Genomic DNA, 55,537 nt, shown 5'->3' on the forward strand with positions numbered 1-55,537 from the left:
ACCAACGTCAGGTGGACTGGCAGTTCACCACCCACGACGCACGCATCAAACTGCGCCACCTATATCCCAAAACTTAGCCGCGACAATCTACTAGTTCGGCCTGTCGCTCGCCCGTGTCCGCTTGCGCTGCAAACCGGCGTGCGGCCTCGGCAAGCCATTCGAGATCTTCGGGGTCTTCGGGGTCCAGCGCTGTCAGGCGGGACCACACCGTACGGGCCACCACGTCGTCAGCGGCGTCCATGTTGATGGCCAGACCACCGTGTCCCGGTACTGCGCCGGACTGGGCCCGGTTGCACCGATAGAGCTGCTTGCCGTTCCTCCGGTCGGTCACCACAGACGACCCGCAGACGCCACAGAAGAGCATCCCGGCGCCACCCAACAGCGACGGCACGGAGCGCCCACCCTGGCGGACCACCTGGGGCGCACGGCCGTCGAGTACGTCTTGAAGGCGCCACCAGTCATCCGGCGGAATGATCGGCTCATGCGCAGCCAGCGGGACCCCTGAGGCGTCGCGCAGGATGACGCGCTTGGTCCCCTGGCGTTCGGCGGCGTAGCCGGCAAGGCGCGGGTCACGGAGGATGCGGAGCACAGTGGACGACACCCACGTCGTACGCTCCAGCGGCTGGCTTGCGCCTCGGGCCCGGCGGGCGGTCACACGCGCTGCCATGTCCGCTGCTTTGGTCGGTACGCCCTCAGTGTTCAGCTTGCGAGCCACGGCCGATGCGGTCATGCCGCCCAGTGCCCAGGACACCATGTCGCGCACGTACGGGGCCTCAGCGGGATCAGGGACCAGCTTGACCACCACCAGTTCCCCGCGCGGCTCACGCGTCGACTGGAAGCCGTACGGGGCCATGCCGGACACGTGGCTACCCGCTGCCCTCAGCGTCTCTTTCGTCGCCGTGATGTACGCCGACTTCATGTCGGACTCTTGCTGGGCCAGCGCAGCGATAAGGCCGAAGATCGCGACACCCATGGGAGTGGACGTGTCCAGGTAGGGCTCTTCGACGCTGACGAGCAGCACGCCGTGTTTGGCCAACTCCTCATTGATCAGCATGGCCTCAAGGGCACCCTGTCGAGTGAGGCGGGACAGCGAGAACACGACCACTGCGTCTACGTGCCCGGCGCGAACGGCGGACATCATCTCCTCGAACTCCGGCCGGACGACCTTGGGGTCCCAGCCGGATTTACCGACGTCGGCGAAGTGGCCCGCGTTGTCCCAGCCTTTGGCCGTGATCAGCGCCTCGCACTTGGTCCGCTGTGCTTCGGGGGACGACGCGGAGTCGTCCTCACGCTTCCTTGACTGCCGGATGTAGGAGACTGCGCGCACATGGTCCAGGTTAGGGGTCCAGTCCGGGCCCCGTTTGACGAGAGGTGTCATGTGCCTAGCGTAGTAAAAATCAACGTACTGACCGTCCCGGCCGAGCAGCGGGAGACGCTGGAGAAGCGCTTCGCCTCGCGTGCCCATGCCGTGGAGAACTCCGACGGATTCGAATGGTTCGAACTCCTCCGCCCCGTCGAAGGCACCGACAGCTACCTCGTGTACACGCGGTGGCGTGACGAGGAGTCCTTCCAGGCCTGGATGGAGGGCCCCATGAAGGCGGCCCACCAGGGCGGTGACGCGGGGAGCGGTGAGCGCCCCAAGCCGGCGGCGAGCGGGTCCACGCTGTGGTCCTTCGAGGTCGTGCAGCAGGCGGCGCCGACCAGCGCATGACCGTACGCCGGGCAGGCCGTCGGCGGGCCACGCGGCCCCGGTTGCGGCCCTGCGCACGATGATCTGCTTGTGGCCCCACACCAGACGCGCCCTGCGACTGGTGTGGCGGCCATCGTGTCGGGGACGGCCGCCGACCCGTCGCTCGCTCCCGCCATGTCGGCCGAGCGCCTTTCGGCGGCCGCTCCGTGTGTCAGGTGCCACCGACTCCGTCGGTGCGGGTTCGTTCGTAGTGGCGGGCGACCCGTGCGCGGTTGCCGCAGATGCTGCTGGTGCACCACTTGCGCCGCTTGTTCTCCTTCGAGCCCGACAAGGTCGAGGTCTACCTCGACGGTGAGCGGCCGCACCTCGAACCGGGCCAGCAGGTGGTGCCTCACGGTGTCGACCGCGGCCGCGGGACCGATGAGGTCCTCTCCCACTGAGGCTCCCGACGGAGGGCAGCCGCGCGGGTAAGAGCGGTCCGGCCCTTTCGCGGCACGGGACCCGAGCGTCGCCTCACGGCGAAGGGCACCCCCTCACCGTGAGGCGTGCTGTGCCGACGGGGCGGACCGGCTCATTCCTCGCGTTCGTACTCCGCCCGGGCACGTTCGGCGTCGAGATCTTCCTGTGCGGCGCGGTAGATGTCACCGGCCAGCTTGCGGGCGGCCTGGGGATCGGAAGTCGAGGAGACCGTCCGGATCCGGTCAGCCCATTTATCCATGTCTTGTGGGGTTTCAGGATTCTTGCTCACACTACTTTTGTACCTTTTTGCAGGCTTCTTCGCCTCCCGCGCCGGAGGAAATCGTGCGCATGGCCCACGAAAGCCGGGCTCCGATCGGCCGGATCACTGAGCAGCATGCTGAAGCGACCGGCTTCGCCGTGCGGCGGCGCCGCACCGGGAGGATGAGACGGCGACCCTGCTCTCAGTCAACGTGGGGCGGCCGAAGGACGTGCGCCGGCGCGACAGGACGGTTCACACGGGAGCGTGGAAGCATCCCGTCGACGGCCGCCCGGATGGTTCGCCGCCTCAATATCGACAGTGACGGCCAGGGCGGCCTTCAGGGCCACGGCGGGGAGCAGCGGGCAGTCCTCGTCTACCGGACGCAGTCCTACGCGTACTGGTGCAAGGTTTTCGAGCGCGACGATCTGGAGTTCGGCCGGTTCGGGGAGAACTTCACCGTCGACGGGCCGGCGGACGACGAGGTGTGCGTCGGCGACCGCTACCGGATCGGCGAAGCCGAGTTCTAGGTCACCCGGCCACGTGTCGGCCGCGCCCGGCCAGTACCTGACCGTGCGCATCCCAGGAGAGGGCCGGCCCGGACTGGTGCGCATCCGTTCACTGTCCTCCGCCCCCGGTGCCGCCGAATACCGGATCAGCCTCAAACGCGAAGACCGCGGCACGGTCAGCACCTACCTCCCCGCCCATCTGCACACGGGCGACGTCATCGAAGCAGCAGCCCCCCGCGGGACGTTCGTGCTGGCCGATGACCACACTCCCGTGGCACTGTTCTCGGCGGGCATCGGCGTCACGCCCGTGCTGGCGATGCTGTACCAACTGGCCCTCGGCCACAGCTCCCGAGCCGTGTGGTGGGTGCACACCGCGCGTGATCCCGAACAGCAGCCCTTCGCGGAAGAGGCCCGGCAGCTCCTCGCCCGCCTGCCGCAGGCCCGCACCTTCATCTACTTCACCGCCCCGGATCTGGAGATCGCCGGGGGCCGGGCATCACGCACGGACGCATGACCAGCGACGGGATCCGGGAGCTCGGCATCCCTGCTGATGCGCACGCCTACCCATGCGGCCCTGAGGGCTTCATGTCGACGGTGCCATCCGCGCTCCAACGGCGGGGCTGAGTAGTTCGAACATCCACACCGCAGCCTTCGGGGCGCTCGCGCAGCATCCCCGCCGCTGACGTCCTGCTGGATCTGTGAGCCCCCGACGGAAGGCTCAAGGGTTTCGGGGCTTTCGGCATAGCGAATCTCGAATCCCGAATCCAACCATCAAAGATCTAACCGTCAAAGATCTAACCGTCATAGATAATTTGACAGGTTAGACCTCGCATGCCGGACTGCGGCTAACCGCTCAAAGCAACATTGGAGGTTGACATGAGCAGCGTCGTGCATCACCGCACCGCCACCCTTAACGGCATGGATGTCTTCTACCGAGAGGCCCGAGACCCGGGGTCACCGGCGCTCGTGCTGCTGCACGGCTTCCCGACGAGCTCGCACATGTTCCGGAACCTCATCCCGGCACTCGCCGACACCTACCGCGTCATCGCACCCGACATGATCGGATTCGGACAGTCGGCCATGCCGACTGTCGACGAGTTCGACTACACCTTCGACGCTCTCACCGACGTGACCGCCGGCCTGCTGGAACAGCTCGGCGTCGACCGGTTCGCGGTCTACGCCCAGGACTACGGAGCGCCCATCGCCTGGCGGCTCGCCACCCGGTCTCCGCAGCGCATCACCGCGATCATCACGCAGAACGGCAACGGCTACACCGACGGACTCGTCAAGGCGTTCTGGGACGGGCCGTTCGCCTACGCCGAGAACCCGACGCCCGAGAACGAAGCCCCCCTCCGCGCGGCCCTGACCCTCGAACTGACCCGCTGGCAATACCTGAACGGGGTCGCGGATCCGAGCCTCGTCAGCCCGGACAGCTGGACCATCGACCAGGCGCTGCTCGACCGCCCCGGCAACGACGCCATCCAACTCACGCTGTTCCGGAACTATCCGGCCAACGTCGCCCTCTACCCCCAGGTGCAGCAGTACTTCCGCGACAGCCAGGTGCCGCTGCTGGCCGTATGGGGGGCCAACGACGAAATCTTCGGCCCGGACGGAGCCCGCGCCTTCCAACGCGACCTGCCCGACGCCGAGATCCATCTCCTCGAGTCCGGGCACTTCGCTCTGGAGAGCCATCTGGACGAAATCACCGGGTACATCCGCGACTTCCTCGCCCGCGTCACCTCCTGAGACACACAGCCCGCGTGTCCTCGGCGGCGGCAACAGCCCTTCGCTGTACGGCACTTTGCGGACGTCGGCGTACGGGACGCAAAGCTGGAGGCCACCAGAGCGAAGTGGCGGCAGGGCGACGCCCTCACGGAGCAGTGATTTGAGCAACTTCGCCCCGGTGTGGGTGAGCGGCTCGGGGCGCATACGCGCGGCGCGGCGCCGGGGCCGGGCAGGGCGACGACGGTCCCGTCGACGAGTCGCATGTTGCGGTTGGGCCACTTCGGCAACCCCCTTCACAGGAGCCACACATACCGTGCGAGGATGCGGCTCCCGGTATCGAGTACCGGCGTAGAGGGGAACATCATTGAGATCAAGGAAACTGAGCCGTAAGCGGCGACGGGCGACCATAGTCACGGCAGCGGCCGCCTCGGTCGTCGCCGGCGCCGCGCTGCTGCCCAACTGGACCGCGGGCGCGTCGACTGTCGCCGACCCCGCCGTGGATCCGTCGACCAAGGCCACCTTCCAACGGCTGGCGGACGCGGTCTTCACCGACCGTACGGACGCCCTGGTGGACAGCGTCAAGACCAGCCGGAACACGACACTCTCGTCGCGGTTCTCCGGCGACGTGCGGGTGTCCTCCACGCTGTCGCGCGAGGAGAAGTCCGCACTGTCGCAACTGCGGGGCCGCAAGTCCCGTCTGGAGTCGCTCGGCGAGAAGTACAGCTCGGCCAACACGAGCGTTTCGCTGGACCGTACGCGACTGAAGGGCCGTCACGCCACGGTCAACGTCACCGAGACGACGACGCTGACCTACGAGAAGGTCAAGGGCAACGAGCCGAAGACCACCGGCTTCCAGGCGCACCACGAGCTGACGTTCAAGGCCGACCGCAAGGGCGACTGGCAGCTGACCGGCATCCGTGACACCGACGACGGCGTCGCGGTCAACCAGGTCGCCGCCACCACGTTCGTCGCCGCGCCCAAGACGGCCGCCGACGACGCCCCGCCCGCGGCGACCCGCTCGGCCATCACGTTGCCCGCGCCGGCCAAGCCGAAGAACTTCTCGGCCTCCGGCTACGACTACAAGGCCATGGCGGCGTACGCGGCCAAGTACTGGAACAACTACAACCCGGCCTACCCGAACTTCAACGGGCAGGGTGCCGGCGGCGACTGCACCAACTTCGTCAGCCAGTCCCTGAAAGCAGGCGGCTGGAAGCATGTCCCCGGCTACACGGACGACTTCCACAAGTGGTTCGGCAACTCCGACATCCAGTCGGACTCGTTCGTCGGCGTCAATGAGTTCTCGTGGTTCGCCCTGTCCTCCAAGCGGGTCACCAGCCTCGCCAACGTCTACCAGTTGGACGTGGGTGACGTCCTGCAGATGGACTTCAACAAGGACGGGTCCAAGGACCACAGCATGATCGTCACCTACCGCAGCCCGCAGGGCGTGCCGTATGTGTCGTACCACTCCACCAACACCTACAACAGGTCGGTGGCGAGCATCATCGCGTCGTATCCGAACGCGGCGTACTACGCCTACCGCACCTGAGCGGTCCTTTCCGGGGCGGGAGCCGGTCCGAGTGTCCGGCTCCCGCTCCTTTGGTTCCCGATCACTTACGGGAACAGTGCGATCCCGACGAGGATCAGCAGGATGATGCCGGCGACGAGCGCAACGGTCGCCCACGTCCCCCGCCGCTTCAGCGGCGTCGCGGGCTCTCCTCCACGGGGCCGGTCCTCCGGCAGTGAGGCGTCAGCCGGGCGCCCGCTCCTGTAGAACTCTTCGTCGGTCGGATAGACGTTGCGCGGATCAGAGAGAGCGCGCGGATCGATCTCGTGTGGACTGGTCATGAGCACTCCTTGCGCGGCGCTCGTCAGGGCCGGGGTTCCCGGCGGACGCCAGGGCCTGCGCCAGGGGGCGGTGGCTCACCACTTCCCAGGCGCGCAGCCCTTCAGGAAGACGCCGCACAGGCAATCCGCCCTGCTCACCGCGCACAATCTGATCGTATACCCGAGCGGGGCCGTCCATCAGGTCCAGCGGGGCAACGGGGCTGAGCCCGGCCGAGGCCGACAGCGAGCACGCCGTCCGGCCCGATGCTCGGCCGAGGCGCGGCGGCTGCGACGGTGATGGACGACAGTGGGATCGACCATGATCAGGTCCCCGGCGCGTTCCGGGAGATCGGTGAGGCGCGTGACGGTGCCGGTGATCGCCTCCCGCAGGTCGGCCTCCTCGCGGACCGCCTGTGGCTCCGGCCGGTCCGCTACGTCGACCGGTTCCTCGTCACCCGCGGTCCGCGACCCCCAGCGGCAGGCGCGCCGCCTCCCCAGAGAGCTTCGGTCACAGGTCGAGGACCGCCCGGAGTGCGTTGTCGATGAACACTTGCTGCTCGGGTCCGATGTTGCCGAGCAGCGTGGCTGTCTCGAAACGCGCCGCGGAAAGCTGGAGCAGGTTGACGGCGACGACCGAGGCGTCGACCGGGGTGGTCAGGCGCACGCTCATCGCCGTGTCGGGGTGCACCGCCGGGGCGTGCAGCACCAGGGCGACCACGGCGCCGTACGCATCGGCCAGTCCGTCAAGGCTGACGACGAGGACCGTGCGGTTTCCCTTGCCGGTGTCGACGTCCCAGACATCGCCCTTCTGGATCGTCACAGGGCGTCGCCCTCGCCGCCCAGATCGACGGGCTCGATCCGGGCGAGCCGACGGGCGGCGTCCAGCGTCATCTGCCGACGCACGGCTCGGAGGATGTAGTCGTTCAGGGAGGGGGCGTCGGCTGCGGCATCGCGCAGCGCCTTGTCCATGGCGTCGGGAATCCGCAGAGTGATGGCAGACATGACACCAATTGTAGTGGCATCGCCGCCGTCACGCGGCGACGAATCGGGACGGCGGCCTTTCGGGGACGATCGACTTGCGTTTCGAGGGGACTTGCGTTCCGAGGGAGAGGGATTGGCTCCCGGCCAGGTGAATGTCGCCTGCCTCTATCCGTCCTGGAGGGGTGGGGCCTGGCGACCCGAGCCCTCCTTTCGGGGTCCCAGTACGCGGCGATCGAGGGTGGGAAGGAGGCGGTGATCCAGGCGGAACCGGAGAATCCCGGATCCGCCGCGGTGGCGCGACGGGCAGGATTCGTCCCGACCACCAGACACCATTTGTCCACCGCCGCGATCACCGGTGACGGTTCACCGCGGATCACCGTTGGAGTCGCGTCTCTCTCGGGAATTCCCACTGCGGTACGGTCGGCCCCCGACACTCTCGGGGGCGGGCTCGATTGAGGAGGTGCCGCATGGACGGCGGACCGGCGACGATCGGACTGACGTCGATGAATGTCTGCTGCGGGTTTTCCTCGACGTTGCCTTCGCCGAAGGAACGTGCGGTCGAGTTCTGCCGGAGAATCGAGGAATCGGGCGTCGACGTGGTCAACTTCCAGGAGGTCTGGACGGCCACGCTGTTCAGAACCATCCGCACCCACCTCCCCTCGTATCCCTTCGTCGCCCGCGCCACCGGAGTGGCCGGTCAGCCGGCCGGGGGCCTGGCCTCCTTTTCGCGGCTGCCGTTGCGGTCGGTGTCGTACGAGTCGTTCCGTGGTTCCCGGCCCGGGGAGTCCGGCCCGCTGTTCCGCGGATCCAGAGCCCTGTGGGGGCGTCTACAGGGTGTACTGATCTTCGAGTTGGCGGATCGCCGCACTCTGGTGGGCAACGTCCACCTGACCGCGAACAGGGACGGCGACTGGTCGGTGGACAACCGCCACCACAGCTTCCAGCAGAGGCAGTTGGCCATGTTCCATCAGGCCCTTCGGAGAGCTCGCCGGGGCGATACCGAACTGGTGATCGCCGGCGGTGATCTCAACATCCCGGACAGCAGCCCCCTCTACCCATTGATCGTGGACGGAGGAGCGTGGCGGGACCCGTTCCACGCGGTCGGTCACCCCACGTTCCATGCCGAGCTGCTGCCGCCTGGCGCCTCGGCGCACCGCGTCGACTATCTACTGGTCGCGGGCGATGCCGAGCGGTACCCGGTGACCGGACCCCGCCTGCTGTTCGCGGAGCCGGTACAACTCGGCGGCGGGAAAAGAACGTTGCTCTCCGACCATATGGCGCTGACCGCGCGCATCGCCCTCCCGACCGCATCGCCGGTGTCGTAGTGCCGCCTACGGGGATCTGCGCGGTCGAACTGCGGCCCCGGATACGTGGTGTCTTACGTGCGTGCTTTCCCAGATGTGCCGGGTGCCTGCGGTACACCAAGGTCGTAGCGGCCTTCCCGGTACTTGCACCGCCTGTGCCCCGCCGGGCGTGGCAGAGCAGGAAAGGCGCGTGGGCTGTGAGGTTGGCGGTCAGCGAGCTCAGTGGCGTGGACGGCGGCGTTCGGGACGCTCTCCGGCCCGCCTCGTTCCCTGCCGCGCCGCAGGCCGGTGCGGCGGCGCACGGGCTGGCCGCGTTGGTGGTCGTCACCGCGGGGTGCGCGGCGCGCGTCCACTGCTACTGGGCCGATGACCCTCAGGTCGACCCGCGGTACCGCAACGCCGCCCTGTGGCAGGTAGCCGAGGTGGTGCTCGCGGCGTACGTGCTGCCCGTGTGACTCGCGGCGGCGTTGGCCGCCGGACCATCGGGCGCGTGGATCACGGGGGTGGTGGTCTCGGGCCGACGGAGGCGGCCAGTGGTGCTGTACGCGGTGTGGCTCGCGACGGTCTCCGTGACCGTCGTGGCGACGCTGGCACCACAACTGCACACCGCTCAGACCTGCGGCCCCGCCACGGGCTGACGGTGGATCGGACGAGCCGCCGACGGCACAGGCCGAGTCGAGAGCGGTCAGGGTGAGCGTTCGGGACGCGGTGGGAGCGCCGAGTGCCGTGGCAAGGAGCCGCGTGGACCCGCCTTCTCCGCCTGGTATCGGTCGAACGCGTCGCGGGCGTCGGGGACGAACGTCGTGTCGTACATCGCAGCGCGCAGCTCAACCGGGGTGAGCCAGGCGTGCCAGGCGACTTCCGAGGCATCCGGTACAACCTGTTCGTTGAGTACCGCCTCGTGCAGGCCGAGCCAGTACGGACTGATGACACCCCGGCACAGGTACTTGAAGAGGAACCGCGTCGGGGCGTGGACCCCGAGTTCTTCGGCGAGTTCGCGAGAGGCGGCTGCCGGGTAGGTCTCGCCCACGCCCACGGCACCACCGACCAGCCAGTTGTACTGGCCGGGGAAGCGGGAAACGTGATCGGGACGCCGGTGGACGAGGATCCGACCGCCAGGCTCGCGGCATACGGTGGTGGCAACCCGGTGCAGCCACCTCCGGCGGATGGCCTCGCCTCGATCCACCACCCCCAGTGTGTGGTCCTGCTCGTCCACTCGCTCCACCATCTCGCCCACGGCGGACACGCTTTCACAGAACCGCTGGGCTGACGACACACCCAGCTCAACGGCCGAGTTGGTGTGGTGGCACAAGCTCCGAGATCAACTCCTCAGACACCGATCGCCCCATCGATACGTTCACGGAGGAGATCGGCGTGTCCGTTGTGACGGGCGTATTCCTCGATCATGTGGATCAGCACCCAGCGCAGCGACACCGTCCCACGCCATGCGTCCTTGCCCGCGATGTCGAGGTGGGGCGCGTCCCTGGTGAAGGCGTCGGCGAACGCGACCTCGGCGCGCCATGCCTGCCACGCTTCGGTCACAAGGCCGGGATCGGAAACCGCGCCGTCGAAGTCGCCGTCGGGTTCCTCCGGCGACGAGAAGCGAGGCGGCGCGTCTTGACCGGCGAGGACCTGACGGAACCATCGGCGCTCCACGTCGGCGAGATGGCGTACGAGTCCGAGCAGCGAGAGCGTGGAGGGCTCGACGGAGCGTCGGGCCAACTCTCCTTCCAGGTCCGCGCACTTCAGCTCCAGCGTGGTCCGCTGGGCCCTGAGAAATCCGCTGAGCATGGCTCGCTCTTCGCCGGTCGAGGGAGCACCGAGCCGCGGGTCGTCGTCGTCTCCGACGAACATGGCGGCCCGCCTCCGTGGACTGGTCGTACTCATGCTGACTTCTCCTTCGGGGTTCGCCGGTGACGGCGTGACGGCGGTGTGATGTCGACGTCCGGAGCCTCGTCGCGGGATGGAGCACGCGTTACTCCGTGCGAGTGGTGCATCCTCCGGCAGCGTCGTAGCGTCAGTAATGGAGCTGGCCGCCGCAAGAAGGGGCGGACCAGGCGCCGGGCCTGCTGGTCGAAAGAGATTGCGACTGGGAGCGAACATGCCAAGACGCACAGTGAGGACAGCGGTGACGTTCTGTGCCGCTGTGTCGCTCGCAGCAATCACGGGAACAGCTTCCTCCACCCCTGCTCCGTCACCGCCGTCCACGCCCAGCGTGAAACACCAGGCGGGACAGCCCGTGATGGTCGACTGTTTCTGGCACGCGCAGGTGCGCCCCACCGATTTCATCCTCGCGTGCGGTGACGGCAACAGCCGCCTCACCTCGCTCCGTTGGTCTCAGTGGCACCCGGACTCCGCGGTGGCCGAGGGCTTCAACGTGGTGAACGACTGCAAGCCGTACTGCGCCGCGGGCAAGTTCCACTCGTACCCGGTGATCGTGCGGCTCAACGCGCCACAGCCATGGAAGAAGCACCCTGATCTGTCGCACTACACCCAACTGAGCCTCGTCTACACCCATGGGAAGCCGGACGGATTCGGGCAATGGGTCGACCTTCCCCTGTGGAACTGACTTCCGAGATCGAGGCGTTCCGGCGAAGCGCGCTCGCTCCAACGCCCGGAGCGCCCCCATTTCGTCGCCGACCGCCGCAGCCTCCTCCGCACGCCTGCCGAGGACCCAGGCAGCAGCAGTAGCGTTGCCGTGGCCTCGCACGTCGCTGGCCGCTTGGGAAAGGAACTCCAACTTCGCCTTCGGCGTTGAGGCGCCGTAGCTGCTGTAGGTCAGGACCAGGGCTCGGAGCGGAGGGTGCCCGGCGGTCGTCGCGCACTGCGACGTGACCTTGTAGTAGGCGTCGGCTTTGTCGTGCTCACCCAGGTCCCAGGCCACCGAACCAGCCAGGGCGGCGGTTTCTCGGGTCTTCGAATTTTGGCGGTGCGGAGGTGTCCGCGGGCTCGGCGGGTGGTGACGCAGCGTGTGCGTAGGCGTTGATTGGTGGGGTTGCGGAAGCCTTGCATTTTGAGTTCCCGGTCACTCCGGGTGACAGGGGCTGGTCGGGGGTCTATAGGTGGGGCGGGGATGTTTCGGCCCGTTCCGTGAGCCTTTGGGGCGGCCGGGCCCTGCGGGCCGGGGTTTCGGCGGCTTGGTGATCGCGGGGAGTTTCGCGCGGAAGCGGCGAAACCCCAGCCGGACTCGGTAGGGGCTCAAGGTGGTGCCAAGGGGCGGGCATGCCTGCCAGGGGCGGCGGAGATCGTCGACGAGGTGCCGGGCGAGATGCAGTTGTGTGTAGGCGGCCAGGACGAGGGCTATCCACCGGTCGACGGCTTCGGCCGCGTCCAGGCGGGCGGCGCCCAGGCCGAGGTGGCCCTTGACGAACCGGTGGAAGTTCTCCTGGTCGAAGCGGCGCATGTACGCCATCCACAGCAGAACGGGATCAGCGGGCTGGGGGCCGAGGTGCCACAGCCACAAGTCCCTCTCCGTGCCGCCGCCGTGCGGCAGCCGCTCGACCTGCACGTGCAGGACGGTGCCACGCACGATGGGCAAGGGCGTGTCCTCGGGCCAGTCGCTCCACCAGCTGGAGCGGCGGGTCAGCTGCTGGTGCAGGTTGCGCCAGGCGCGGATGGTCACCTTCCCGTACCAGTCACTGTCCAGGCTGACTTCACTGTCGGGAGCCGGGCGGGTGTCGGGGCGGGCGCAGGAGAACTCCGCGCCGTGCCGCTGGGGGCGCCCGTTGGTGCCGGGCAGCCGTGGTGGCGGGTCGAAGTGGAAGCGCCGGTTGCTGCGCAGTCGCACCAGGAGCTGGACGGACAGGCAGTCCAGCTCGGTGGCCAGTTCCGCGCCCCGGTAGCCGGTGTCCAGCAGGATCAAGCAGGGCTCCCGCGAGACCGAGACTTCCTCGGGCGGGTAGCAGCAGCACAGTCATCGCCAGGGGGCGAGGACCGAGAGCGCCCAGCCGATCGCGGTGCGCCGGTGGGGCAGGGGCACCCGGCCCCGGTGCGTGGGGCGGGCGAGGTGGGGCAGCCGCGCGGTCAGCGGGTGTTTGGGCGGCCGGTGCGGCGGGATGACGTGCACCTCGACCGGTCCGGCCTCCTACCGGGGTGTTCGAAGTGGTGTTCGTGCTCGCCCTGCTGACGGTGAGCACGCCGCTGTTGGGGACCTACATGGCCCGGGTGTACGGCGGCGGGAAGGCACCCTTCGTTACCACCGATTACGGGCCAGAGCCCAATTCATGACACTCCCTGCGTGCAGCGTTGCGGCTATCCCCGTTGGGGAGAACGGGAGTTGTGCCGTCGGATCAGGTAACGACGGAGTTCGTCGGCGCCCCAGACGATGAAGGGGTAGGGGAGCAGGAACAGCAGATCACTCGCGGGGAGGGCGGCGGTTCCCAGCAGTTTCTGGAATGGCGGAGTGTAGACGAAGACGGCTGCGAGCAGGAGTTCGCCGGCGATGGCGGCGAGGAGGTAGCGGTTGGACAGGCCGCCTACGGAGCGGAGCGAGGCGTGGGTTGTGCGGACGGCGAAGGCGGTGCCGATCTGTCCGGCGATCATGCCGAGGAAGGATATGGTCGTGGCCTGCTGGTAGGCGTGGTGCAGGGGCTGCCCTGGCCCGGTCGGGTCACCGAGGGACCAGCCGGCTTTGGTGAGGACGTAGAAGAAGCCTGTCATCTGGAGTGCCGCGACGAGGGCGCCGAGGAAGAGCCAGGCGCGGATCAGCATCGGGGCCTGGATGACGCCCTCGGCTCGTGGCCGGGGCGGGCGGTCCATGAGCCCGGGTTCGGCGGGTTCGCGGCTGAGGGCGAGGGCGGGGAGCGTCTCGCTGCCGATGTCGAAGGCGAGGAGCTGCAGGATCGTCAGAGGGAGTGGGATGCGGCCGCCGCCGAGTGCGAAGAAGAGGAACGGCGTCACCTCGGGGGTTGCGTGGGCGAAGATGTAGATGATGAATTTGCGGACGTTGTCGTAGATCCGGCGGCCGTCGCGTACCGCGGTGGCGATCGAGGCAAAGTTGTCGTCGGTGAGCACCATGGTGGAGGCTTCGCGGGCGACGTCGGTGCCGGAGCGGCCCATGGCGACGCCGATGTCGGCGCGGCGTAGCGCGGGGGCGTCGTTGACCCCGTCGCCGGTCATGGCGACGACGTGTCCCTCCTCGCGCAGTGCGTCGGCGATGCGGAGCTTGGCCTCCGGGGAGGCGCGGGCGAAGACGATGTCGTGTGTCCGGCTGACGAGGGTGCGTAGTTCGCTCTCGCCGAGGTTCTCCAGTTGCCGGCCGCTGACTACGGTGGGGTTGCTGCCGGTGATGCCGACACGTTGGGCGATCGCGGTGGCGGTGAGCGGGTGGTCGCCTGTGATCATGATGATGCGGATGCCGGCGGTGTGGCAGTTGCGTACGGCTTCGGCGACTTCGGGGCGCGGCGGGTCGAGCATGGCGATCAGTCCGGCGAAGCACAGTTCGGTCTCGGCGTCGCCTCGTCGGTGCGGCGGTCTGCGGTCGGGGGACAGTTCCCGTTCGGCCAGGGCAAGTACGCGCAGGCCGTCGGCGGCGAAAGCATCCACCTGGGCGGTGATGCGCTGTCGGTCGGGTTCGGTGAGCGGCAACTGCTGCCCCTGGGGGCCGAGGAAGGTGGTGCAGTGTGGCAGGAGTGCTTCGGGTGCTCCCTTGGTGCGGATGGCGAGACGGCCGTGGTGCCGGTCGATGGTCGACATCAGCTTGAGTTCGGGGTCGAAGTGGAACTGCCAGCAGCGGTCGGCCTCCCGCTCGGTGGCTGCGAGCCTGGCACCCAGCTCGCGGGCGGCGAGCAGGACGGCAATCTCGGTGGGATCGCCGCTGGGTTCCTCGCCGGGTTCGACGCGGGCGTTGTTACAGGTGGCGGCGATCCGCCCGACAGTGGCCCGCGCCGGGTCGGCCGGGGTGCCGTGCTGGAGCGCCGAGGTGTCGTCCAGTTCGAGGAGTCCTGAGGCGGTCCACACGTGGGTGGGGCGCATGCGGTTCTCGGTGATGGTGCCCGTCTTGTCGGTGCAGATGACGTCCGTCGAGCCGAGGGTTTCCACGGCGCTGAGCCGTTTGACGAGGGCGCCGCGTGTGGCGAGCGCGCGGACGGCCACGGCGAGGGCGAGGGTGATGACGGGCAGGAGCCCCTCGGGGACCATGCCGGCCAGCAGGCCGGCGGCGAAGACCACGGAGTTGACCAGCGACAGCCCGATGCCGAGCGTGGCCAGGGGGATGAAGGCGAGTGCCAGGGCCACAGAGACGATCGCGATCAGCCAGGCGACCCGCCGCACCTGGCGCTCAAGGGGGCTGGGCTCCTGCTTGACTCGCTCGGAGAGCGCCGCGATGCGGCCGAGCTCGGTGTTCATACCGGTGGCGAAGACCACACCGTGGGCCTCGCCGCCCGTGCAGCTGGTGCCGCTGAAGACAAGATCGTGCGCCGTGAGCACGGGGACGTCCACGTCCAGGATCGAGGCCGAGCGCAGCGTGGTCACCGATTCCCCGGTCAGCGCCGACATGTCGACCTCGATGGCCCCTTTCAGGAGGCGGATGTCGGCGGCGATCCGGTCGCCCGCCTCGATGACGATGATGTCGCCCGGGACCAGTTCGGTGGCATCGATCTCTCGCGGGACACCGTCGCGGTGGGCCTTCGCCCGTTGGGGGATGTAGGCGGCCAGTGCCTCGACCGCGTGTTCGGCGTGCACCTCCTGGACGAACGCGAACGCGGCGTTGAGGAAGATGATGAGGACGACCGCGGCGGCCACGACGTACGAGCCCACGGCGACGAGCAGCGCTGCGGCGAGCCACAGCAGCAGGGCGAGCGGGTGCGTGAACTGGCGCGCCAGTTCACCAGGCCAGCGGCGGCCGCCGCGTCTGCGCAGCTCGTTGCGGCCGTACTGCAGCAGTCGCCGCCCGGCCTCGACCGAGGTCAAACCGGATCGCGAACTGTGCAGATCGCGCAGGAGCAGCTCCGCCGCCTCCTCAGGGTCGAGCCCCGCCGGCCGCACCCACGCCTCGTGTCGACTCTTCACTCAGCAGACGTTAGGGCCGGTTCGGAGTCCGCCGGCGGAACGACACCTCGACTGGAGCCCGTGCCTGCCCGCGCTCCCCAGGGCGGACAGGCAGGCCACTGCGCGTTCCGACCGCACTTTCGACAGGTGAGTGGTCCGTCCCGGCTCCGTTTCCCGCGGACAGCTGCGCGCACGACGGGGAACCGCCGGCGGCCCCGGTACAAGGACGGCTCGCTTACGCCTCATCTCGTAGGGCGGTGCGGCGCCGTACGGTGGCCGACATGGACGGCGCGGACAAGGACGTCGAGCATGGTGAGGACTTCGTCGCCGCACCCTTCAGGAAGCCACGTCGGCTGTGGTGGCTCGCCTCCGTCGCCCTGGTGGTGATCGCGGCGGTCGTCGCGGTGTACCGGCGGCACGACCTGGCTGCGGCCTCGCACCTGATCGCCGCGGTCCGGATGCCCCGGCTGGTCCTGGTCGCCGGGTTCGAGGCAGCGTCTCTCGGCGCTCTGATCGCACTGCAGCAGTGGCTGCTGCGCATGGGCGAGGCGCGCTTGCGGCTCAGGGTCGTCGGCACCATCGTGCTGGCGGCCAACGCCGTCGCCGGCGCACTGCCGGGCGGGGCGGCGTTCGCGGCCGCATGGATGTTCACGCAGTTCCGGCGCAGGGGTGTGGGACAGGTACTTGCGGGAGCGGTGCTCGCCGTCTCGGGAGTGCTGTCGGCGGCCGCGCTCTTTGCGCTGCTGGTGGCCGGTGCGCTGGCGAGCGGCTCCGCGGGGCTCGGCGCGCTGCGACCCGTGGTGCTCGGGCTCGCGGCGGTCCTCGGCGTGACGGCGGGCGCTGTGGCCGGCCTCTCCCGTTTCGCACCGGTACGCCGCCGCGTCTGGCGGTTCTGGCGGCGGCTCGGGGTACGTTCCCAGCAGCTGCGGGACATTCAGGACGGCCTGCTTGCCCTCGTCCGGCACGTCCATGCTGTTCGACCGGGGCTGCGCCCGTGGTGGCGGCCCTTCACGTTCGCGCTGCTCAACTGGGGCTGCGACGCGGCCTGCCTCCTCGCCTGCGCGTGGGGGCTGGGCATCGGCGTTCCCTGGCGCGGGATCCTCGTGGCATACACGCTCACCCAGATGACGGGCAGCCTGCGGCTGACGCCGGGCGGTCTCGGTGTTGTGGAGGCCAGCCTCACAGCACTACTCGTGCTGGACGGGCTGCGCACCGACCAGGCAATCGCGCTCACGCTGCTCTACCGGATCGCGAGCTACTGGGCGATGCAACCCATCGGCTGGGCGTGCTGGCTCGGCCTGACCTTCGGCTCACGACGCGCGGACCACCGCGCCGGATCTGACCGGCGTGCCGGATGAGAGCGTCACTGGGTCGTCTCCACGGAGCGCCACGAGAACCTCTTCCGCCCTGGTTGCCCAGGCACCCGACCGGCCCTCCCGTCGCATGGCGTCGGTGGCTCACCGGGGCACGGACCCGGTGAGCCACCGGCGAAGCGCTGCTGATCACACGGTCTTGGTCACTCCGTTCGGCACCGGGCCGGGGACGATTTTGGTGATCCCGACGGGCGGCGCGGCGGATGCGGCCGCTGCCGCCTCCCGACCGAGGAAGGAGCCGAGTTCACCGATGGTGCTCATCAGCGGGGCGGGGAACACTACGGTGGTGTTCTTGTCCACGCCGATCTCCACCAGGCTCTGCAGGTTGCGCAGTTGCAGAGCCAGCGGATGGGCCATCATCGTGTCCGAGGCGTCGCCGAGCGCCGCTGCCGCGAGCGATTCACCCTCGGCGTTGATGATCTTGGCGCGCTTCTCCCGCTCCGCCTCGGCCTGGCGGGCCATCGCGCGCTTCATGCTGTCGGGCAGCTGGATATCTTTGAGCTCGACCAGGGTGACCTCGATGCCCCACGCGGCAGTCGTGACATCGAGTATCTCCCGGATGTCCAGGTTGATGCGGTCCGTCTCAGACAGCGTCTCATCGAGCGTGTGCTGGCCAACGACCTTGCGCAGGGTGGTCTGTGCGATCTGATTGATCGCGGCCTGCACGTTCTCGACCGCGATGACCGACTTCACCGCGTCGACCACCCGGAAGTAGGCGACAGCCGACACATCGACGCTGACGTTGTCCCGGGTGATGATCCCCTGGGACTGGATCGGCATCGTGACGACCCGCAGCGACACCCGACGCAGGACATCAACGACCGGGATGATGACCCGCAGACCAGGGGGCCGCGTTCCGACCAGCCGGCCGAACCGAAACAGCACACCTTGCTCATACTGCGTCACGACCTTCACGGCCATGGCCAACGCCACCACGATCAACAGCGCCACGATGACCAGAAGGAAGATCAGAACTCCCATTGCTTGCTCCTCAGAATGAGGACCACGTCGTACCTGCCCGAGGCCCCGGGAATGCGACGGCACAGCAAGGGGTCCGACTGTCTGGTCTCTACTCGTGGCCAAGGCCCGCATCAACCAGAACGGGAATACCGGACATTCCGGAGAACACTCAGCCCCGCTCGCCGTCAATCCAGCATCCCTTGACGCGAACGCGCGGGGCAGGGGCCAAACGGCCCCAAGCTGAACTCAGGCGGGCTGTTCTCCTCGGCGACCGCACCGAACGGCGCCCCGCCGAGCGAGTCAGGAGCGCCCTGGCAGCCGTGCTCACCCCGCTCCTGGCCGGCCCCGGCGCCTTCCTGTGACTGCGGGCCGCTTCGCAGCCGTCTTTGATCGCCTCCCTCGCCGCCACCAGGCCCCTGGCAGGCATGTCCATGCTTACGGCGGCATCACGGCGCTGACCGCTGCACAGCCGAGGCAGCACCATCCGACCTCGGCCCGCCCCGCCCCGCCCCGCCCCGCCCAGAAGCTGAGCCGCTCCGGGACGAGTGCGCCCATGAAGCGGGCGCCAGGGTCCGGGTCCTGCCGGATCGCGTGGTGGGAGGCGTCGGTCCCGCATGCGGAGAGCCGACTGATGGGGACGCGGGTGTGGCTTTCGCGCCGCCGCGAGGTGCGCGTCTGTGTCCCTCGTCCCCGGCGCGTGGGGACGAGGGTTGCCGGGCGGTGATCCGGGTTCGGGCCGGTAGCCGAGTCGCGGCGGTTCGGGGCCGAGACCATGCCCGCGCGCCGTCGCCGTGGCCTCGGCCACAAACTGCTCGCCCAGGCCCTGGCCCTGCTGGCCGAGCAAGGTGCCACCGAGGTCGCGCCCGTCGTCATCGATGACGCCCCGCACCGCACCCCTGGCAGTCAGGCCGCCTCCCGGCTCTTCGAGTCCTTCGGCTTCACCCTCGTCGACCAGCTGTGGACCTACCAGCACCGACACCCCCGGGGCACGCGGTCGTCCGCGTGAGCCTCGGGGGCGCGATGCAGCCCTGAAAGGGACGTGCCCGTTCAGATGTGGACTCGTTCGGCGGCCGCAAGGACAGTGGAGCGTGCCTGATGGCGGCGCTCGTACTCCAGCACCCGCCGGGTGAGACTCTCTTCGGCATCACCGAGCCGCTGACGGATCTCGCCGGCATTCATGCTGTCGTAGCCGGTCCAGGGCTCGGGGCCCAGCAGGTCCGCGATCCTGCTCAGGACCGCGGAGCGCGCCGCATGGGAACGCTCATAGGCGCCCACCGTGGCCAGATCCCTCTGGGACAAGTACGGGAGCCGGTCGAGGATCGACCTGGTGCCGAGACTGCGGTAATCGGGGATCGGCAACTCGCCCTCCGTGATGAGGGCTCCCTCCGGTACGCCCTGGAGCCGGTCCACGCCAGGCATGCGCTCGGCCGTCTCCCGCAGCCAGTTGCTCCAGTCGCGGACCGCCTGGGCTGCGCCGGCGACGCCCACGCCACCAGCGGTCTCGGCGGCCACCACCGCTGCCTCGGCGCGCTGCTCAAGGCTGCTGCCGAGCTCTTCCAGCACCTCCTCGCCGTCACTGCGGACGGAACCGAGCAACTCCGTGCTGGCGGCGTCCTGGGCCTCCTGGGCGATACGCTCGGCGGCCCGGCAGACGGCCACGGCGAACGCGGTGACCGCATACTCGTCCTCGACGTTCTTCAGCAGCTGCTCCTCCGACGCCCTCCCCTGCCCCCCAAACACGGCGCCCGGGACGGACATCGCTGCATCGAAGGGCAGTTGGACAGCTTGCCTGGTGATGTGGAAGGCATTCTCGAGAACGGTCTGCACCAGCCCACGGGGCTTCAAAGTACCCAGACGTTCGTCGATGCGGTATACATGCCCGCGGGCGTCACCGACGCGGCGTTCCAGGACCTCCCGGTACTCCCCGGCGGGCGTGACTGAGAGGTGAGTTTTCAAACGGTCGGCAAGCGCGGCTTCGGCCTCGCGGACCTCGCGCAGCGCCGGAACGAGCATGTCTGTTGCTACGGCCATCACGTTTCCTTCGGCTAGTGCGATGCAAGGAAAGAACCGGCCAGCAACCGGCCCCCCTCCCACCGTGCCCCGAAACACTCCCTCCCGCATCTCGCTGCCAGGCACGCCCACGACAGGGCGGACGATCAAGTCACCGGCAGCCGACGAAGCGGTGATCGAGCCGCTCGTCGACGACGCACGCAGGGAAGGCCGCCGCATCCGGCTTCTGTACAAGTGCGGCCCGGAATTCCGGTCGTTCACCCCAGCGGCCGGGTGGGAGGACCTCAAGGTCGGGATCGGCGCCATGCGCCTGTTCGAAGGGTGCGCCGTCGTCAGCGACATCGGCTGGATCCGGCAGTCGACGCGGCTCGCGAGCTTCCTGATGCCCTGTCCGGTACGCGTCTTCGGCGACCAGGATCGCGAAGAGGCTCTGCGCTGGCTCGTCTCACTGCCCGAAGGGCCCGGCGTCTCCCACCAGCTCCTGTCCGAGTCCAAGGTTCTCGTGGTCGAGGTCGAACAGCCCTTGCGCGCACAGGACTTCGACGCGCTGGCACAGACAGCCGACAGCTGGCTCGAAACCCATGACGAACTGGCCGGTGCCGTGGTGCACGCTCGCGCCGTCCCGGGATGGGAGAACATCGGAAGCCTGCTCCGGCACGTACGTTTCGTCCGTGACCACCATCGCAAGGTCAGGAGGATCGCGCTGGCGGCCGACAGCAAGCTCGCCGGCCTCGCGCCTCACCTTGCGAAGCACTTCGTCCAAGCCGAAGTACGGCAGTTCGGATACGGAGAACTCGACGACGCCGTCGCCTGGGCCTCGAGCCCGCCCGACCGTAACCCTGCCGGTGCGGGTTGAGGTGACAGCCCCCCTCCGCCCAGGCGCTACGTCCAAGGGCCGCGCATCGAGCCGTAAGGCATTCCGCATCCCGGCGTTCTTGAGCGAAGGAGAAGACGATCACGATTGGCGGCTGGCATCCGCTTCAAACACATCCACGCCATGCGGTCGACGGCCTCGATGGGGGTGTGCACTGTCATCGCGCCCTTCGTCGTACTCGGTGCCTGTGCCGCTCTACACGATCGGCAGGGGCTACTTGGCCACGCGGGGCGCGGGGCCTGAGGGCCGGGCGGGCCTGGTGCACTGCCCAGGAACCCACGCGCCCGAAGTGCTGCAACCGCCAGGAGTCGACCGGGGCAGGGCGGCCGATGGTGTGCGAGGACCTGGCCGGAGGGCGGAGGCGCTGCGTGAAGGGCGCGCCGGTTTCCGCGCGCTGGCCACAGACGCTGGCCTGCGGCCCTGTCGGACTCGCCCGAGCGGCCATGCGGCGCAGTCTCTGACACGCCGTGGGTACCGTTCCGCGGCATGCGCGCGGGAGGTGATGTATCCACACTGGTCTTGAGGGGATGCCGGGGCGGCCCAGAGTCCACGGGCTCTTTCCGCGCGGACACCGAAGGAGACGCCCATGACCACCGCCCGAGAGATCATGCAGACCGGTGCGGCCCCCTGACCGACCGATGGCTGAGTCGCTTGCGCGGCAAGTCTGATGGCCATGGTCACGCAACCGCAGATCCAGCGGCGGCGAACACCGACCTCCGTATACCCGGGAGAGGTAATGACTGGTCCGATCGTGGTCGGAGTCGACGGCTCCGGGCGAAGTCTGCGAGCTCTGGTGTGGGCCGCCCATGAGGCGACTCTGCGCCAGTGTCCCTTGCGTATCATCCACGTCCTGCCCCTGTTCCACTCCTACGGGACCACCGAAGAGGGGCGCGCCCAGGAGGCGCGTGACTGGGACCAAGGCGTCGTGGACGAGGCCACCGCCATCGTGCAGGAAGCCCATCCGGACCTGGAGGTCACATCCGCTCTTCCCTCGGGCACCCCGGCAGCGGTACTGCTGGCCGAAGCCGAGCACGCCCACACGGTGGCACTCGGGACAAAAGGCATGGGCGGCTTCGGGAGTCTGTTGCTCGGTTCGGTCGCCTTGCAGGTGGTCGGTCACGCGGCCAGCCCGGTGGTCATCGTCAACCACGCCACCACCGGCCATGGCCGCATCGTCGTCGGCGCCGACGGGTCGGCGCACTCCCGGGCCGCTCTGGCGTATGCCTTCGAGCAGGCGTCGCTGCGCGGCGCCCAGTTGCAGGCTGTGCACGCCTGGAGCCACCCAGGGCCCCACGCCTATGTCAGCGCGGCCCAGGACGCTATGGCCGAGGAGCAGCGGCAGGCGCTGGAGGAGTGGCTGGCTCCGCTGCGCGAGGAGCATCCCGATGTCGAGATGGTGGAACAGCTGCCCGACGAGCCACCGGTCATCGCGCTGGCCCGCGCCTCGGACCGGGCCGACCTCCTGGTCGTCGGCTCTCGTGGACTCGGTGGCTTCCACGGTCTGGCCCTCGGCTCCGTCAGCCACCACCTCCTGCAGTTCTCCCAGTGCCCCCTGGCAGTGATTCGCCCACGGGCCTGAGTATCGCTGCCCGCTGGCAGCATGCCGCCGCAGCGCCCTCCCCGAGCGGTTGCGCCGACGGCTTCAACAGGCTGGCGTCACCGCGCTAGCCGCCACAAATCACTGCATGAATTGACAGGTGCCGGTCGAGATGCCGCAGGCGCGAGCGAGCAGGGAGAAGATCATGCCCTTTGACGGAGAGTGGTACAACGAGTTCGGTTCGCAAATGAACCTCGAGTCGGACCCGGAGGGTACCGTCAGCGGAATGTACGTCACCGCCGTAGGACACACGCCGGGGACGTACCTCCTGACTGGACGCCATGACGGGCCGATGAGCCCGGGAAACGGCATCGCTGTCGGTTGGACGGTCGCCTGGCGCAACGAGCATGGCAACGTGGGCTCCGTCACGAGTTGGAGCGGCCAATTCTTTGCCAGCCCAGACCGTATCTTCACTACCTGGCTGCTGACCCGCTCCGCCACGGCGGAGGCGTGGGACTCCACTGTGGTCGGGCAAGATGTGTTCACTCGGCAGAAGCCGACCAGCGAGGACGTCGATCGCGCTCTTCACAGCGGCCGACCGGTCTCGCACCCGATGCCGTCCTGAAGGTCGATACCCGCGAGTGCGTCCAGCAGCCACGCCCGGACCGGTCACCGGGACCGTCGGGAGTGGTACGGAGGATCGGCCAGCAGAGTCGCGGCTCGTCAAGTCCGCAGGCTCCGTGAGCGGATCCCTTGTCACGGCGTCACGCACAGGGACACCGGCAAGCAACACCTCTCGCCATGGCGACGCCGGAGATCGCCCACAGCAGACGAGGTTGTCCGGCTCGGAAGTAGCGAAGGAGCGTCCGGGAAATGCCGGCGACCCTGGGCTGGGCGGCTGTCTACCGAGGGCCCGGCGTCCGGCTCTCAGTGAGCACTGTGTCTCTGCCCCGGGTCCCAGAGCAGCGCGCGGCGCATAAGGTGATCAAGGAGCGCTCGCCGCCGCGGCAACGACAAGGGCAGCTATCGGCTGTCGCCACCCTGGGGGTGCTGTGGTGCTCAGTCGCCTCGCAGACGCCGTAGTGCCGGTCTTCGGCCGTCTGGACGTCACCACAGATGCCGGTTCCGGACCGATTGCCGACAGCATCATCATCGCCAACCACACCTCCCTCAGCGACCCCGCGGTCGTCCTCGCCGCCCTGCACCGCCTCGGCACCGAGCCCGTCGTGCTGGCAGCCGCAGGGCTGTGGCACGTCCCCCTGCTCGGCCGTGTCCTCACCCGAGAGGGACACATCGCGGTTCACCGGCACGGCCCACGAGCCGCCCGAGCACTGCAAGAAGCCCAAGCCGCACTGGCCGCGGGCCGGTCCGTCCTGCTCTACCCGGAAGGCGGCCTCCCGCACCGCAAGGGCGTCCGCGAGGCTCCGCCCCGACCCTTCCATCCCGGCCTCTTCCATCTCGCGCACGCCACCGGCGCCCAGATCGTGCCCGTGGGCCAGGCCGGAGCCCGCGCACTGGCATCCGGCAGCCCCCTCGAACAGGTGGCCAGGCTACTCACCGCTCCCCTGCACCGCCCACGACTTCACGTACGCATCGGCGGACCGCTGCGCCTGCACAGCGAACAGACCCAGACCCAGGCTCTCGCCATGACACACAGCGCGCTGACCCAGGCCTGGCACGCCGCTGCCCGGCAGCTCGGCGCACCGGTGCTCCTCACCGGGTGCCGAACCTCGGACCCACCCACCTGAGCCGTCGTCCGTTCGGCCGGTCCCTGTGAACGCGGCTGCCGACGACATCCCGGACAGGAACCTCGGGCAAGAGCGACGACACCTCTGATCGGGCCCGCCAAGGGCGCAGGCCCCGACGCGGCCATCAGGTACGCCAGGGCCGGTCGGCCCCTGTCGACGGGACGGATGGCACGGGCCCTGCCGCAGGCCGCCAGGGTCACGATGAAGGCCAGAGCCTCAAGGAGGTGGGTCCCGTGCCGAACCTCGGAGTTGCGATCGCCCGGCAGTACCGGCGCGGTGTCGTGTTCCGCTTCGGAAAACTGCGCAATGTCCGGAACCCGGGAATCCGGTTCATGATCCCGTTGGCGGACCGGATGTGGAAGGTCACCCTGCGGACGGTCACCATGCCGATCCCGTCCCAGCAGGTCATCACCCGGGACAACGTCTCCATCGGCGTGGCCGCGGTCGCCTACTTCCGCCGCGTCGACCCGGTGAAGTCCATCGTCGAGATCGAGGACGTGTCCTCCGCGATCAGCCAGATCGCCCAGACCACCGTCCGCAACGTCGGAAGGACCGCCGTGTCTCTGCCGGAACCTGGGGCGCACAGGGAACCGGTGGTGAGCGGCAGCTCCGTCGAGGTCTGAGCCGGTTGGGCCCTGGGACATTCGGGAGCGGGGCGCCACCGGAAGAGGCCGCATTCACGAAGGAAGGCTGATAATCATGGTCCGGGCATCATGGACGACGACAGGGGTGTTCACGGAGCGGGAAGGTGTCCGCACCGAGGAGGCCGGGTTCGTCACCGGGGACCTGACCGTGCACACCACCTGGGACGGCAGGCAGGCCGATGTCAAGGTCCAGTACACCGGCACCTCTCAGTGGTTCACGCTGACCGGAAGCCCGGTACCGTGCACTTCTCAGCAGGACAGCCGACGCCTGCACCAGGCGGTGGTGGAAGCCGTGCGGGCCGGCGGCGGCGCTATCGTTCCGCACCCCGACCGGCTCAGGGGATATCCATGAGGATCGGCCTATAGCGAGTACCGACGTTCGGCCGCTTCCCGTGGGATCCCTTGAACACCATGCCACCGTCGTGAAAGTGCTCGGCGAAAACGGCGAACCACCTTACCGGGTGCGCTACGAAGACGGGCACGAGACAGAGATCTTTCCCGGCCCCGGATGCGTGATCGAGACCCATCCGGCACACGAGACCTCGTTCGGGCAGCCGCACCAGGAGAGGCAGTGACCAGGCACGCCGCAGGGGGCGGGAACAGCTCCGCGCGGCGGCCTGTACGCGGCGCCACGGCGCCGGGCGGTGCGAGGCACGGCCGCCGCAGGGGCGGGCGGCAGCAGGGGCCGCAGTGACGAGCTTGGGTGGTTGCTACTGCCCAAGCTCGGTGGAGGCGCATCGACACGATCCGGGTGCGCCGTCTGCTCGGCTGATACCGCGGCCCGGCCTGCTGCCGCAGGCATACCGGTCGGCGGGCTGCGCCTTGGGCACGGCGACGGCCAGCACGCCGTCGCCGAGGGTCCATTGGCCTCGTCACGCCCAGTTCCTTGTGTTCCCCGGTGATGCGCAGTTCCTGCTCGCTGATTTCGATGTCGATGCCGTCGCGCTTGAGGCCGGATGGTCTTACCTCCACGACATGGGTGTCGTCGGTGTCCCGCATGTCCGCTGTCGGCAACTGGGCCAGTGCGGCGGGAGCGGTGGCAGACCGACCGCATCATCGGCATCGTCAGCCGCTCGGACTTGCTACGTGTCTTCCTGCGCCCCGATGAGGCGATCCGAGAGGAGATCCGCGACGACCTGCTGGAAGGGATGCTGCGGCTGGGTGGCACGGAGGTGCAGGTCCAGGTTCACGACGGTGTCGTCACCCTGCGCGGGGAGGTCGAGAACCGCAGCACCGCCCAGATCACGGAACGGCTAGCCAAGGGCGTGGACGGCGTCGTCACCGTCAGGCCGATGATCGACTACGCCGTCGACGACATGCTCGCGTAAGGCCGGCTGCCACCGCACGGCCGGTGCGCATCAACGGCCGAGAGGCTCGTGCGGCGCCCGGGGAGGCAGCCAACGACGGACGCGCCAAGTCGGGTGCATCGTAGATCGGGCCCGGCCCGCACACGGACCGTACAGATGCCCCGTGGGCGACTCCGTCGCGTGGCAGGCCCGCTGCAGCGAGGTCTGGCCCTGGCACAGCGGGACAGGAACTGACAGGCGGAGAGGGCGCAGGCGGGCGGAGGAGGGGCCCTGGGCAGATCTGCCTGTCCGTACGTGGCCTCTCATGTCGCGGTGTCCGGCGTTCGACGTTGTACTGGTGGCAGGAGTGCTGCCGAGCGAGGGGAGCAGTCGTGTTGCCGTCCGACGTTTCTCGTCCCGTGAAGCCGGAGACCGTTTTCGACCGTGACGCCGAGTGGGACGCGCTCGTCGCGTTCGCCTGTGACACCCGTCCCGGACCCGGCCTCGGTGTGGTGTCGGGACGGCTGCGGCAGGGCAAGACGTACCTCCTGAAGGAACTCACAGCAGCCCTGGACGGCTTCTACTTCGGGGCACAGTCGGCGGCTCAGGCCGAGTCCCTGCGCCGCCTCAGCGACGAACTGGCCCAGTACACGGGCACATCGCCGCCGACCCACTGGCATGGCTGGGAGGATGCCATCCACGCGCTCCTGGAGCTGGGAGACCGGCGACCTGTTCCGATCGTCATCGACGAGATCCCCGACCTCGTCCGGCAGAGTCCCCCGCTTCCCTCCGCCATCCACAGCGCCTACCGGCGCCTGCGCGACACGGGCCGGGACAACCGTGCACGCCTGTTGCTGAGCGGCAGCGCCCTGCCGGTGATGCACCGGCTGTTCAGCGCGGCCTCACCGCTGCACGGGCTGACCGATCTGGAACTCACCCTCCGTCCGCTGGACTACCGACAGGCTGCGAGGCTGTGGAACATCGAGGATCCCGGCCTTGCCCTGCTGGTCCATGCTGTCGTCGGCGGGACGCCTGCCTACTGGGGATACGGCGGAGAACGCGCGCCCGGCGGGCTGGCCGACTTCGACGCCTGGGTGTGCAGAACCGTGCTCAACTCCAGGACTCCCCTGTTCCTGGAGGCACATCACCTGATGCAGGAGGAGACCGACCACTGGGACCGTGCGCTGTGCCACTCCGCGCTCACCGCCATCGCCTCGGGTTGCTCGACACAGGGCGAGATCGCAGAGCGCCTCGGCGCGCCGCTCGCCGATGCCGCCCGCTGTCTTGCGCTGCTGCGGGAGAACGGTCTGCTGCACGGCGAGCCAGACGCCTTCCGCCCGAAGCTGATCCGGCTGCGCATCACCGAGTCGCTGCTCGCCTTCGAGCACGCGGCTGTCTGGCCCTACCGCTCGGCGCTGGAGCAGCAGGGCGTGGCCGAGGTCTGGCGGCGTGCGCGTCCCGTCTTCGACTCCGCGGTGGCCGGCCCCCATTTCGCCCAGATCTGCCGGGACTGGGTCATGGACTTCGCCGACTCGGCCGTCTTCGGCGCACATCCCGCGACGGCGGCCCACGGCTCACTCCCCGATCCGGCCAACCGTGTCGGCACCGAGGCACATGCGGAGGTGGTCGTACGTGGCCCGGCCGGTGCCCGTCCCGGCGCTCTTCTGTCGGTGGGAATGGCACGCTGGGACGAGGTCATGGACCTGCACCACCTGGAACACCTGCGGCATCTCCTAGACCTGCTCGCCTCTGGCGGCGAGGAGATCACCCACACCCGACCCGCCTGCTACAGCGGTGTCGGCTTCACCTCCGCGCTTCGCGCGGCCGAAGCCAACGGACATGTGGTGCTCGTCGACCTCGACCGGCTGTACCGGGGGCGGTAGCCCAGCAGCAGCCACGAAGTGAGCGGTGGTCGGCAGTGATCCGGTTCAACCGGAACCCCGCCGGTCGTGCCCCTGGGGCAGGCTCCTCCCAGTGCTTCCAGCGGACAGGTGCCACCAGAAGGCCTGGCCATGTCGCGGCGGTGCGCCCGCGGATGCCGAGGCGGATCCTTGGGAGGACCGGGGCACCTGGTACCCCGTGCGGGGGGCCGTTCGGCCCACGACACGGGAGAGGGAACGGTACACGATGTAGAGAAAAGACAGGGGGTTTTTCTCCCCCTTTCTGCCCAATGCGATAGGAGCGCAGTGGGTTCGGAATGACATGGGAGGTGTCTGACGTGACCGAACGCACATTCCCGGGTATCGAACAACACCCGGACATCCTTGCGTTGCGTGCCAGCTCCGAGCGGGCGACGACGACAGTGACAGCGCAGATCATGGAAGGGCTGGCCTTGCTGGCCGGTCTGTATCTGGCGGCATCGGCATGGATCGTGGGGTTCCACACGACCCTGCCGACACTTGCCGTCACCAACCTGATCACCGGCCTGGCGTACGCGTTCCTCATGGGTGGCGGCTTCGGCTCCGCCTACGAGCGCACGCACGCGATGTGCTGGGCGGCGACCGGAATCGGCGCATGGACCGTCATCGCCCCGTTCATCGTGTCCGGCGCCAGGAGTTCGCACCCCGCCGCGGTGATCGTCAGCAACGCAGTGGTCGGCGGCCTGGCTGTCCTCTTCGCCGCTGGCACGGGGCTGCTGGCACTGAGGGTCAAGCGCCGGTCGTGACGATCATCCTCTGTATCCCGGTGGGGCCGAGCGAGTCCGCTCCGCCCCACCACGCGTATGGCGCTGAGTTCGTTGGCTGCCAGGACTCGGCAGGTCAAGCGGCGCCCCGGTGCCCCGGGAATCCACGGGAACGGATGCTCGGCATCGTCACAGCGGGGGCCCAGCGTAGCGGGTGTTGACGGTGTGCGGCGGCACGTCACTCGATGCGGGCGACGAAGAAGTCGGCGCTACCGGAGAGCGTGGTGAGGTAGGGGGTGCATTCGTCGTCGATGCGGACGGCCGGTGCGTTCGCTGAGGGTCTCGATGAAGCTGCGGAAGTCCAGCGAGTCCATCTCGAGGGCGTCGCGGAAGGTGTCGTCGGGCCCGAGCGTGACCAGGTCGGCGTCGGGGATGACCTGGGCGATCGACTCCTTGACCACGTCGAGTGCATCGGTTCGGTGCACAGCTGCCCCGGGTTCTACAGAAGGTGGTCGACGGCCGTGAGGTAGTGGGCTCCGACGGCGCCGTCCGTCGCTCGGTGGTCTGCCGACAGGGTGACTGTGACGACGGGCCGTACGCCCAGCAGCCCGCCCACGACGCAAGGCCGGTCGACGACCCGGCCGAAGCCGACCAGGGCGACCTGTGGCGGGTCGATGACGCCGAAGGTGGATCACCTCGGCGTTGATGCCCTCGGCGGCCAGTTCGTCTGCCGCGGCGTGGGCTTTGGGCAGCGAACCGCCGTACGTGATGAGGGAGATGTCGGTGCCGGGTCTGCGGATCGCGGCGGCGTGGTCCAGGCCCACGGGATGGGTGGGCGGGGTGAGTTCGCCGGAGGTGTCGCAGAGGCTTCCGTGCTCGAAGATCAGCACCGGGTCGGGGTCGACGAGCGCGGGGGCCAGCATGTTGCGGGCGTCCTCGATGGTGGCGGGACGTACGCCAAGTGTCTTCTCCGGCTTGGGTGCTTCACTCGCGATGCAGGACGACTTTGAGGGCGCCGGTGTCGGAGCCGTGCGAGAAGACGTCGTAGGCGTCCTCCATCCGGTCGAGGCTGAAGGTGTGGGTGACAAGGGGGGAGACCGGTAGGTGTCCGAGAGTCACCAGGTCGATCAGCCAGGGTGTGGAGGAGGTGTCGACCTGGCCGGTGCTGATCGTCACGTCTTGCGCCAGAGCGCCTCAAGATGCAGCGTGACCGGTTTACCGTGCATACCGATGTCGGCGATGTGCCCCCCCTGCGCGCACCACGCGTGTGCACAGCAGGAAGGTGTCCGGATCGCCTGCGGCTTCGATGACCACGTCGGCGCCGGGCCCCTCGGCCAGGTCGGCGATCAGCCGGCCGGGTACTTCGGCGGCATCCGCCCCGAGGCGAGCGGCGGCTTCCAGCCGGGACGGAGACAGGTCAACCGCGATGATCCTGCGGGGCGAGTAGATCCGCGCGATGATGACCGCAGCAAGCCCCACGGGACCTGCACCCACGACCACGACGGTGTCTCCCGGGCCCACGTGTCCGTTGCGCACCCCGACCTCATAGGCGGTGGGGAGCACCTCGGCGAGCAGGACCGCGTCATCGAGCGCCAGGGAGGGTGGTTGCCGGTGGGTGGAGGAGTCGGCGAAGGGCACACGCACGAACTTGCCGAAACACGCAAGGAAGAGCCAACACCCACACCAGGTACGGCAGGACGTCTGGTCGTGGCGCTGAAACTGCACGGCCCCTGCGATGACCTGCATCGTCGGCTACCAGATTGCCGATGATGGAGAGGTCCGGGTGGCGTGCTTGGAGCTCCGCCTGGGCGTTGTGCACGATCCGCTTCGCCCAGTAGTTCTGATCGATCTCTGCAGGGATGCGGGTTGGTTCCGGCGCCACCAGGGGCCACGCATGCAGCAGGCGCGGCGTCAGCCTGCGCCGCCTGGCCTCGTCGGAGGCCCACCGGGCGGCGGTAAGGCTCTCGGGTGAGCCGTCGAGGCCCACGGCGACGACTGGTTGCATGGCGGCGACCTCCGTCTCGTAAGAAGCTGGAATCGACGGTGAGTGACGGTGAACGAGTTCGATCGCGTGGATGGTCCGGACGTCGCCGACATGCCGGGCGTGGTGCGTTCTCTCATCCGAGGATCACCCCAATCCCCTCCGCGGCGCGTGCGGACCGGTGGAGCAGGGGCCCAAGGCGTGGAATCCGGCACGAGAGGAGTCAGCGGCGGTGACGATTCCCCTCATGGTCGGCATCGACGGCTCCGAGGCGAGCCTGGAGGCGGTGGACTGGGCCGCCGACGAGGCGGTGCGACACGGGGTGCCACTCCACCTCCTGCACGCAGCCGCGCCGGACCACGAACCATCCGACGTGATCAGCGCCGCCTCAGAGCGTGCCCGGCGAGGCGCTCCCACAGTGCGGCTGTCGAGCGAGGTGCTGCGGGAGGACGCGGCCTCCGCCCTGCTGGACATGGGGCGCAACGCCTTCGCACTGGTACTCGGGTCCAGAGGGCTCGGCGACCTCTCCGACATGCTCCTGGGCTCGGTCAGCCTGGCCGTGGCGGCACGAGCGGACTGCCCGGTCGTCGTGGTGCGCGGTGCGGCAGAGCACCGGAATGCCTGGTTCGGCAGCATTGTCGTCGGTGTCGGGGAAGGAGAGGGAAGCGACACGGCCGTGCAGTTCGCGTTCCGCGAGGCTCATGCGCGGCACTGCCGACTGGTGGCAGTGCACGCCTGGAGCGCACCGTTCGGTGCTCTCACCACGCCTCAAGCCTCGTCCTGGCCCCTGGAGGCCCACCGGCGCCCGCCCGCGCAGGTGCTCGACGACGCCCTGGGCGGCCCGGCGGAGCGGTACCGCGACGCGCAGGTGAGCCGAAACGTCATCGAGGGTCCGGCCCGCCGGGCACTGCTGGAGGCGGCGTCAGGGGCGGACCTGCTGGTCGTCGGGGCCCGCAGGCGGCAGGGGCACCTGGGCCTGCAGTTGGGCCTGATCAATCATGCGGTGCTGCATCACGCGCCCTGTCCCGTCGCGATCGTTCCCCAGATATGACCGCGACCGGCGGAGACGGGCCATGTCGCCAGCCGGTCGCTCGGTGCCGGACGTCGGTCCCTCAGGGACCTTCGACCCTGCGCCCGAAGGCCGCTGCCGTTCCCCCCTGGTACGCGCCTCCGGCAGGCTCGAATCCTGGTTCCGCCGCGACGAAGGCACGTGCGGTGCTGGCTACCGGCACCACGGCACTCACCGGCCACGGATCCGTGCACTGCCATCCGGCGGACCTGAACGTGCCGGAGATCGGCGACGGACTGGCGGCGGGCCGGGCCATGGACGACCTCGCCCGGCAGCTCTGAACGTCGCCGAGCGCGACATCGGGGCGTGGGCGAGCCCCGGCCGAGCAGCCGCGAGTCCGCGGGATGGCCCGTGTGACCAACGGCAGTGGAGCAACCCGTACGACCTGCCCAGCGTCCGGTGCCGGGTCGGAAACCCGGCAGAAGCCGCGGAAACCAAGGAGGATCCCATGACGACACATCCCGCGCGGCACGTCAGGGGCGCGCTTCGGGACCAGCTCATGCACGCCGCTTTCTCCGGGGCGGATTCCCCGAGTTCGGCGCGGTCGAGCCGTGGGCGCCGCCGGTCGACATCGAGGACACCGAGGACGCCTACCTGGTGGAACTGGAGCTTCCCGGCATGGTCAAGGACCAGATCACCGTGGAAGTCGCTGAGGGCGAGTTCGATGTCCACGGTGAGGTCAAGCAGAGGGAGCACACCGGGGCGGTCCGTCGGCACACCCGCCGTGTCGGACAGTTCGACTACCGCACGACTCTGCCGCCGACCTCCGGCATCGAGCACATCAGTGCGGATCTGGCCAACGGAGTCCTCACGGTGCGTGACCCGAAAACCGAGCAGGGGAAGGCGCAGTGCATCGAGATCACCGGCTGGTTGAGGGGTGGGATCACCGGCATCGGTGCCCGCTCACGTGTCGGTGGGGGAACGTCGGGCGTCGTCGGTCCGGTACGTGAGGTGTGCGGAGACCGAGACCACGCCGTCGACGCTCTGGCACAGCCGCTCGATGATGGGGATCAGGCTCTTGTGCTCGACGGATCCGCTGACGGTGATCTGCCCCTCGCGTACCTCGGCTGTCACTTCTCGGGGAGCAAGGCCCAATGTCCGCTCCAGTACGTCCCGGGTGATCTCGTCGCGGATGGCGTCGTCGCGGCGCAGGAAGATCCTCAGCAGGTCGCCGCGGCTGACGATGCCCTGCAGCTTGTCCGTCTCGTCCACGACGGGCAGCCGCTTGACGTTGTGGACCTCCATGAGGCGGGCCGCCTCGACCACGCTCCATTCCGGGCGTGCGCACACCGCGGGAGCCGACATCAGCTCCTCGGCGCTGGCTCCTTCGGCCTTGGCCCGCTCCCACGCTTCCAAGTGGGGAATCGGTGTCCGGCCGGACGGGTCGGCCTGGTCCGCCGACTTGCGCAACATGTCGGCCTCCGAGACCACACCCATGGGGCGGTCCAGTTCGTCCAACACAGGTACGGCGGTGACGTCGTTCTCCGCCAACAGCCTGACGATCTCCTTGAACGGTGTGTCACGCCGCGCCCGGACGACGTCCCGGGTCATGAGTTCTGCGACCGTTCGGTGGTGCATGTCGCCTTCCCCTTCCGGGACGTGAGAGCCGGTCGTGGTCACGTGGCTCCGGCGTGGTCGGGAACCAGCCCGTGCGGGGGCGGTTCGTACGTGGCACGTTGGATACAGCAGAATTCTGCGGAAACGGCGGCGATCATGCGAGCTCACCCCGGCGACCAACTCGTCATCGAAAGCCCGGCGCCCGGCGTTGCCAGGCGCGACGGCGAGATCGTCGGACTCCACCATCCGGATGGCACTCCCCCCTACGAGGTGCGCTGGTCGGACACGGACGAGGTGACTCTCGTGTTCCCCGGGCCCGACGCGCACATCCGTCACGTCGAGCACACGCCCGGGAGAGCCCATGAGCCTTCCTGGCCGGGCACGGACGAGGCGAGCGCCGTGTCGTCCGACGCGACCCCGCCCGGCGGGGTAGCCAATCCTGGTGACATCGGTCGGCGCGTGTACACCGAACGCAAGCGACAAGGCCTGTCCCGCGAGGAAACGGCCGGCCGCGCCAGGATGGCACCGGAATACCTGGCGTACCTCGAAGAACGGCCGGCCGACCCGAGCCTGGCGACTCTCATCAGACTGGCGGCGGCGCTGGGCACCAGCGTGGCGGCGCTGCGCGGGGCCGGTATCGATCTGCCGCCCGGCCAGGGACAGGCGCTTCTGCACCCCCAGCTGCGGGATCTCGGCCCCGACGAATGCCGCGACCGGCTCTCCACCCACGGTGTGGGGCGCATCGCGGTGTCGACACCCGACGGCCCGGCGGTCGTCCCGGTGAACTACGAGGTCATCGACGATGCGATCGCCTTCCGTACCGCGCCCGAGTCCGTACCTGCGGCGGCCGTGGGAACGGATATCGCCTTCGAGGTCGACCATGTGGACGAGGCCATGAGCCAGGGCTGGAGCGTGCTCGTCGTCGGTCCTGCGAGCGTGATCACCGAGCCCGATGCGGTGCGAAGACTCGCCGAGCACGCCCACACCGAGCCGTGGGCCGGGGGCGAGCGTGAGATGTGGGTGTCGATTCGGCCCACGCGCCTCACGGGCCGGCGCATCAGCCCGGCCGATCGGTAAGCGGCCACGGACTTCCGCTCACCGGCGCGCACTCCACGACCGGCCTTCAGAGACAACCGAAGAGCCGCAACGCCCGAATGGGACTGTCCGCTCGCGAAGGAGGAGCCTCCGGTGAGCCAACAGCCACTCCCCGAAGAGCGCGTGACAGCCCTGGTCCACGACGCCGCCGCTGCCCCGTCGATGCACAACGCGCAGCCGTGGCGCTTCCGTTACCTCCAGGGCAGCCGCACCTTCCACGTCCGTGCCGATTTCGACCGCGCCATGCCACACGCCGATCCCGACACCCGCGCCCTCAACATCGGCTGCGGCGCCGCCGTGCTGAACCTGCGGGTCGCGGTGTTCCACGCGGGCTGGTACCCGGCGACCCGGCTCCTGCCCGACCCCGCCGACCTGGCCTTGCTCGCCACCGTGCGGCTGACGGAACTCGGAAGCGGCGAGCACAGCCTCGCTCCCCTGTATCCGGCGATTCACCAGCGGCACACCAGCCGCTTCCCGTTCGAGGAAAGGGAGATACCCGAGGCCGTTCAGAGGGCTCTGCGCGATGCAGCCCAACTTCAGGGAGCATCGCTGTCCTTCCCCACAGGATGGCACCTGCAGGAGGTGCTGGAGTTGTTCGAGGAGGCCGAGGCACGCAACAGGACCGACGAGGGCAGCGACGAGGATCTGGCCGCCTGGACCCGTATCGACGCCCCGGACGCCCCATCGGCGGACTCGGCCCCGGACGGGATCCCCGGGTACGCCTTCGGCCCGCGCAAGCGCGGTGGTAGTGCCCCGATGCGCGACTTCGCCGGCACAAGGCCGGTGGAGGGCCGCGGCGCGACCGACTTCGAACGTTCCCCTCACCTGGCCCTGCTCAGCACGCCTGGTGACCGGCCGGAGGACTGGCTGCGTGCCGGCCAGGCCATGGAACACGTGCTGCTGCTGGCCACCCTCGAAGGCCTTTCCAGCTCGTTCGCCACCCAGGCCCTGGAATGGACGGACCTGCGCTGGCCACTGCGGGACCCGATATCGGGCACCGGCTACACACAGATGGTGCTGCGAATCGGATACGGCCCCAAAGGCCCCGCCACACCACGCCGCCCGGTGCCAGAGGTACTCGACATCCAGCCCTGACCGTCCCGCGATCCTGCCCTGACTGTCCCGCGCCATCGGTGTCCGCCATCGGCGGACCTGTCACCGTGCGCTTGCCGGTCCGGCCGGGTCCTCGGACGCGCCGGTGAGATGGGGCTCGACGTCCACAACCCCCTCTATGGCTCGGATGAGGCGTACGGCCACCGAGATGAGCGCGGTGTCCCGGATCCGGCCGCGGAGGGTGACGACACCCTCGTGCACGTTCACGTGGATGGTGTGGCTGAGGGCAGGGAAGAGGTAGGACACCACCGTGCGGCGGACCTCCTCCTCGATGTCCTCGTCGGACCGTAGGAAGACCTTCAGCAGATCGGCACGGCTGACGATGCCCTGAAGTATGCCAAGGTCATCGACCACCGGGAGCCGCTTGATGTGCCTGACGGCCATGATCCTTGCCGCCTGGGCCAGGGTGGCGTCGGTGTGCACCGTGACGGCGGGGGTGCTCATGAGTTCTCCGGCGGTCACCGCTCCTGCCTTGGCCACGTCGGACAGGCGCTGACGCTGCTCATAGACGCTCGGCACGCTGTCGCGGAACTCCTCCTTGGGCAGCAGGTCGGCTTCGGAGACCACGCCGATGACGCGCCCCTCGCCCTCCAGGACCGGCAGGGCGCTGACCTTCCACTGCTCCATGGTCTCGACGATCTCCTTGAACGGCGCGTCGCGTCCGACGGACACCACCGTCACGGTCATCACATCACTCACGATGTGCGGGGTCTCCGGCACTTCAGATCGCCTCCTCCATGTCCGAGACGCGCGCAGCGGTCCCCTTCGCCTTCTTCTTCCCGGGTATGACTCCACCATCGCCGCAATCCGGCGCGGTGCAAACCCGGGCCGAAGATCCGCCCCGAGGGCCGGTCCGCATGTCGCGGCGGCATCTGGGCGGTGCGACGGTAGTCATAGGGGGCGCTCGCGGGGGCCGCACAGGAAGGCGGTGGGGGCGATGGAATTCCCGCTGGTCGTGGGCGTCGACGGATCGGATTCCAGCCTGCAGGCGGTGGACTGGGCCGTAGGCGAAGCAGCACGCCATGGGCTGCCGCTTCGCCTCGTCTATGCCTCCCTGTGGGAGCGGTACGAGGGAGCCCTTCCCTCCTTCAGCGTTGATCGTCCCGCCGAAGAGGTCACGGCGGAGCACATCATCGCCTCCTGCGTGGAACGCGCCCGGCTTCGCAACCCCGAGGTGAAGGTGTCGGGCGAGGTGCTGCCCGACGATGCGGTGTCCGTGCTGCTGAGGGCGGGGCCTGAGGCATTTGCCCTGGTCACGGGTTGTCGTGGCCGTGGCGAGGTCGCCGGCCTGCTGCTGGGGTCGGTCAGCCTCGCGGTGGCGGCTCGTGCCCTGTGCCCTGTCATCGTGGTCCGTGGCTCGGACCAGAACCGGCAGGGAACCTTCGGGCGGGTGGTGGTCGGGGTCGGCGACTCGACAGGGGGCTCGGCCGCCGTACGGTTCGCCGTGCGCGAGGCTGAGGCGCGCGGCTGTGCCCTGAAGGCTGTGCGGGCCTGGCGCAGCCCGGCCCATGAGCACGTGGACCACCCTCTGGTCGCGGATGACGCCGCTCGTGTGCACGGTGAACGCGCCTCGACCCGCCTCACTGATGCGCTGGTCGAGGCCGTCCGGGAACATCCCGACGCCGAAGTCGACCGCCAGCCGGTCGAGGGCCCCGCTCACAAGGTTCTGCTGGGGGCATCGGCCGATGCTGATCTGATCGTCATCGGCGCTCTGAGGAGGCACGGCCACTTCGGTCCGCAACTCGGCAGGGTCGCCCACGCCCTGCTGCATCACTCCCAGTGCCCGGTCGCCGTCATCCCTCAGCGAGCCTGAAGGCAGGGGGGTGAGGGCGGCGGATGTCGGAGTGGACGTGGGAGTACGAGGGCTACGACCCCTCCACCGAGCGGTTGCGGGAAGCGTTGTGCACGCTCGGCAATGGCTACTTCGCCACCCGTGGTGCGGTGCCCGAGTGCAGGGCGGGCCTGGTGCACTGCCCGGGAACCTACGTGGCCGGGTGCTACAACCGCCTGGAGTCGACCGTGGCGGGACGACAGGTGGTGAACGAGGACCTGGTCAACCTCCCGAACTGGCTGCTCCTGCGCTTTCGTTGCCGCCGCGCCCAGGGGCCGTGGGGGCCGTGGTTCTCCCCGGACGCCTGCACTTTCCTGGACTACCGGCACACCCTGGATCTGCGCCGCGGCACACTGACCCGCACTCTTCGCTATCAGGACGACGCCGCGGGCGTACTGCGTGTGGAGCAGATCCGCCTGGTGCACATGAGGGCTGCCCACCTGGCCGCGCTGCGGACCGTCTTCACGGCCGAGGACTGGTCGGGAGAGATCGAGGTCGAGGCCGCCCTCGACGGCAGCGTGATCAACAGCAACGTACGCCGTTACCGGTCTCTCAACCGCAGGCATCTGGCCCATGTACGCACCGGGGCGCAGGAGCCGGACATGGTGTGGATGCACTGTCGCACCAGCACTTCCGACATCGCCGTCGCCATGGCGGCCAGGACAGTCGTCACCGGACAACCGCCGGTCTTCTCGACGGTGCGCTCCAACCCGCACCGCGCCGTCCACCGCCTGCTGATACCAATCTCCCGAGGCCGACCGGCCGGCGTGGAGAAGACATTGGCTCTGCACACCTCACGCGACAGGGCGATCAGCGACCCACTCGGTGCCGTGGTCGACCAGCTGTCCGCAGCCCCGGACTTCTCAGCCCTGCTGGACTCCCATGTCACCGCGTGGGAGCAGTTGTGGCGGCGCGCCGAGATCCAGGTGCCCGGCCAGGCCGGTCGTGTCCTGCGCCTGCATCTGTTCCACGTCCTGCAGACACTCTCACCGCACACCGCGGATCTCGACGTGGGCGTGCCGGCCCGAGGGCTGCACGGCGAGGCGTACCGAGGCCACGTCTTCTGGGACGAGCTGTTCGTGCTGCCGTATCTGAACCTGCACTTGCCGGAGGTCTCGCGGGCCCTGCTGAACTACCGTCACCGGCGCCTGCCCCAGGCATGCCGGGCGGCCGCCGCTGCCGGCAGGACGGGAGCGATGTACCCGTGGCAGAGCGGCAGCGACGGCCGAGAGGAAACCCAGCAGCTCCACATCAACCCCCGCTCCGGCCGCTGGCTGCCGGACCACTCGCGGCTCCGGCACCACGTCGGCTCGGCGATCGCGTACAACGTGTGGCAGTACTGCGAGGCCACCGGCGACACCGAGTTCCTGCACACCAAGGGCGCGGAGATGCTGCTGCAGATCGCCCGCTTCTGGGCCGACATCGCGGTCCTCGACCCCGAGTCGGGCCGTTACTGCATCCGCGGCGTCGTCGGCCCCGACGAGTACCACGACAGCTACCCGGGCGGCGGACAGCCCGGGCTGGACAACAACACGTACACCAACGTCACCGCCGCCTGGGTCCTCAGCCGTGCACTGGACCTTCTGCGACGCCTTCCCGCGTGGCGTCGCGAGGAACTCTTCCAGCGCGTGCAGTTGGACGACGAGGAACTCCCGAAGTGGGAAGAGACCTCCAGGCGGTTGCGGGTGCCGCACCACCAGGGCGTCATCAGCCAGTTCGAAGGCTACGACGACCTCTCCGAGCTGGACTGGGACGCCTACCGCGCGCGGTACGACAACATCCGGCGGCTGGACCGGATCCTGGAGGCCGAGGGCGACGCGGTCAACCGCTACAAAGCCTCAAAGCAGGCCGACGTCCTCATGCTCGGCTACCTCTTCTCACCCACGGAACTGCAGCAGCTGTTCCGACGTCTCGGCTATCGCCTGGACGACGAGATCTGGCGAAAGACCGTCGACTACTACCTCCAGCGCACCAGCCACGGCTCCACCCTCAGCGAACTCGTCCACGGCTGGGTCCTCACCCGGGTCAGACGGGCCGAGGCGTGGCAGTACGTCCACGAGGCCCTGGAAGCGGACACCGCCGATATCCAGGGCGGCACGACCGGCGAAGGCATCCACCTCGGAGCCATGGCCGGCACCCTCGACCTCGTCCAACGCGGCCTGACCGGACTGGAGACACGCGAGGACGCCCTGTGGCTGGACCCAGTGCCGCTTCCGGCACTGTCCGAATACGGGTTCTCACTGCGCTACCGCGGCCACTGGGGCGTCAGCGTACGGCTGCAGAGCGGACAGCTACGGATCGGCGTGCCCGATTCGGAGGAGTCACCGATCCGCGTGGTGCTGCCTGACCGGGCCGTCACCATCGCTCCCGGAGAGACCTGCACGCTCGTGCTGCCGCCGAGGTGATCAGCCCGGCGAACCAGACGGTGGAGGGGCAAAGGCCCCCACCAGAGGGAAAACGCGAAGAAGTGGAGTGCCGGACGACCGTGGGCCGTGCGCCACGGCGCGGCGCTCCACACCCCTCCGAAATGTCCCGATAGCGTGCATGCTCTGAGCAATCCCTCAGGGCTCACGAGCCGTGAGGGAAAGAGACGGCATGACGGCGGTGCTGATCGGACCGGAGATCGGGACGGCCGCCCGGGTGCTGTCGGGGCTCGTTGGCATCGGTGGCGGTGTCGTCATCGTCCCGGCTCTGGTCCCGCTCGGGTTGACCGCCCACGCGGCCAGCGGGACCTCGCTGGCCGCGCTGCTGATGCCGGTCGGACTGCTCGGCGTGTTCGAGTACGCCCACAGGCACCAGATCAAGATCTATTACGCGATCGGTCTAGCGGTAGGGCGCACACTGGGAGCAGGCGTGGGTGCCTATGTTGCCGGACGATCGCCCGATCTTGTGCTTCAGCGCGTGTTCGGGGTGCTTCTGGCACTCCTCGCCCTCAAGTTCCTGATCTTCCCGACTAGCACACACGGGGGTGAGCTTCGTTGACTGACGGCGACGAAGCGAGTCTGTCCGTCGGATCCTGGTCGCCGGCTTGTGGCCGACCGTGAGCCTGGGCGGGCTCTGACCGGATAGCCCCTATCAGGGCCTTTCGACCCCTGCCACCCGGGAACGGCTGGGTTGAGGCTGGTAGACGGGGTCCGGGGTCAATGCCGACCGAAGGGCGTGGGATTGGTGATGACACGAGTGCGGATGCCGCACCGGCATCTGACTCCGCCCGCCAAGCCCGGGCCGCCGAGCGAGCCACCCAAGCCTCCGTCCCGGCAACCGCAGCCGCTCGGCGGACGGTGGATGTTCTGGTGGATCCTGATGACGGTCCTCATCGTCCTGCTGCTCTCGCGCGCCCGGTCCGGGCCACATACGACTTCACTGTCCTACAGCGACTTCGTGACCAAGGTCGGGGCCAGCCAGGTACAGATGGTCGACATCAACGACAAGGGCGCCGTCAGCGGCAGCCTGAAGGACGGCACGAAGTTCACCACCCAGATCCCCACCGCGCTGGGCACCGGCGCCCAGCTCCAGCAGCAGCTGACCTCCCACCACGTGCGCATCACCGCCAGCCAGAGCAGCAGCGGCGGCTCGGCCTGGCCGTCCGTGCTCTTCTCATTCCTGCCCTTCCTGCTGCTGATCGGCTTCTTCGTGTGGATGGGACGCCGGGCCGCAGGGTCGGTGACCGGCGGACTGAGCGCCATCGGACGCTCACGGGCAAAGATCATCGAAGCGGAGCGGCCCACCACCAGGTTCAACGACATCGCCGGCTACGACGGGGTCAAGCAGGAGATCAGCGAGGTCGTCGACTTCCTGCGCAACCCCGGCCGGTACACCGCCGCAGGAGCCAAGGGACCCCGTGGCGTGATCATGGTGGGACCGCCCGGTACCGGCAAGACGCTCTTCGCGCGGGCCGTCGCCGGCGAGGCGGACGTACCGTTTCTGTCGGTGACCGGCTCCGCGTTCGTGGAGATGTTCGTCGGAGTCGGCGCCTCCCGGGTACGCGACCTGTTCGGCGACGCCCGCAAACGCGCTCCGTCGATCATCTTCATCGACGAGATCGACGCGCTCGGATCACGTCGCGCCGGCGGGGCCCGGCTGGGCGGCAACGACGAGCGCGAGCAGACCCTGAACCAGCTGCTGGCCGAGATGGACGGCTTCGACCAGTCCAGCGGCATCGTCGTCCTCGCCGCCACCAACCGGCCAGACTCCCTCGACCCGGCCCTGCTGCGCCCCGGGCGCTTCGACCGCCAGGTCACCGTGCCACTGCCCAACCAGGCCGAGCGGGCCGCGATCCTCGCCGTCCACGCCCGCGACAAGACCCTGGCCCCAGACGTCGACATGGATGCCGTAGCGCGCGCCACGCCAGGGTTCTCCGGCGCGGACCTCGCCAACCTGGTCAACGAGGGCGCCATCAACGCAGTCCGCGGCGACCGCACCCGCATCGAGCCGCACGACCTGGACGCCGCCCGCGACCGTGTGCTGCTCGGACGCCGGGAGTCCTCCAACGCACTGCTGCCCGAGGAACGCCGCTCCGTGGCCGTCCACGAATCAGGGCACGCCCTGGTCGCAGCACTGTGCGAGCACGCCGACCCGGTGGCCAAGGTCACCATCCTGCCCGCCGGCGTCACCCTCGGCGTCACCGAGCAACTCCCCGAAGCGGAACGACACTTGTACAGTGAGAGCTATCTGATCGACCTGCTGGCGGTGCGCCTGGGTGGGCGCGCGGCCGAACTCGTGGTCTTCGGTGAGGGATCGACAGGAGCCGCCAACGACCTGGCCGGAGCCACCCAGATCGCCACCCGCATGGTCCGCGAGTTCGGCCTCTCCCCCGAACTCGGCCCGATCGGCTACGCCTCCTCCCACCCGCACTACCTGGGTGAGACCACCGAGGAGCCCAGCCGGCCGGCGTACTCGGAGCAGACCCAGCGCATCGTCGACGAGGAGGTCGCGCGTCTGCTGCGCCAAGCCGAACAGCGTGCGATCACGCTGCTCCGCAGCCACCGGCCCGCCCTGGAACATCTGGCCGAACAGCTGGTCATCCACGAGACCGTCGATGGCACCGCCGTCCTCGACGTCCTGCGCCAGGAACACAGCCAGACAGACGGGAAAGGTGATGACCACGCCGTCAACGCGTCACCGCCCCCTGACCGTCCGGAGCCAGGAGTTCACACTCAGCCTCACTGATCGTCAGCAACACGGTGGTGGCGGCCTTGCCATCCTCTTCGCCGCCGACAAGGGATTGCCAGGCGCATCCGCCGTCCCTGCCCGCTCCTCAGCCAGCGCATCCAGCACCCGCTCCCCGACCCGCCCGCGCCGCCCAGTCAGGGCACGGAAGGCGTCGAAACGGCCGCCCACGTTCATGACCCAACCTCACCATCCCTTCGCCGACCCGCATCCGGGACCTCAGGTGACGCGACGAAGGCAGCAGTCAGTCCGCTGCGGCTCGTCGCCTGAAACGGCAGCGCGCGAAGACGGCGAGATCTTTCGGAGGGCGCCAGGCATCGTCTCGCGCGCCTGGGGCTGGCCCGGGCCAGGCGGTGTGGTCTCACGCAGTTGCGGAGCAGCTTGGTCTGCCCCATGCGGCGGGGCTGGGGCCTGCGGGCTGCTTTGCGGATCTGGCCGCGCCTCATGGCCGCCGTCATGTGCGGGTGTATGCGGGATCCGCGTGCTTCGCGGCCCGCGGCGGGCGGCATCTGGGCGAGGTGAAGCAGGGGCTGGGTGTCGCCGCGGACGGGGTGAGCGCGGATGGTGAGGTGTCGCTGTGGAGGTACTTCCCGCCTCTGGATGGCTCGGTGTGTGGATTCCCGGCTACTCGAAGGCAACACAGGCATGCCGGGTGCAGGACCTGACGCAGCGCAACGTGACGTCAGCCTGGAGCGCGGGCATGGAGTGCTGGACGGTCAACAACCAGCACTTCCTGACCGTCGCGAACACACGATGCGACGTCACGAGATGATCATGGTAGAACGTGAGTACAACCCCCCGTGAGAAGTGTACGGCGAGTTGCAAGAGCGCCCGAGGGCCCTTGTGCATGTGCTCCTGCCAGGCAGGAGACCATGGCGGAGGAAGATGGATGACCGGCTGGCCGGTGGCCGGCGAGGGAATTCTCGTCCTACGACGACAGGGCTCTCATGGCAGTCGGCCGGGCCGGCACCGGCTGGAACTTCGCCTTCGACGGCGACCCCGCCCCGTTCGACCAGCGGCGGTTCGTCTCCCCGGCCGCGGCCGCCGGCGCGGGCACCCGTGCGATGGTGGTGTGGAGCTTCCTTGAACCCGATGACATGCGCCTCTCGGTGCGCCAGCAGGTCCACGGCCAGCGAGGCAACCACGGTGCCGGCGAACGCCGCCCACAGCCAGAACGGCACATCGAGCACGCCGCCAGCCCGTCAGGATCATGGGCATCGCAGGCCACCTGCGGGTCGGACTTCTGTGTGCATCGCTCCTTGCGCACCGCTGCGGCGAGAAAAACTTCGCTGATCGACGCCCCGGCCCTGCATCACGTCACCGCAGAGGAAGAGAGTGACCAAGCCCTCGCGCATGATCCCACGCTAAGCGGTCAGGGCAGCGCCGTCCTCCGGTCACACCGCCGGGCAGACCCGGCGATACGCCCCAAAGCCCCTGTCCGCTGCGGGCACCGGTCGATCGTTGTTTACTGGCTATGAGCGATGACCGGCAGGGCACACGCTGCCGGGAGCAACCGAGCGATGGTGCTTGCCTATGGCTGATCAGGCTCCTTTCGGAACGTGGCGGTCTTCGCTGACCGCCCAGGTTGTCGCACGGGTTCCCCGTCTGCGTACCGTCGCGGCTAAGGACAGCGGGGCGGTGTGGTGGCAGGAGGTCCACCCCACACAGGGCGGACGCTCCAGCGTGATGAGAGGCGGGCGCGGAGCCGAGGCAGCGAACATACTGGTCGCCGATCTCGATGCCATCGGGTTCCGGGACGGCGCCGACCCCTGGCTCCCGGCGAGCGGCAGCACAGCCGTGGCAGCCGTGGCAGCCGTTGACGACAGCCACCGGCTGTTCCTGCACGAACCGGGAGAGGAGCCGCTACCGCTCACCGGGAACGCGGAGGCGGGCAAGGAGAGCGCCGACCGCCGCTCGGCCCTCGTACGAGGGCCGGACGGGGAGACGCCCTGGTGCGTCCGGGAACCACACCGTCATGGAGCAGGCGTCGAAAGGTCGCTGGTGGCGGTGCTGCTCGACGGCAGCCTCACCGTGCGCACCCTGCTCACCACCGCGGAGCACCTGTCCACACCCCGGCCATCGCCCGACGGGGCGTGGCTCGCCTGGCTGCAGTGGCCGGAAGCGCAGATGCCTTGGGACGGCTCGGAGCTGCGGGTGAGCAGGATCACCGGAGAGGGCCTGACCGAGGTCCGGACGCTGCTCGGCGGTCCGGTCGAGTCCGTGTTCCAGCCCGACCACGCGCGGATGATCAGCCGGACGGGCACGCCCGAGCCGCACAGCAAAGAGAGCGGCCGCGAACTTACCGGCACGAGGAGGGTCCAGTTGAAGAACAATCGCACGGCCCACCTGGGCATCGCGGCAGATGTGCCAGGGCCTGATCGCCCCTGCCGAGTGACGGCCCGGCCCGTCACCGCCTCGTAAGGGAGCACGACATGACGCAGAACCAGTCCCCGCAACCCGATGCCGCGCCCGGGCCGGAAGCCCGGTTGAGCCGGCTGGAAGAACAGGTCGCGACCCTGAGCGAGGCCGTCCGGGCACTCGCCCATGGCCTGGAGAGCATCCCGTCACAGGACACTCCGCCCGAGGAAGCGGCACGCGGCGCACGACTCGCCCACGAACTCCTGCTCTCCCTGGGCCTGTAGACGCACCACAGCGCCGGAGAAGACGGAGTCGGCCGTGGTGGCCGACACCGGCACGGGCCGACACCGGGGACGCGCCGGCCGAAGAGGCCACTGGGAGTCGGCTATGACACGTACAGAAGGAACACCGATCGTGGCTGGCATCGACCCCGATCCCGGCAAACGCACGGCGCTCGCCTGGGCAGCCGACGAGGCGGACCGGCGGCACCTGCCACTGCTGCTGGTCCTCGCACAGAACGTACCGACGCCTGGATACCGACCGGCGGGCGGGCTGCCGTCGTGGGAGGAGTGGAACAAGGCGCTGCACGCCTCGGGGGAACGCGTACTGAAGGAGGCAGTGGCCTTCGTCGAGTCCCGCCATCCGCAGGTACCGGTGTCCGGGCTGCTGGCGGAGGGGCATCCGGCGTGGGTGCTGCGTGAGCAGGCGCAGAACGCCACCGAGGTCGTGCTCGGTTCCTGGCATCTGAGTGCTCTCCAAGAGCTGTTCACCTCCGCCGCCGTCACCCTGCCGCTCATCGCTCACGCGCCCTGCCCCGTGGTGGTCGTACCGGAGTCGGAGCACATCACCCAGCAGCCGCCGTACTTCGTGGTCGGAGTCGACGGCAGCCCTCACTCCGCGGCCGCCGTCGACTTCGCCTTCGAGGAGACAGCCCTGCGCGGCGCGATCCTGCGGGCCTTGTACGTGTGGCACCCTCCACGGCTCGGAGTCCTGGACGAGGACGCGGCCGCCCAGGATTGCCGCCGGCTGCTGTCGGAGACCGTTGCCGGGCGTACCGCCGCCCATCCGGAGGTGGAGCTGCACCATGAGGTCGTGCAGGGCCACCCGGTACAGGTCCTTGCCAAGGCGTCCGAACACGCCCTCGGCCTGGTCGTGGGCACACGCGGTCACGGCGGCTTCACCGGCATGCTGCTGGGCTCCGTCAGTCAGGGCGTCCTGCACTACGCACGCTGTCCGGTCATCACCGTCCCGCACGCGCACGATCAGTAGCCCGCAGATCACCGGACTGAGAGAGACCCCCGCACTGGAACGCCCAACGACAGCCATGGCCCGGCGGAGCGTTCTCAACACGGCCCCTCGGACGTCCGGCATCCGCCACATCGCTGTCAGGCTGCCCATTCGGCCAGCGGCGTGCGGTGCTCCGGGGCACGCAGCTGCGCCAGGGCCTGCTTCTCGAGTTGGCGCACCCGCGCGGGCGCCAGCCCTACCTGGTCGGCGGTCTGCTTCACCGTCCGCGGCCGGCCGTTGTGGAAGCCGTACCGCAGGGTGAGGACCAGCGCCTCCTGCGGCGGCAACCTGCCCATCGTCGCGTGGAGTTGCTCGGCGAAGGCGCGGCACTCCGCGACCTCCGGCGCCTGCAGCACCTCGGTGTCCACCATCACGTCACCGACGACGGCATCGCCCTCCGCCCACCGCGGGGTGTCGAGGCTGATCGCCTGCCGGCCCACGTCGCGCAGCCGGGTCACCTTCTGGCTGGGGAAGCCGGTCTCGGTCATCGTGTTGCGTTACCGGAAGCCGGAGTTGCCGCGCACCTTCCGCACGCCCGGGATGCCCGTGGTGCTGGCGGTCGGGGTCGTCTTCTCGCTCTGGCTCATCACCTCCCTGCACTGGCAGACGTGGGTGCGTTTTGCTGTGTGGGTCGTGATCGGGCTCGGTGTGTACTTCGGATACTCCTGTCGACACTCGGAGTTGGCCCGGCGGTAGGGGAGCACCGCCCGGTCGCCGAAGAGGGGGCGACCAGGGCAGGAAACGCGAGGTATCGCACGTGAAGCGGGGGCGGACAGCGATCACACTGCCCGCCCTGCTGCACATGTCGGCTCGTGCCGCGGCGCCCCGTCAGACTCCAGTGATCTCGATGTGCCGTGGCTTGGCGGCCTGGGCCGTGGGGACGGTCACGGTGAGTATCCCGTCGGCGAGGGTCGCTTTGATCTCTTCGGCCTTGACGTCGGCAGCAGCGCCCGCAACTCCAGGCCGAGGACGCAGCGCGAACCCTCGGCCGATGCCGCGATCCGCATTTCCAGCCGCTGTCCCAGCCCGGTGTTCGTCACTCCGGTGCCGAGCGGAAACCGACGGCGGTGTCCTGGGACGGTGGACGGACGGAGAACAAGGCCGCGAGGAGGCCGCCCGCATAGACCGCCAGCACCACCGCAGGCAGGTGCCCGCCCGGGGCGAATCCGCCGATGGCGAGCCTGGCGAGCGCCGACCCGGCAGCAGCGAGGCCGCACGGCAGGAGCGCCGGTGACCACCACCCGGCCACTCCCGGCCCCGAAGGCAGGAGGAGAAGCGGCCGCTGCATCCACATCACGATCACGGTGAGCGGCACAAGTACGACCGCGAGGAGGCCGATCCAGGCCGCCCGCAGGGCCCACCACTGCGCCGACCCGATCGTCGGCTGAGGCATCAATCCGGTGGGGTAGAAGTAGAAGGCGACGGCCACGATGATCACCGGCACCATGTGCCACAGGTATACCGTCATGACGGTGCGGTTGAGCCGGGAGACCAGCCGCCACCAGGAAGGACGGGCGAGCAGGCGAGCCAGGGCAGGCTCAGCCGCGAGCAACAGCCCGGTCTGGGCGGCGGCGAACGCCAGCAGGGCGATCGACGGCGGCGTGGTGTTCCCCACCCGCATGCCGACCCCGATCATGTCAACCGGGAAGGGCCCCCAGGTCAGAAGCGCGGCAAGCAGCACGGTGCCGGTGGCGGCCAACACGCGGCAGCGCCGACGGGGACGGGTCAGCGTGCCGTCCTGCCAGGCGAAACCCCATTGGTGCATCGTCCCCCACACCAGCAGGTAGTTCCCGAAGCCCAGCAGTGGAAGGTGCCGGCCGAGCACCGCGGCATCCACCGCGGCGGCCCCCACAGCCATCACCGCCGGCACCATCGGGCCCCACCGCCGGTGCGCGGCGAGCAACAGCGGGGTCAGCGCGATCAGCAGCAGGTAGACGGGAAGGAACCACAGATGCAGGGCGGCCAGCCAGCCAGCCCGCGCCAGGCCCGCCGCGTCCGCGCCCGCGATCCGAGCCGTGGTGACGGCGAGCACGGCCACCACGACGTACACCGTGGTCGGCCACAGCAGCCGCAGTGTCCGGCCGCGCACCCAGTCCGTCCAGGTCTGGCCCCGCTGGTGGTGGGCCGTCCAGGAGAGCGCGTTGGCGTACCCGCCGACCACGAAGAACACCGGCATCACCTGCAACAGCAGCGTCAGCCAGCGGCCCCAGCCAACGTATACAAGAGCGTTGTGCCCGGACAGATGCCCGCCCTGGTAGGTGACGCTGGTCAGCAGCCAGTGACCCAGCGCCACCGCGCCGATGGCACCCACGCGCAGCAAGTCCGCGCACCGGTTCCGTTCCACCCTCGCTCCTACGACAGACCGCCCTGGCACCATTCCATGTCCGGCATCACTCGTTCCCGCATCTCCCCAATCACCGCCTCACCGCCTGTAGAGGTGTGCCGACGGGGCGACGGACCGCCAGCAGCCGTCGGCAGCAGGTGGAGTTGGTGCCGGGGGCGCCGGGCATGCCCGGGCGGGTCCGGACTGGAAGTGACCGCAGCACACGACCGCGGTGGAGCTGAGCCGCTATGACGCTCTCCGGTGCAACACCGGTCGGCGAGGCCCTCGCCCTGGCAGCGCCCGACCCTGCAGTTTGTCGGAGCAGACATCCTCTGGCCAGCCTGGCCGTTCGCCACCGCGTTCAGTGATCTGCACGCCGCGCCGGGCGTTTCGAACACCTGACGCTGCTACCCGCCGCAGCGAAGGCCAAGGGGGTCAGCGCCTCCCTCCCCGACGGTAACCATCCTCAAGGTCCAGGCAGTCAAACCCCACCACGTCGAGGCCCAGGGCTGACCCGGCCCCACGAAGTGACAAGGCCGGTTGCCTGGAACCGCGGGCCAGCAGCTGTCGTTTGTCGGCGGGCCTGACGATCGCGGGTCTGGTCGCGCACCCCGATGTCCGTCCAGGCACAGGCGGGCCCGCACCGCAGGCCGGCACCGCAACAGCGCCAGGGCATCTCGCGCCCGGCACCTTCCTGGACGTAGCCGAGACCCCAATGACGCCAACGCGCGCGGCCGAAAGGCCGTTGACCGGGATCTCCGCAATCAACTTCTCACGGCCTCGGGGCGGCGTTCATCAGCCAGGTCACCGTACGGCTGATGTCCGACAGCGACAGGATCCCGACGAGTCTGCCCTTATCCATCACCAGGACGCGGTGCTCGGCGCCTGGCTCCATGCGGGGCAGCAGATCCGCCAGTGAGTCGTCCGTACCCGCGACGGTGGTCCGCGACAGCGGCACCATCACCTCGCCCACCGTCACCGCCCCGCTGTTCTCGGGCGGCACCTGCCTGGCGCCGTCCAGGGTCACCAGCCCGACCGGTGCCCCGTCCGCACCGGTCACCGGGAACGCCGAGTGCCGGTACCGGTAGAGTGGGTCGGCCAGCAGGTCCGCGACCGTCAGGGCTGCGGGGACCGTGAGCGGATCCCTTGTCATGGCGTCACGCACCGGGACACCGGCAAGCACACCGCGCAGCTGCGCCTGGCGTCCCTCAGCGGTGGCGGCCGCGATGAGGAACCAGCCGATCAGGGCCAGCCAGAGCCCGCCGAGCCCGCCGCCCCTCATGAACGCCACAAGCCCCAGCCCGATGAGCAGCCAGCCAAGGACGCGTCCCGCCATGGTGGCCCCGGCGGTCGCCCGCAGCCGGTCTCCCGTACGCCACCACAGGAAGGCGCGCAACAGCCGCCCGCCGTCGAGCGGAGCGGCGGGAAGGGAGTTGAAGACGGCGAGCAGCAGGTTGATGCCCCCAAGCCAGGCCACCACCTCGACCAGGAGCTCGGGCGCGGACACCATCGCGAGCAGCCAGGCGCCCAGCACGAAGAGTCCGCCCAACACAAGGCTGACCAGTGGGCCGACACCTGCGGTCCGCAGTTCCGCCGCCGGGCTCGACGCCTCCGACTTCAGCCGGGCCACCCCGCCCAGCAGCCACAGCACAATGTCGTCCACGACAACCCCGTTGCGCCGCGCCACCACGGCGTGCGCCAACTCGTGGGCGAGCAGAGAGGCAAAGAAGACCACGGCAGCCCCAAGGCCCGCCACCCAGTACTCCACCGGGGAATGGCCCGGATACACCTGAGGGAGACGGCCCTGCGCGAGGCCGAACGCGATGATGCCGAAGATGAGCAGCACGCTCCAGTGGACCCCGATCCGGACCCCCGAGATCCGCCCCAGCGTGAAGGTCGCCCGCACAGCGTCTCTCCCCTGCTCGAACTCGCCCCAGGACAGACCGGCGGTGCCCGCTCCCCGGTCAAACGCCGAGGCTCCGACCCCGACGTCCTGGGATCTCCGTGTGAGTGGTGCGAGTCCGCAGACAAGCCCCCCACATGAAAGAGGCGGAAACGACATCCTTCCATCGCGCGGCCGCGTCCTCGCTCCGTCCGTCCTCGCCCAGGAAAGCACGATCCGGGCCCCGGTACAGTGCCGAACGGGCGTCACCAGGGCCATCCGGCCCCAGCTCGCAGTTCGTGTGCCGGGCCCCGACTCCGCTCTCCCGCACGGGCCGGCTCACGCCGGACCGTGGGCCGTGCTGTCGACAGCCACGTAGTCGCCCGGTCCACCCTCACCCACCAACTCGCCTACGCGTTCGATGAGCACCGATCGCCCATCGGCTACGCCAGGCGGCGCGAGCTGTTCACCAACTCCATGTTCACGTTCGATCTCGACGCCCATGGGCCCGGAGCGCGGCGACTCGGCGCGGCCGATCCCGTCGTGGAGGTCGCCGCCGCAGCGCTCGGCCATCCCCGGTCCGCGCGGTGCCGAAGCTCGCCCAGGCGGGCGGCTGCCGCACGCCCTCACGAGCAGCGTGCGCAGTGAACGGCCCGGCCACGCGGTGCTGATCCGCGGTGCCGCGGGGGTGTCGGGAGCCCTGGGACGGCAAGGCCGGGCGTCCCGGTCGCCCGGCGGGCTGCCACGGCGCAGGAGGGAAGAGGCAGACAGTCCCGATCCCGATCCCTCCCCGGGAGGTGGATGCAATGACGTTGCCTGTACGGCACCGGCACGGCAGCCTGCTGGAGCGGGCCTTCCCCTGAGGGAACCGCACGGCCTCAGATTTCGGCGAAATGTTCGAGAGGATGAACCGGTTCCTGGAAGCCGCCGCGCCCCGGTGGACCGAGACCATGGCTTGGGCGCCACTGGCCGACCTGTACGAGACCGACGACGCATACGTGGTCGAGTGCGAACTGCCCGGCCTCAAGCGCGAGGACATCGACGTCGAGGTCAGCGAACGCGAGCTGTGCATCACCGGAGAGCTGAAGGAACGCGAGGGCGTGCTGCGCCGCGCCACGCGCCGCAGCGGTCACTTCGAGTACCGTTCGCTGCTGCCCGCCGAGGTCAATTCCGAGCAGGTAAGCGCGTCTCTGGCCGACGGCATCCTTACCGTAACCGTCCCCAAGACACAGGCGACCAACCCCCGCCACATCGAGATCACGACCTGACCAACCTGACCACCGTGTGAGGGAATCAGGGTAAGCCGCCTGGTCGGGCGGTGCGGTCGGATCGTTGGTCTCGCATCGCATCGGTCGGCGGGCCGCGACAGCCCGACGGCGCCCAGGGGGCATGATGGAGCCGTTCGAACAGCTCCCGCGACCAGAGCCACGCCTTCCCGGCGATCTTCGGCTGCGGCTGATTGCCGAGCTGGACCAGATCGGCAAACGGCTCCAGGAACTGGCCCGTGCCCAGAACCGGCTCAAGAAACTGCTGACCGCAGTGTTGGCCATCAGCCGGGAACTGGGAGCTCAAAGAGCCGTCGGCCTGTCGGAGAGCGAACGCGCGGCCGTTGGCCTGTCTGGAGTTCCCCCGTGGCCGCGGCCTGCTCGGCAACCTGATCCTCCACCCGGGCCGGTGCGGGTCGACGACATTCCCTCCCTCCCACCCGGCCGCGGGCAGCTTCCCGCCCGGCCCCCGCGCACGCGTACTCTGCTGGGGTCGCCATCAGCGTCCGCGGCGAGATCTATGGCGACCTGTACCTGTCCGAACGCCGCGACGGACGGCCCTTCGACAGCACCGCCGAGGACATCGTCATCGCTCTGGCGCGGGGCGGCCGGCATCGCCACCGACAACGCGCGCCTGTTCGCACAGGTCCGTGCTGGCTCTGAGCAGTTCCAGCGGCTGCTGTTGCCGACCCTGCCCGACCTGCGCCCGCTCACTGGCGCCGCCGTCCACCGGCCCGCCACCGCTCCCGCCCACCTGGGCGACGACGGGTACGGCACCATCCTCCTACCCGACCCCCAGACGGTTCCCTCATCGCGGGTCACCGCCCGATGCAGCTCACAAAGTAAGCAACAGGTAAGGGATCACTGAAAGGGATTCCCCCTTCATCTACCCGATGCGATATGAGCACAGTGGGTTAGGAACGGACACAGGAGGTGTCTGACGTGGCCGAACATATATTCCCAGGCATCGAAGAACACCCGGACATCCTTGCGCTGCGCGTAAGCTCCGACCGAGCGACGACGACGCCGACAGCGCAGATCATGGACGGACTCGGCCTGCTGGCCGGCCTGTACCTGGCGGCATCGGCATGAATTGTGGGCTTCAACGCCACCCTGCCGACACTCGCCGTCACCAACCTGATCGCCGGTCTCGCCTACGCGTTTCTCATGGGCGGTGGTTTCGGCTCCGCCTTCGAACGCACGCACGCGATGTGCTGGGCGGCTACCGGGATCGGGGTGTGGACGATCGTCGCCCCCTGGGTGGTGTCCGGTGCCAGGAGTTCGCACCCCGCCGCGGTGATCGCCAGCAATGCCCTGGTCGGCGGCTTCGCCGCCACCACCGGGGTGCCTGGGCTGATGGCCAGGCGTCGGACCTGACACCCGATGGCCTGTTGGTGGGACCGAGTCAGTCACTCGGCCCCACCAACAGACGTCGCGCAGGTAGCCGCTGCCGCGGCATCGCTCACGCCGAGATGATCACTACTGATGGACTTCGGCCTGTCGACGCACGCCGCGCCGCGCGCCTGCTGGCACGGCCGTGTCCTGGGAACGACGCTCACACGGCGATCGACCACTGCTGGCAGCACCACCACCGCCCCGCCCCTGCCGCACTTGCCGTCGAAGGACGAGGTGGACCGGCGGCTCGGCAAACCGTGCCGCGCGGCCGTGCAGTTGGCCGGTGCCCGGGCCGACGAGGAGCCAGACCGTGAAGCGTTCGCCCGGCTCGCCGCCCGCTCGAATTCCTTTCTCGCCGAGCTCGAGGGGCCGGCCCCGGTACCCGTACCAGCAGCGGTGAAGCACAGGTCCGGGACGGCTGCGCCCGCAAGGTCGACGCTGCCCAGCGGCCCCGGACGTGGCCCACGGGCGAGGTGGCCCGGAGGCCGTTATGTCCTGTGATGAGGCCAGGACGGCGAGTGCTGGCAGAACGCGGCCTGTCGGCGGCCGCATTGCAGGTCGGGCCGTCGTTCCGGCGACAGGCGATGGGAGAGGGCCGGCGATGGCGCGCACGCCCCGGTCGGCTGGGGTGGCGGACTGCTGCTGATCACGGGAGAGTGGAAGCAGAACCACTCGAGACAAGGCAGGTGGGCGAATGAGCAACGACGCAACGCCCGCTCCGCGGATCGTGGTGGGCGTCGACGGCTCCGAGCCGTCGAAGGCAGCACTGCGGTTGGCGGCCGACCAGGCTGAGCTGACGGGTGGTGTGGTCGACGCGATCTTCGCCTGGGAGCTCCCGCCGAGCTGGTACGGCCTTGCACCGCCCACGGACACGAAGTCGGCCGACTACCACGAGCAGGCGCGCGAACTCCTCGACCGGGTGATCGACGAGGTCCTCGGGCCGGAACGCCCGGTCGAGATCCGTCCCCGCTCGGCCCAAGGGCACCCAGCCGCCGTCTTGCTGGATGCCGCCGCCGGGGCACGCCTGCTGGTCGTGGGCAACCGAGGACACGGCGGATTCGCCGAGGCACTGCTCGGCTCGGTAAGCCAGCACTGCGTCCAACACGCCCCGTGTCCCGTCGTCGTCGTGCGCGGCCCCCGCCACCACGAGACATGAACTCGCGCCCCAGGAACCGACGTCGGCGCCGTGGCCCGTCCCCCGCGAGACGCTTCGATTCACCGACAGCGCGGGATCATGCGTCCGGCGGAGGGCATGGTGACCGACGCGGAGCACGGACCATCGCCACGCGGCCATCGGAGCCTTCCGCACACCGGTGATCTGTGCGTCGAGGCATGGGCGCCGACGCGTGAGGAGTGCATCGCCGAGGCGGGGTGGGGCATGGTCGGCAGCTTCGCCGACCTGCCCGCGGGCGCCTCCGGCGCCACCCGGGAGTGCGTGGTGTCCGCCGAGGACGACGGACGGCTCCTCGCCGCCGTACTCGAGGAGGTCATCTACCGCTACCGCATGGACACCGTAGGCGAGCTTCCCGTGGACATCGCCGTGACGCCGGCGCCGGGCGGGGTGCGCCTGCGTTTCACAATGACCGGCAGCTCGGCGGCCACGCAGATCGGGGCCGTGCCCAAGGCCGTCTCCGTCCCTTCCCCGATACCCCGGAGACGACGCCCCAGCGGGCCGGACGACTTCGACGCCTGGGTGTGCCGAACCGTCCTCAACCCCCGGATCCCCTTGTTCCTGGAGGCACATCACCCGATACAGGAGGAGACCGACCACTGGGACCGTGCGCTGTGCCACTCCGCGCTCGCCGCCATCGCCTCGGGCTGCTCGACACAGGGCGAGATCGCCGAATGTCTCGGCACTCCGCTCACCGACGCCTCCCACTGCCTCGCGCTGCTGCAGGCAAACGGTCTGCTGTACAGCGAGCCCGATGCCTTCCGTCCGAACCGCGTCCGGCTGCGCATCGCGGAGCCGCTGCTGGCCTTCGAGCACGCGGCTGTCTGGCCCCATCGCTCGGCGCTGGCGCAACAGGACGCCGTCGCTGTCTGGCGGCACGTACGTCCCGTCTTCGACTCTGCGGTGACAGGCCCTCACTTCGCCCAGATCTGCCGGGACTGGGTCATGGACTTCGCCGACCCCACCGTCTTCGGCGCGCACCCCGCGACCGCGGCACACGGCTCGCTTCCCGACCCCGGCACGCCGTGCCGGTCCGGAGGCAGAAGACGCAGCAGCGGAAGTGGTCGTACGCGGCCGGGCGGACGCCCGTTACGGGCCCCTGCTGTCGGTGGGAACGGCACGCTGGGACGAGGTCATGGACCTGCACCACCTGGAACCGGTGCCTGTCAAGTCAAATGAAACGAATGTGATGCTATGAAATCTGTTGTTCGGTTTGGCGTCGTTTGGCGGGGTCGTTGATCCATGCCTGGC

60 protein-coding genes and 7 pseudogenes are annotated in these 55,537 nt (G+C 69.2%); 42 read left to right on the plus strand and 25 right to left on the minus strand.

Features of this window, described 5'->3' with window-relative positions; genetic code table 11:
• Positions 1–73: 73 nt before the first annotated feature.
• The gene (locus ABZ656_RS21510) at positions 74–1,378 is read right to left on the minus strand and encodes a recombinase family protein (RefSeq protein ID WP_360269826.1); all 1,305 of its coding nucleotides are present in this window, start codon (positions 1,376–1,378) and stop codon (positions 74–76) included.
• Here ABZ656_RS21510 and ABZ656_RS21515 point away from each other — a divergent pair, their 5' ends adjacent.
• The gene (locus tag ABZ656_RS21515; protein ID WP_360269828.1) at positions 1,379–1,711 is read left to right on the plus strand and encodes an antibiotic biosynthesis monooxygenase; all 333 of its coding nucleotides are present in this window, start codon (positions 1,379–1,381) and stop codon (positions 1,709–1,711) included. It abuts the gene before it with no gap.
• 190 nt (positions 1,712–1,901) lie between these two features.
• Here the strand turns inward: ABZ656_RS21515 and ABZ656_RS21520 are convergent, their stop codons facing one another.
• Complete coding sequence (locus ABZ656_RS21520; RefSeq protein ID WP_101402971.1) at positions 1,902–2,021, minus strand: CGNR zinc finger domain-containing protein; 120 nt, start codon at positions 2,019–2,021, stop codon at positions 1,902–1,904.
• Here ABZ656_RS21520 and ABZ656_RS21525 point away from each other — a divergent pair.
• Positions 1,963–2,130, plus strand: a complete 168-nt coding sequence (locus ABZ656_RS21525) for a hypothetical protein (protein WP_180361945.1) — start codon at positions 1,963–1,965, stop codon at positions 2,128–2,130. The genes ABZ656_RS21520 and ABZ656_RS21525 overlap by 59 nt on opposite strands.
• Before the next feature lie 131 nt (positions 2,131–2,261).
• On the opposite strand, the gene ABZ656_RS21530 is transcribed toward ABZ656_RS21525, so the two are convergent.
• Complete coding sequence (locus tag ABZ656_RS21530; protein ID WP_159064543.1) at positions 2,262–2,438, minus strand: hypothetical protein; 177 nt, start codon at positions 2,436–2,438, stop codon at positions 2,262–2,264.
• Between the two features lie 263 nt (positions 2,439–2,701).
• Here ABZ656_RS21530 and ABZ656_RS21535 point away from each other — a divergent pair, with 263 nt between their 5' ends.
• From ABZ656_RS21535 to ABZ656_RS21550, 4 genes are all read left to right on the plus strand, one after another.
• A complete protein-coding gene (locus ABZ656_RS21535) occupies positions 2,702–2,935 on the plus strand; it encodes an MOSC domain-containing protein (protein ID WP_360269831.1) in 234 nt (77 codons plus the stop codon).
• 13 nt (positions 2,936–2,948) lie between these two features.
• Positions 2,949–3,428 (plus strand): hypothetical protein, encoded by a 480-nt coding sequence (locus tag ABZ656_RS21540; RefSeq protein ID WP_360269833.1) that lies wholly within the window; start codon positions 2,949–2,951, stop codon positions 3,426–3,428.
• Positions 3,429–3,790: 362 nt separating this feature from the next.
• On the plus strand, positions 3,791–4,660 hold the full coding sequence (locus ABZ656_RS21545; RefSeq protein ID WP_101402970.1) for an alpha/beta hydrolase: 870 nt from the start codon (positions 3,791–3,793) through the stop codon (positions 4,658–4,660).
• A gap of 343 nt (positions 4,661–5,003) precedes the next feature.
• Positions 5,004–6,185 (plus strand): amidase domain-containing protein, encoded by a 1,182-nt coding sequence (locus tag ABZ656_RS21550; protein ID WP_101402969.1) that lies wholly within the window; start codon positions 5,004–5,006, stop codon positions 6,183–6,185.
• Between the two features lie 65 nt (positions 6,186–6,250).
• Here ABZ656_RS21550 and ABZ656_RS21555 read toward each other — a convergent pair whose 3' ends face one another.
• From ABZ656_RS21555 to ABZ656_RS21565, 3 genes are all read right to left on the minus strand, one after another.
• Positions 6,251–6,484 carry a hypothetical protein gene (locus ABZ656_RS21555; protein WP_101402968.1) on the minus strand — a complete coding sequence of 78 codons (234 nt, stop codon included), beginning with the start codon at positions 6,482–6,484 and terminating at the stop codon, positions 6,251–6,253.
• Between the two features lie 487 nt (positions 6,485–6,971).
• Positions 6,972–7,283, minus strand: coding sequence for a hypothetical protein (locus tag ABZ656_RS21560; protein WP_180362271.1), 312 nt, complete (start codon positions 7,281–7,283; stop codon positions 6,972–6,974).
• Entirely contained in the window at positions 7,280–7,465 is a 186-nt protein-coding gene (locus ABZ656_RS21565; RefSeq protein WP_360269836.1) for a hypothetical protein, read from the minus strand. The genes ABZ656_RS21560 and ABZ656_RS21565 overlap by 4 nt, the downstream gene beginning before the upstream one ends.
• Before the next feature lie 446 nt (positions 7,466–7,911).
• Between ABZ656_RS21565 and ABZ656_RS21570 the strand changes: the two genes are divergently transcribed.
• Positions 7,912–8,769, plus strand: coding sequence for an endonuclease/exonuclease/phosphatase family protein (locus ABZ656_RS21570; protein WP_360269838.1), 858 nt, complete (start codon positions 7,912–7,914; stop codon positions 8,767–8,769).
• A gap of 176 nt (positions 8,770–8,945) precedes the next feature.
• Positions 8,946–9,203 (plus strand): hypothetical protein, encoded by a 258-nt coding sequence (locus tag ABZ656_RS21575; protein ID WP_360269840.1) that lies wholly within the window; start codon positions 8,946–8,948, stop codon positions 9,201–9,203.
• Positions 9,204–9,433: 230 nt separating this feature from the next.
• Here the strand turns inward: ABZ656_RS21575 and ABZ656_RS21580 are convergent, their stop codons facing one another.
• Complete coding sequence (locus ABZ656_RS21580; RefSeq protein WP_101404046.1) at positions 9,434–9,985, minus strand: NUDIX domain-containing protein; 552 nt, start codon at positions 9,983–9,985, stop codon at positions 9,434–9,436.
• 92 nt (positions 9,986–10,077) lie between these two features.
• Positions 10,078–10,635: a DinB family protein gene (locus ABZ656_RS21585; protein WP_360269842.1), complete on the minus strand. Its 558-nt coding sequence runs from the start codon at positions 10,633–10,635 to the stop codon at positions 10,078–10,080.
• A 328-nt stretch (positions 10,636–10,963) separates the two neighbouring features.
• Here ABZ656_RS21585 and ABZ656_RS21590 point away from each other — a divergent pair, with 328 nt between their 5' ends.
• Complete coding sequence (locus tag ABZ656_RS21590) at positions 10,964–11,317, plus strand: hypothetical protein (protein ID WP_360269844.1); 354 nt, start codon at positions 10,964–10,966, stop codon at positions 11,315–11,317.
• A 21-nt stretch (positions 11,318–11,338) separates the two neighbouring features.
• Here ABZ656_RS21590 and ABZ656_RS21595 read toward each other — a convergent pair.
• The 3 genes and pseudogenes from ABZ656_RS21595 to ABZ656_RS21605 form a co-directional block, all read right to left on the minus strand.
• Positions 11,339–11,656 (minus strand): annotated as a pseudogene (locus tag ABZ656_RS21595) (transcriptional regulator); the annotation flags it as partial.
• Between the two features lie 117 nt (positions 11,657–11,773).
• The gene (locus tag ABZ656_RS21600) at positions 11,774–12,610 is read right to left on the minus strand and encodes a transposase (RefSeq protein WP_360269846.1); all 837 of its coding nucleotides are present in this window, start codon (positions 12,608–12,610) and stop codon (positions 11,774–11,776) included.
• Positions 12,611–12,661: 51 nt separating this feature from the next.
• Entirely contained in the window at positions 12,662–12,814 is a 153-nt protein-coding gene (locus tag ABZ656_RS21605) for a hypothetical protein (protein ID WP_180362269.1), read from the minus strand.
• Positions 12,815–12,840: 26 nt separating this feature from the next.
• On the opposite strand from ABZ656_RS21605, the gene ABZ656_RS21610 reads away from it, so the two are divergent.
• Complete coding sequence (locus ABZ656_RS21610; protein ID WP_360269848.1) at positions 12,841–12,975, plus strand: hypothetical protein; 135 nt, start codon at positions 12,841–12,843, stop codon at positions 12,973–12,975.
• Between the two features lie 24 nt (positions 12,976–12,999).
• Here ABZ656_RS21610 and ABZ656_RS21615 read toward each other — a convergent pair whose 3' ends face one another.
• On the minus strand, positions 13,000–15,756 hold the full coding sequence (locus ABZ656_RS21615) for a cation-transporting P-type ATPase (RefSeq protein ID WP_101402961.1): 2,757 nt from the start codon (positions 15,754–15,756) through the stop codon (positions 13,000–13,002).
• 260 nt (positions 15,757–16,016) lie between these two features.
• On the opposite strand from ABZ656_RS21615, the gene ABZ656_RS21620 reads away from it, so the two are divergent.
• Entirely contained in the window at positions 16,017–17,093 is a 1,077-nt protein-coding gene (locus tag ABZ656_RS21620) for a lysylphosphatidylglycerol synthase transmembrane domain-containing protein (RefSeq protein WP_360269850.1), read from the plus strand.
• Positions 17,094–17,237: 144 nt separating this feature from the next.
• Here the strand turns inward: ABZ656_RS21620 and ABZ656_RS21625 are convergent, their stop codons facing one another.
• Entirely contained in the window at positions 17,238–18,089 is an 852-nt protein-coding gene (locus ABZ656_RS21625) for a slipin family protein (RefSeq protein WP_101402960.1), read from the minus strand.
• A gap of 751 nt (positions 18,090–18,840) precedes the next feature.
• Between ABZ656_RS21625 and ABZ656_RS21630 the strand changes: the two genes are divergently transcribed.
• Positions 18,841–19,074: a GNAT family N-acetyltransferase gene (locus ABZ656_RS21630; protein ID WP_360269853.1), complete on the plus strand. Its 234-nt coding sequence runs from the start codon at positions 18,841–18,843 to the stop codon at positions 19,072–19,074.
• Between the two features lie 41 nt (positions 19,075–19,115).
• Here ABZ656_RS21630 and ABZ656_RS21635 read toward each other — a convergent pair whose 3' ends face one another.
• Positions 19,116–20,099, minus strand: coding sequence for a hypothetical protein (locus tag ABZ656_RS21635; protein ID WP_360269855.1), 984 nt, complete (start codon positions 20,097–20,099; stop codon positions 19,116–19,118).
• Between the two features lie 64 nt (positions 20,100–20,163).
• Between ABZ656_RS21635 and ABZ656_RS21640 the strand changes: the two genes are divergently transcribed.
• The 10 genes from ABZ656_RS21640 (at position 20,164) to ABZ656_RS21685 (ending at position 28,832) form a co-directional block, all read left to right on the plus strand.
• On the plus strand, positions 20,164–20,934 hold the full coding sequence (locus ABZ656_RS21640; RefSeq protein WP_218977999.1) for an STAS/SEC14 domain-containing protein: 771 nt from the start codon (positions 20,164–20,166) through the stop codon (positions 20,932–20,934).
• 754 nt (positions 20,935–21,688) lie between these two features.
• Complete coding sequence (locus ABZ656_RS21645; protein WP_360269857.1) at positions 21,689–22,531, plus strand: universal stress protein; 843 nt, start codon at positions 21,689–21,691, stop codon at positions 22,529–22,531.
• A gap of 163 nt (positions 22,532–22,694) precedes the next feature.
• Entirely contained in the window at positions 22,695–23,114 is a 420-nt protein-coding gene (locus tag ABZ656_RS21650; protein ID WP_360269859.1) for an avidin/streptavidin family protein, read from the plus strand.
• A gap of 430 nt (positions 23,115–23,544) precedes the next feature.
• Positions 23,545–24,237, plus strand: coding sequence for a lysophospholipid acyltransferase family protein (locus tag ABZ656_RS21655; protein ID WP_360269861.1), 693 nt, complete (start codon positions 23,545–23,547; stop codon positions 24,235–24,237).
• A gap of 233 nt (positions 24,238–24,470) precedes the next feature.
• A complete protein-coding gene (locus ABZ656_RS21660) occupies positions 24,471–24,860 on the plus strand; it encodes an SPFH domain-containing protein (RefSeq protein WP_360269863.1) in 390 nt (129 codons plus the stop codon).
• A gap of 76 nt (positions 24,861–24,936) precedes the next feature.
• The gene (locus ABZ656_RS21665; RefSeq protein WP_101402954.1) at positions 24,937–25,233 is read left to right on the plus strand and encodes a hypothetical protein; all 297 of its coding nucleotides are present in this window, start codon (positions 24,937–24,939) and stop codon (positions 25,231–25,233) included.
• Between the two features lie 10 nt (positions 25,234–25,243).
• The gene (locus ABZ656_RS21670) at positions 25,244–25,456 is read left to right on the plus strand and encodes a DUF1918 domain-containing protein (RefSeq protein ID WP_101402953.1); all 213 of its coding nucleotides are present in this window, start codon (positions 25,244–25,246) and stop codon (positions 25,454–25,456) included.
• Between the two features lie 447 nt (positions 25,457–25,903).
• On the plus strand, positions 25,904–26,209 hold the full coding sequence (locus ABZ656_RS21675) for a BON domain-containing protein (RefSeq protein WP_360269865.1): 306 nt from the start codon (positions 25,904–25,906) through the stop codon (positions 26,207–26,209).
• A 377-nt stretch (positions 26,210–26,586) separates the two neighbouring features.
• Positions 26,587–28,050, plus strand: a complete 1,464-nt coding sequence (locus tag ABZ656_RS21680) for an ArsR family transcriptional regulator (RefSeq protein ID WP_360269867.1) — start codon at positions 26,587–26,589, stop codon at positions 28,048–28,050.
• 335 nt (positions 28,051–28,385) lie between these two features.
• A complete protein-coding gene (locus tag ABZ656_RS21685; protein ID WP_360269869.1) occupies positions 28,386–28,832 on the plus strand; it encodes an SPW repeat protein in 447 nt (148 codons plus the stop codon).
• A 457-nt stretch (positions 28,833–29,289) separates the two neighbouring features.
• On the opposite strand, the gene ABZ656_RS21690 is transcribed toward ABZ656_RS21685, so the two are convergent.
• The 4 genes and pseudogenes from ABZ656_RS21690 to ABZ656_RS21705 form a co-directional block, all read right to left on the minus strand.
• Positions 29,290–29,466 carry a 2-oxo acid dehydrogenase subunit E2 gene (locus tag ABZ656_RS21690; RefSeq protein WP_360269896.1) on the minus strand — a complete coding sequence of 59 codons (177 nt, stop codon included), beginning with the start codon at positions 29,464–29,466 and terminating at the stop codon, positions 29,290–29,292.
• A 52-nt stretch (positions 29,467–29,518) separates the two neighbouring features.
• A pseudogene (locus ABZ656_RS21695) lies at positions 29,519–29,713 on the minus strand (alpha-ketoacid dehydrogenase subunit beta); the annotation flags it as partial.
• Positions 29,714–29,774: 61 nt separating this feature from the next.
• A pseudogene (locus tag ABZ656_RS21700) lies at positions 29,775–30,440 on the minus strand (zinc-binding dehydrogenase); the annotation flags it as partial.
• 91 nt (positions 30,441–30,531) lie between these two features.
• Positions 30,532–30,795, minus strand: a pseudogene (locus tag ABZ656_RS21705) (universal stress protein); the annotation flags it as partial.
• 208 nt (positions 30,796–31,003) lie between these two features.
• Here ABZ656_RS21705 and ABZ656_RS21710 point away from each other — a divergent pair.
• The 3 genes and pseudogenes from ABZ656_RS21710 to ABZ656_RS21720 form a co-directional block, all read left to right on the plus strand.
• Positions 31,004–31,822, plus strand: coding sequence for a universal stress protein (locus ABZ656_RS21710; RefSeq protein WP_101402948.1), 819 nt, complete (start codon positions 31,004–31,006; stop codon positions 31,820–31,822).
• Positions 31,823–31,986: 164 nt separating this feature from the next.
• Positions 31,987–32,121: a dsRBD fold-containing protein gene (locus ABZ656_RS21715; RefSeq protein WP_360269872.1), complete on the plus strand. Its 135-nt coding sequence runs from the start codon at positions 31,987–31,989 to the stop codon at positions 32,119–32,121.
• Between the two features lie 337 nt (positions 32,122–32,458).
• A pseudogene (locus ABZ656_RS21720) lies at positions 32,459–32,641 on the plus strand (Hsp20/alpha crystallin family protein); the annotation flags it as partial.
• Positions 32,642–32,743: 102 nt separating this feature from the next.
• On the opposite strand, the gene ABZ656_RS21725 reads toward ABZ656_RS21720, so the two are convergent.
• On the minus strand, positions 32,744–33,418 hold the full coding sequence (locus ABZ656_RS21725) for a CBS domain-containing protein (protein ID WP_360269874.1): 675 nt from the start codon (positions 33,416–33,418) through the stop codon (positions 32,744–32,746).
• A gap of 135 nt (positions 33,419–33,553) precedes the next feature.
• Between ABZ656_RS21725 and ABZ656_RS21730 the strand changes: the two genes are divergently transcribed.
• Both ABZ656_RS21730 and ABZ656_RS21735 read left to right on the plus strand, forming a co-directional pair.
• Positions 33,554–34,474, plus strand: coding sequence for a pyridoxamine 5'-phosphate oxidase family protein (locus ABZ656_RS21730; RefSeq protein ID WP_360269898.1), 921 nt, complete (start codon positions 33,554–33,556; stop codon positions 34,472–34,474).
• Between the two features lie 180 nt (positions 34,475–34,654).
• Positions 34,655–35,587: a nitroreductase family protein gene (locus ABZ656_RS21735; RefSeq protein WP_101404041.1), complete on the plus strand. Its 933-nt coding sequence runs from the start codon at positions 34,655–34,657 to the stop codon at positions 35,585–35,587.
• Positions 35,588–35,647: 60 nt separating this feature from the next.
• On the opposite strand, the gene ABZ656_RS21740 is transcribed toward ABZ656_RS21735, so the two are convergent.
• Entirely contained in the window at positions 35,648–36,325 is a 678-nt protein-coding gene (locus tag ABZ656_RS21740; protein ID WP_101402947.1) for a CBS domain-containing protein, read from the minus strand.
• A 217-nt stretch (positions 36,326–36,542) separates the two neighbouring features.
• Between ABZ656_RS21740 and ABZ656_RS21745 the strand changes: the two genes are divergently transcribed.
• The 5 genes from ABZ656_RS21745 (at position 36,543) to ABZ656_RS21765 (ending at position 43,377) form a co-directional block, all read left to right on the plus strand.
• Positions 36,543–37,418 (plus strand): universal stress protein, encoded by an 876-nt coding sequence (locus ABZ656_RS21745; protein ID WP_360269876.1) that lies wholly within the window; start codon positions 36,543–36,545, stop codon positions 37,416–37,418.
• Between the two features lie 23 nt (positions 37,419–37,441).
• Positions 37,442–39,841: a glycosyl hydrolase family 65 protein gene (locus tag ABZ656_RS21750; protein WP_360269878.1), complete on the plus strand. Its 2,400-nt coding sequence runs from the start codon at positions 37,442–37,444 to the stop codon at positions 39,839–39,841.
• A gap of 190 nt (positions 39,842–40,031) precedes the next feature.
• A complete protein-coding gene (locus tag ABZ656_RS21755; protein WP_101402944.1) occupies positions 40,032–40,418 on the plus strand; it encodes a TSUP family transporter in 387 nt (128 codons plus the stop codon).
• Positions 40,419–40,607: 189 nt separating this feature from the next.
• Positions 40,608–42,605: an ATP-dependent zinc metalloprotease FtsH gene (gene ftsH / locus ABZ656_RS21760; protein WP_180362265.1), complete on the plus strand. Its 1,998-nt coding sequence runs from the start codon at positions 40,608–40,610 to the stop codon at positions 42,603–42,605.
• A 577-nt stretch (positions 42,606–43,182) separates the two neighbouring features.
• Positions 43,183–43,377, plus strand: a complete 195-nt coding sequence (locus ABZ656_RS21765) for a hypothetical protein (RefSeq protein WP_129592207.1) — start codon at positions 43,183–43,185, stop codon at positions 43,375–43,377.
• A 304-nt stretch (positions 43,378–43,681) separates the two neighbouring features.
• Here the strand turns inward: ABZ656_RS21765 and ABZ656_RS21770 are convergent.
• A pseudogene (locus ABZ656_RS21770) lies at positions 43,682–43,795 on the minus strand (TerC family protein); the annotation flags it as partial.
• A 448-nt stretch (positions 43,796–44,243) separates the two neighbouring features.
• Here ABZ656_RS21770 and ABZ656_RS21775 point away from each other — a divergent pair.
• The 3 genes from ABZ656_RS21775 (at position 44,244) to ABZ656_RS21785 (ending at position 46,232) form a co-directional block, all read left to right on the plus strand.
• Positions 44,244–45,026, plus strand: a complete 783-nt coding sequence (locus ABZ656_RS21775) for a hypothetical protein (RefSeq protein WP_101402941.1) — start codon at positions 44,244–44,246, stop codon at positions 45,024–45,026.
• An 11-nt stretch (positions 45,027–45,037) separates the two neighbouring features.
• Positions 45,038–45,247, plus strand: coding sequence for a hypothetical protein (locus tag ABZ656_RS21780; RefSeq protein WP_101402940.1), 210 nt, complete (start codon positions 45,038–45,040; stop codon positions 45,245–45,247).
• 103 nt (positions 45,248–45,350) lie between these two features.
• Positions 45,351–46,232, plus strand: coding sequence for a universal stress protein (locus tag ABZ656_RS21785; RefSeq protein ID WP_101402939.1), 882 nt, complete (start codon positions 45,351–45,353; stop codon positions 46,230–46,232).
• 116 nt (positions 46,233–46,348) lie between these two features.
• Here ABZ656_RS21785 and ABZ656_RS21790 read toward each other — a convergent pair whose 3' ends face one another.
• Positions 46,349–46,738: a sigma factor-like helix-turn-helix DNA-binding protein gene (locus ABZ656_RS21790; protein WP_101402938.1), complete on the minus strand. Its 390-nt coding sequence runs from the start codon at positions 46,736–46,738 to the stop codon at positions 46,349–46,351.
• Between ABZ656_RS21790 and ABZ656_RS21795 the strand changes: the two are divergent.
• Positions 46,731–46,946, plus strand: a pseudogene (locus ABZ656_RS21795) (amino acid permease C-terminal domain-containing protein); the annotation flags it as partial. The gene ABZ656_RS21790 and the pseudogene ABZ656_RS21795 overlap by 8 nt on opposite strands.
• Positions 46,947–47,078: 132 nt before the next feature.
• On the opposite strand, the gene ABZ656_RS21800 reads toward ABZ656_RS21795, so the two are convergent.
• From ABZ656_RS21800 to ABZ656_RS21810, 3 genes are all read right to left on the minus strand, one after another.
• A complete protein-coding gene (locus tag ABZ656_RS21800; RefSeq protein WP_360269883.1) occupies positions 47,079–47,372 on the minus strand; it encodes an Hsp20 family protein in 294 nt (97 codons plus the stop codon).
• Complete coding sequence (locus tag ABZ656_RS21805; protein ID WP_360269885.1) at positions 47,287–48,594, minus strand: acyltransferase family protein; 1,308 nt, start codon at positions 48,592–48,594, stop codon at positions 47,287–47,289. Before ABZ656_RS21805 ends, ABZ656_RS21800 begins: the two co-directional genes overlap by 86 nt.
• Positions 48,595–49,345: 751 nt before the next feature.
• Positions 49,346–50,479: a site-2 protease family protein gene (locus tag ABZ656_RS21810; protein ID WP_360269887.1), complete on the minus strand. Its 1,134-nt coding sequence runs from the start codon at positions 50,477–50,479 to the stop codon at positions 49,346–49,348.
• Positions 50,480–50,806: 327 nt separating this feature from the next.
• On the opposite strand from ABZ656_RS21810, the gene ABZ656_RS21815 reads away from it, so the two are divergent.
• From ABZ656_RS21815 to ABZ656_RS21840, 6 genes are all read left to right on the plus strand, one after another.
• Positions 50,807–51,103, plus strand: a complete 297-nt coding sequence (locus tag ABZ656_RS21815; protein ID WP_101402934.1) for a hypothetical protein — start codon at positions 50,807–50,809, stop codon at positions 51,101–51,103.
• Positions 51,104–51,348: 245 nt separating this feature from the next.
• Positions 51,349–51,723, plus strand: a complete 375-nt coding sequence (locus ABZ656_RS21820) for an Hsp20/alpha crystallin family protein (protein WP_180362263.1) — start codon at positions 51,349–51,351, stop codon at positions 51,721–51,723.
• 939 nt (positions 51,724–52,662) lie between these two features.
• A complete protein-coding gene (locus ABZ656_RS21825) occupies positions 52,663–52,812 on the plus strand; it encodes a hypothetical protein (RefSeq protein ID WP_360269890.1) in 150 nt (49 codons plus the stop codon).
• A gap of 3 nt (positions 52,813–52,815) precedes the next feature.
• Complete coding sequence (locus ABZ656_RS21830; protein WP_360269891.1) at positions 52,816–53,097, plus strand: SPW repeat protein; 282 nt, start codon at positions 52,816–52,818, stop codon at positions 53,095–53,097.
• A 712-nt stretch (positions 53,098–53,809) separates the two neighbouring features.
• A complete protein-coding gene (locus tag ABZ656_RS21835) occupies positions 53,810–54,271 on the plus strand; it encodes a universal stress protein (protein WP_101402933.1) in 462 nt (153 codons plus the stop codon).
• Between the two features lie 78 nt (positions 54,272–54,349).
• A complete protein-coding gene (locus tag ABZ656_RS21840; protein WP_360269894.1) occupies positions 54,350–55,465 on the plus strand; it encodes an archease in 1,116 nt (371 codons plus the stop codon).
• Positions 55,466–55,537 lie beyond the last annotated feature (72 nt).

This window comes from Streptomyces sp. NPDC007095 (assembly GCF_040634475.1).
GTDB lineage: Bacteria > Actinomycetota > Actinomycetes > Streptomycetales > Streptomycetaceae > Streptomyces.

What these genes read in the sequence shown, in the direction of transcription:
- ABZ656_RS21510 (WP_360269826.1), bottom strand. Translation starts at nt 1,378, where the DNA reads ATGACACCTCTCGTCAAACGGGGCCCGGACTGGACCCCTAACCTGGAC.
- ABZ656_RS21535 (WP_360269831.1), top strand. Translation starts at nt 2,702, where the DNA reads ATGGTTCGCCGCCTCAATATCGACAGTGACGGCCAGGGCGGCCTTCAG.
- ABZ656_RS21545 (WP_101402970.1), top strand. Translation starts at nt 3,791, where the DNA reads ATGAGCAGCGTCGTGCATCACCGCACCGCCACCCTTAACGGCATGGAT.
- ABZ656_RS21555 (WP_101402968.1), bottom strand. Translation starts at nt 6,484, where the DNA reads ATGACCAGTCCACACGAGATCGATCCGCGCGCTCTCTCTGATCCGCGC.
- ABZ656_RS21565 (WP_360269836.1), bottom strand. Translation starts at nt 7,465, where the DNA reads ATGTCTGCCATCACTCTGCGGATTCCCGACGCCATGGACAAGGCGCTG.
- ABZ656_RS21570 (WP_360269838.1), top strand. Translation starts at nt 7,912, where the DNA reads ATGGACGGCGGACCGGCGACGATCGGACTGACGTCGATGAATGTCTGC.
- ABZ656_RS21585 (WP_360269842.1), bottom strand. Translation starts at nt 10,635, where the DNA reads ATGAGTACGACCAGTCCACGGAGGCGGGCCGCCATGTTCGTCGGAGAC.
- ABZ656_RS21620 (WP_360269850.1), top strand. Translation starts at nt 16,017, where the DNA reads ATGGACGGCGCGGACAAGGACGTCGAGCATGGTGAGGACTTCGTCGCC.
- ABZ656_RS21625 (WP_101402960.1), bottom strand. Translation starts at nt 18,089, where the DNA reads ATGGGAGTTCTGATCTTCCTTCTGGTCATCGTGGCGCTGTTGATCGTG.
- ABZ656_RS21630 (WP_360269853.1), top strand. Translation starts at nt 18,841, where the DNA reads ATGCCCGCGCGCCGTCGCCGTGGCCTCGGCCACAAACTGCTCGCCCAG.
- ABZ656_RS21635 (WP_360269855.1), bottom strand. Translation starts at nt 20,099, where the DNA reads ATGGCCGTAGCAACAGACATGCTCGTTCCGGCGCTGCGCGAGGTCCGC.
- ABZ656_RS21645 (WP_360269857.1), top strand. Translation starts at nt 21,689, where the DNA reads ATGACTGGTCCGATCGTGGTCGGAGTCGACGGCTCCGGGCGAAGTCTG.
- ABZ656_RS21650 (WP_360269859.1), top strand. Translation starts at nt 22,695, where the DNA reads ATGCCCTTTGACGGAGAGTGGTACAACGAGTTCGGTTCGCAAATGAAC.
- ABZ656_RS21665 (WP_101402954.1), top strand. Translation starts at nt 24,937, where the DNA reads ATGGTCCGGGCATCATGGACGACGACAGGGGTGTTCACGGAGCGGGAA.
- ABZ656_RS21725 (WP_360269874.1), bottom strand. Translation starts at nt 33,418, where the DNA reads ATGCACCACCGAACGGTCGCAGAACTCATGACCCGGGACGTCGTCCGG.
- ABZ656_RS21730 (WP_360269898.1), top strand. Translation starts at nt 33,554, where the DNA reads ATGCGAGCTCACCCCGGCGACCAACTCGTCATCGAAAGCCCGGCGCCC.
- ABZ656_RS21735 (WP_101404041.1), top strand. Translation starts at nt 34,655, where the DNA reads ATGCACAACGCGCAGCCGTGGCGCTTCCGTTACCTCCAGGGCAGCCGC.
- ABZ656_RS21745 (WP_360269876.1), top strand. Translation starts at nt 36,543, where the DNA reads ATGGAATTCCCGCTGGTCGTGGGCGTCGACGGATCGGATTCCAGCCTG.
- ABZ656_RS21750 (WP_360269878.1), top strand. Translation starts at nt 37,442, where the DNA reads ATGTCGGAGTGGACGTGGGAGTACGAGGGCTACGACCCCTCCACCGAG.
- ABZ656_RS21755 (WP_101402944.1), top strand. Translation starts at nt 40,032, where the DNA reads ATGACGGCGGTGCTGATCGGACCGGAGATCGGGACGGCCGCCCGGGTG.
- ftsH (WP_180362265.1), top strand. Translation starts at nt 40,608, where the DNA reads ATGACACGAGTGCGGATGCCGCACCGGCATCTGACTCCGCCCGCCAAG.
- ABZ656_RS21780 (WP_101402940.1), top strand. Translation starts at nt 45,038, where the DNA reads ATGACGCAGAACCAGTCCCCGCAACCCGATGCCGCGCCCGGGCCGGAA.
- ABZ656_RS21785 (WP_101402939.1), top strand. Translation starts at nt 45,351, where the DNA reads ATGACACGTACAGAAGGAACACCGATCGTGGCTGGCATCGACCCCGAT.
- ABZ656_RS21790 (WP_101402938.1), bottom strand. Translation starts at nt 46,738, where the DNA reads ATGACCGAGACCGGCTTCCCCAGCCAGAAGGTGACCCGGCTGCGCGAC.
- ABZ656_RS21800 (WP_360269883.1), bottom strand. Translation starts at nt 47,372, where the DNA reads ATGCGGGCGGCCTCCTCGCGGCCTTGTTCTCCGTCCGTCCACCGTCCC.
- ABZ656_RS21820 (WP_180362263.1), top strand. Translation starts at nt 51,349, where the DNA reads ATGTTCGAGAGGATGAACCGGTTCCTGGAAGCCGCCGCGCCCCGGTGG.
- ABZ656_RS21835 (WP_101402933.1), top strand. Translation starts at nt 53,810, where the DNA reads ATGAGCAACGACGCAACGCCCGCTCCGCGGATCGTGGTGGGCGTCGAC.
- ABZ656_RS21840 (WP_360269894.1), top strand. Translation starts at nt 54,350, where the DNA reads ATGCGTCCGGCGGAGGGCATGGTGACCGACGCGGAGCACGGACCATCG.